This window comes from Butyricimonas sp. (assembly GCF_019423355.1).
GTDB lineage: Bacteria > Bacteroidota > Bacteroidia > Bacteroidales > Marinifilaceae > Butyricimonas > Butyricimonas faecihominis.
This window is the reverse complement of the sequence record NZ_JAHZBP010000001.1, coordinates 173,015-230,685: the sequence shown is the minus strand read 5'-3', so window position 1 is coordinate 230,685 and position 57,671 is coordinate 173,015. Positions and strand designations below refer to the sequence as shown.

Genomic DNA, 57,671 nt, shown 5'->3' with positions numbered 1-57,671 from the left:
GTTGCTTTCGCCTTTTCACTCAGAGCATCGTAACGTTCGGCTAATTTCACTTCGTCCAAACTCTGCGGCAACTTCGAAGCGATCACAAATGCAGACACGGGAGAGTCGTTATGCTTCTTTATTAAGGTCAACTCGTCAGCCTCGACTTTCGCCACTATTTTTTTAAACTCCTGTTGCAATCTCTGTAATTGCGGGGGATTTGCCCGGGCTTGCATATCCAACTGTTGTTGACTTTGTTTCAAATACTTATCCAAATCATAAAATTCTTTCCATACTTTCTGCGCCTCCCCATCGCTCTCCACGATCAATTCGTTTGCGCCCATCGTGATCGTGTAGTTGGCGTTTTCCAGCATGAAAGAAGCCAGCACGGCATTCTTTTTCACCGGCATCAGATAGACCAACGTCAATTCCGGCATCCGGCCCGTGAACTCGAACACGCCATTCGTGACCGTGGCCTCGCCAATGTCAAGCATCCCCTTATCCGTGTTGGCCACCAACAGCAATTTACCATTGACCGTGTTGGCCAATTTCCCTTCAATCTTATAGCTATCCTCTTGTGCCATCGTGAACAAGACACAACCTAATAACATACATACTGTAAATAAAATCCTTTTCATCTTTTCCGCTTTTTGTTGTAGAGAAGTGGCTGAAAGCCCGCCCGCCGTAACGAACGGGACTTTCAGCACTTCCGATATTCATGTTCTAATCCCTCTGTCTTGGGAGTTTCAACGCCGGTTCCTTCTCCGTCTTCGGGTTAGCCTTCTCGATCACCATGCCGTCCACGATCATCCCCGCGGGATAAATCATCGAGGCCGGGTAAGCGTTCGGCAAGTAATTCATCACCTCTTCCTTCGAGGAGATGGCAACCAGCTTCAACAATTTTGTCAACTCCGGCATACGGAAACCCGTGGTCCGGACACGGGTCTCTTTCCCGTCCTTCAAGTCCACCCGGTACACGACAAGTGCCGACCCGGAAATACCTCTCACGATGTAAGCACAAGATTGCCCGGCCGCTTTCGCCGCCTTGATCAATAACTTCTTCATCTTCTCGTGAGCAACGCCCTTTTCCGCCTGCACGTGGATCGTTCCCGTTCCCGTCACTAACGTCGGGCTTTGCGGAGACATGATGAAACGGGAACTACCCGTAGTCTCCGGAGCCTTCAACGCAGGGATCCGCCCGTTCAGCATTTTCTTGAACACGCCCTTTTCCACCAACACCATTTCCACTTCCGGCGTGACACCGTCCCCGTCCACCTCGTAATAACCGTATAGCGGGGTCCCGTTATATTCCTTCTTGTTCGTGTAGTTCTTCACCGTCAGGCGCTCGTCCATGATCTTCTGACCGAACTGATCCGCCAATCCCCGTCCCATAGGCATGAGAGAACGGGCCGCGATCAACCCGCCGCGATAAAGCAAGTTATTGGCTAGGATGGTTGCCACGGCACCACCCTCGAACAGGATCGGGCCATTGTAATATTCCGCCACGGGAGGAGCCGCTTTCAACTGCATCAATCCCTCGGCAAACGCTTTCACCCGCTCTTTCAACTCCTCCACCGAAGGAATCTCTGCCGGATTCAACAGGGAAAGAGAGAACGAATCCCCCAAGTTCGAACCGTCGTCACCGCGGACTTCGGCTGAAACCGTGACACTCACGTAACCACCCGGCTCTTTCAGTTGTACCCCTTCCGTCGTCAGGCGGTACATATCCACCTCCATCCCGTTGATCGCCACGCTGGAATTATAAATCTCCTTGTACTCGTTGAACACGGCAGACACCTCGGTCACAAGCCGTTCCAAAACACCCTGATCAATCTTGTAGGCCGCCGGACGCTCTTGTACACGGGTAACCGCCGGGAGCGGTTGCATATCTGCCAGCGCCGCCTCTTCCGAGGGAAGTGGGTTCTGTTGCAGGTAATTCATTTTCTGCGCCATCATACCCAAGGCGTACTTGTACATCATATCGGACGATTCCCACAACCCGCGGCGAATCACGTCATAGTCCACCTCCGAAGGTAATTGCGCGGGAGCGATCTGTTCCTGATACTGCACGTCACTGTTTCTCTGGTAATCACCAAGCAACACCTGCGTGCCGCCACTCATTTGCCACGGGGACACGTTCGAAAGCATTAATCCTCCCAACGAGGCCGCCATTTGAAAATGACGATAGCGGGCTATCGTGTACGAAATATAATAAGGTTTCGGCCCGTTAGGAAGAACTAAAGCTGCCTTGTTACGTTCCTGTTCGGAGCGCATCGCGGCAAAAATAACATCATCCGGATTATTCTCTTTCACCACCTCCGGTTTCGGGGAAGGCAGGATCGGGGCAATATCACGAGCCTGCGCCCGACGTTGCGTTTCGATCTTACTCACGAATATCGTGGGTGAGGATGCCGTCACGGGCACCCATCCCGACTCCGCACCGCAAACGCCCGTGAAAACGCTGGGTTTGTCTCCGGCAGCCGCGATATTGGAGAACATGGACAACGGGGTTCCGATCAGGTCCACCCCCCGCACCAACTGATCCGGGCGACCGTCCACGAACACCCGGTACACTTCCAAGGGAGTCACGTTGAAGGAGTTCAGACTTCCGCCCTCACCCGTGTACGTGAAACCGCTTGTCACGGTCCGGAAATAGTAACCATACTCTTTCCCTTGTTTTTGAGCCTCCGCCACCAACATAGCCCGAAGTTCATCCTCCGTGTAAGGGTGAGTGGTCTCTATGATCAAGTTGGATTGCCGGGAAACGGGGTCTCCCCCGCCGGAAGTACGACCGTGGCCGTTACTTGACGGGAAGCCATCCAGCGGAACCCGACTCATCAAGAACTCTTTCAACACGCCATTCACCACGTTATCCACCCGGCGAGCTTTCACTCCCTCGTCATCATACACGTAATGACCGTATAAATCGGTATCGGCATAGCTTTTCAACAAAGGCGCACAATACACTTGAAATTCAACAGGCAGCACTTGCTCTCCCACCATCTTCTTGAAGGTTTGACCGCCCGATTTCAAGCGATGGCCTTCCAGACGGTGACCAAAGATCTCGTGAAAGAACACCCCACTGGCAGGGCCGGACAGGATAGCGGGACCCGTGTAAGGATCGGCCACCGGGGCATCGCGCAACGCCAGCAAGCGTTTGATCATGTCCCGTGCATCCGCGATCATCCGGTCATTATCCGGTAAGTCATCGGGCGTGTAAGCAAAATAGTCCCTGTTCAAGGGCAGTTCCATCCCGTCAGCCGCTTTCAAGGAGGCCATCAACATCACCCGGGTAGCAATCCGGTTCTGTACCACCACGCTCCCCTCGCTGTTCACGAAATAGGTGCGCAATACCTGAAAACTAAAACTGGCTGATCCCTCGCTTAACTCGGGGCAGGTTTTGAACACGGCGGAAACCTCGTTCAGGCGCTGTTCCCAAGCCCGCTTAATATCCATTTTCTGTCTCCCGGCAGCCAAGGGAGCCTCGTAATAACGTTCCATGGGAGCATCAGAGAAACACGGGGCTTTATCCTCATCAGCCACGCTCACCGTGGCCCGGGTCTTCGCCTGATCGTACATATTACGGGCGAACTCGTAACGTTTCAACGTTTCCCGCCAAATCGCTTCCCGGATCGCATCCGTGGCATCATCATCCAAGGGTAAAACGACCCCTCGCGCTCCTTGCGCGTTAGGTCCGGCAAACCCTCCCTGCATATTATACTTGAAATTATCCAGATCCGGACTGCCCAACCGGACTTGTGGCACCAATGTCCTCATACGATTCTCGTTAGAGGTAGTCACGGCCCCGAATGAACTCACGACCGTTATCGTGCGGTCGTCCATCGCCCGTAAGTTCATGTAATAGGGAACACTTTCCTGTTTTTTCAGTTGCTCCATGCTATACGCCAGCTCCCGTTTCATCAGTTGCAGGAGACGATCCTCCTGCTCTTGAGCGAAAGCCCCGGAAAAACACAACAAGAGTATCCCGCTAAAAAAGAGTTTGGTAAAATGATTGATTTTTAGCATATCGATCTATTTGTAGGGGCCATCCGAAAAGCTCTATCTGTCGCGAAACAAACTCCTCCGGCCTTCGGCCACCTCCTCTATGAACAGAGGAGGAGCTGCTAACTCTTACCAAAGACGGTAAGTAGCTCAACTCTCCCTCTGTTTATAGAGGGAGTACCCCGAAGGGGGGAGGGAGTTAAAAAAACAACTTTCCAGACTCCCCCTTTTTAATGATTCATCAAAATTGCTCAAGCGAGCATATCGAGATACCGTCCTCTACTTCAACTTAAAGAGAAGAATATCCCCCAAAGCAATCGCACAGTTTCCACCCGGGTCTGAACCGTCCTGTAAGGTAAACTTGATGTAGCGTACCTGCCGGGAACCTTCCGGGAATTTCAACAAAGTAACTTCTCCCGATCCGCGTCCCAATTCATTGGTTTCAAAATAAGTGACATTCTGCCAATGACCTCCGTCCGTGGACACTTGAATGGAAATCTGAGAAGGCATGATGTATTGCATCCGCCTATCCATCATCGGGTGATACAGGGGTTGTGCAATCTTTATCCCGCTAATCTCTGTTTCCTCCAACAATTCCATAGCCATCTCGTACTTACGAGGCATCGTATTAGACGTGGTTGTCCATGTTGTTTGATAATTATCATCCAACAAAGCATCCAAAACAGCATAAAGATCCGAAGGAGAACAATTAACCTTACTCCCGTTGTCATACGTTTTCAAGGCCTCCGGTGCAATCAATTCCATCTCGGGAAGCGGGGAGTATCCCATGTATTCCATATATGGAGGTTCTTCCGTCTCGAAATAGGGTATATTCCAGCCACCATACCATTCGATTTTCAATCCCAAGACATCCGGTTCACTTGCCTTATCCAAAACTTGAAGACTCCTCTCTATATCACTTCGCAACACGGGATGATCATAATCCGTCGAATATTTATACTTCGAGTCCAGATAACGGTTTTTCGCAAATATCAATTTTTTCAGATTCGGGCAATACAACACGTCCTCGAAAGTTTCCATATCGTAATCAAATTCCAACTCGGTCACCCCTTCTACAAATTTCTCAAATTCCGCTTCCTGCTCTTTCGTTTTAGTCGAATAACCATAACGACGCTCGATAGCATTGACAAATCCTGAACTGAAAATCTTCGTACGGTTCAGAGCCAACGGATCAAATTCAATCAGATCCGGACAACCTTCCACCCTTCCTTTCCGAAGTACATAGACCGTATCCGTCGGGTTCATGCTCACGTCATCAATCGTGATAAAAGCGTTGTAACTCGTTTCCTTATCAAACGTGTAATATTGAATATCACCCTGTGTATTCTTGTATTGCAACTTGATCTCATCAATATTCTCGTTCCACTGGTCGGAGAAGAAAATCAACTTATTTTTCAAGAAATAGGGTTTCACGACCCCTCTCGTGAATGCCAACATAATCTCGTGTTCCCTCGTGTAAGGACGCCCATAGGTCGTTTCCATCAAAGACTCGTTCCCCTCACCGTCCACAGCACAAATATCGAACCGGTACGTCCCGTTTTTCAAATTTTTCAACTCGTAGGACTCGGCCGTACTCGGAAGAAATATCGTATCTCCCAAGTTCTCACATGACCATATCACCTTGATTTTATCAACGGTAGCATCCGTCCCGTTTATCCATTCCAAAAGTAACCGTTCCCAACCGGGAGTGGCATGAACCTCTGTACATTTTGCCACGTAACGGATCTTTCCGTCCCCGGCATAATCGCTATACGTATCTTCCAAGCTTTCACCGCACCCCACTAACAACGCAGCAGCCGCAAATAGATTTATGATATATTTTCTCATTCTCATAGCTTAATCCTTTTTCACATAAACTTCCAGTTCCTGTAACGTAAAATACTCTTGCAAATTACGATTTATCCCGTCTTCCTTCGACACGTCAAACGTGTCGTGTACCAGCACTTTCAAGTAACGATACTTGTTGTTCACAGGAGGGAATTGAATATCCACGTAAATCGGGTCTCTCGTTTCCAGATCTTCCACGTCCTTAGGAGCCAACGTAAGATCCGTTGTAAGACGTGACCAACGTTTTTGTACAGCCTCACGCTTGGGATCCTGATTTAACTGTCCTAAGAAAACCCATCCTTCGTCATCCGGATCCGAAGATGTGTTATTACCATATACCGATATTCGACACGGCACCTTGTCTTCGTAAGAACCAATCCACACGTTCCCCCAAGTGGCAGGACTAACTGCATGATTACCAAGCATAGGATAAAGACAATAAATACGGATCCACGCCGGAATTTTCTCTTCCCTCAAGTCAAGAACCATCGGTTTTTCGTAAGCGTAAGGACCGGCAAGATAAGCTCCATAAACTTCCGTCCCCGTACGTGCATCCTTGTCTTCATAAGCAGAAGCGATCAAACGCTCCACACCTTTCAATTCCCCGTCAAACAGATATTCCACTCCCGTCTTGGCCTTAGCACTTTCCCTTGACATACCGAAATCATTGAAATCGTTCGCAGACATCTGCCATTGTTCTGTCCGGAAAGCATCAATGTCCGGATAAATTTCCTGTCTTACACGGAAACCGTGAAAATCCTCCGTGCGGACAATGACGGTATTCTTCGTTCTTTCTTGTTTCTGTATAAAATTAAGCGTGTCTCCTTTTTGCGTAATCGGGAAACTACTCATCAGAATCGTGTCTTCCTTCTGTGTCAGTGGATTTGTTCCCAAGTAAAAAACATGAACCATCCCGGTAACTATTGAAGGACTCTTGTAAATCACCTGAAAACCGTTCCACGAAGCTCTTACGTTCAGATCTTCGAAAAAAGACCAAGGCGCACTGTCCAGCGTTGAAAATTGATATTCCACCGCTGCCGATTCTTCGCTATTCTTGTTAACGAAAGAGATCCAAGCATTGATTCCCTCCTGACTTCTGGTGAAACCGTCTAACAACACCGAGTCACCACTATATCCACAGGCTTTTAATACATCCAATCCTTGCCAGTCCTTGTAACGGATATTCATGGCAAAGATGTCACTGTCATTCGGCAGACTGTAATGCATCATCGCCCCACCTGCAACCGGAGTAAACTTAATTTCCAGTCCTTCCGTCGATGGTTCGAAAACCGAATCATCGTCCTCGCAGGCAAACAAAGCGAACACAAATAATAATAAGAAAATGGTATTTTTCATCATTCTATCTTTTTTAAGGATTAAAATTTACAATCTACAATCGTAAATCCATCAATTATCTACCACCCCATCCCGGGTTCTGCACCATTCCAGAAATCAGAATCTCTTCTGCATCAAACGGATCAAGATAATCTCGCGGGGCAATAAACTTATTGCTGCTCCACACCACAACCGGACCCGTCTCATAGTTGTAGAACGCCTGATCTGTGGTTCCAATAACATTCCAACCATATTGTTTTTCGTTCATCGTCTGATGAGCTGTCAGCCAACGGCGAAGATCCCAGTAACGATGCCCCTCAAAAGCGAACTCAATACCATACTCTTGATGAATAATATCCCGCATTCCGACTTTTGTGGTTACTTTTGTCGGATTGTTGGAATAATTTCCCCAAGCCTCCCTTACAGGCAAAATTCCGGCACGTTCGCGAACCTTATCCAGTGGATCATACACCCGGCTATCCGGCTGATCCAAGTATTCATTCCAAGCCTCTGCCTGCATCAAGTAGACTTCGGCCAAACGAATAATGGCAGCAGTCTCATTTCCTTGCAGATTATTGGAATATCCCAAAGTATTGTACCACGAGAACAAATGTTTTTTCAACCAGTAACCGTTAATGTTTTGCCATGAATTACTGACAATAAAGTCATATTGCGTTCCCCATGGTTCTTCTCCCTTGTGAGCCCGCACAAGCAAGTTATAATCTTTGTCAGCCGTGTTCGTCCCACGCTGCCAGTACATCCGGTCTCCGGCGATAGAGGCATAGAATCGGGGCTCTCGACGAAGATGAAGATTCACCACGTCGGTATTCATCGGGATGACACCCTCGTACACGGGACTACTCTCTGACCCCAATTTATAGCGATTATTATAACTCCATGTAATATCAGCGTCAATAGGTAACCCGTTCGACGTGTAGTACATTTCCACCATCTTCATGGATGGAGAGAGGCAACCTAACGCCTGAGAATCAAAATTATCATCATCACCAACCAACCGCGGCAGGAAAAATTGGTGAAATGTAGACGGGTATTTCCATTCTAACAAATATTCTGAATTGGTGAAACGAGAAAATGTCATAGTCTCTATATCAGACATTTTATTCAACAAATCAGTCTTTTTCACGGTTGTTCCCGAGATCAAAGCCCGTCCACCTTCTTCACACATTTCAGCCGCTTTATCGGCAGCTTCTGCGGCTAATAACCATTTATTCCGATCATAAGTGGAATTAAAAAGCAATTCCCCATCCTTGTTCTTGAAGTCGGAATAAAATGCATTCCCGTTGAAAAGAGGAGAGGCAGCATAAAGCAGCACTTTTGCTTTCAGCGCATACACCGCTTCAAGGCTGAACGTATGGCCGTAATTGGATATTCTTTGACTATGTTTGGGCACGTATTCCATGGACTCATCCAACAAATTAATGATCTCCTTGAAACAAGTGTCCACATGTTGACGAGGTAATTGGTAATCTTTCACCGGCAAATCTACCGGCATATTCTGTGGAATCAAACAAATAGGCCCATAACGACGCACTAATTCGAAATAGACATACGCTTTCACTGCTTTCACGTCTGCCTTCCACCAGTTGCGATCTTCCTCGCTCATATTGTAGGTATGGTCTACATTTTCAAGGAAAATATTACAGTTGCGAATAACAACATACATCCTGTACCAGATTGACCCGTAAGGATTCTGAGACATCTGAAGACCATCAGCGATCTTTAGCCCATCGAGATTATACAGAGTTGAATTATACAACGCCTGACAAGTTACAAATTCATCCGCTCCAAGATAAGCCGTATTAACCCTAAAATCGGCAAATATACGGTTCAACTCGGAGTAAAGCCCTTTCCACCAATTCTCAACTTTCGTGCGCTGCTCAAAAAGTGATTCAATCGTTTCAATGTCTTTCTCCGGCACCATGTCAAGGTAATTACACCCGGGAAGCAGAAGAATGCCACAAAGTATTGATAATAAATATTTTTTCATTGCTACATATATTTAAATTAGAAACTCAGGTTCAATCCAACCGACCAAGTACGCTGGATCGGATAATTAAAACCATCGTCCCCCAATTCCACGTCCCATATTTTGAAGTTCGTGATTAAGAAGGGGTTGTTGACACGAGCGTAAAATTTCACGCTTTGCATTTTCAACCTGCGCAAAAACTCTTGTGGAAGATTATAAGCCAGTTCAATAGAGGTACAACGTAGGAAACTACATTCTCGCATGAAATAGGTTGACCTTCTTTGTTCTGATCCTGTCCATGCTTCCTGCGGGTTATGCACGGTGATCGATTGCGTGGAAAGACGTGGCCAGAAAGGACGTTCCTTCATGTTATCGGCACTCCAGTGATCATCATAAATAGCCTTCAACATGGCCCGGTTATCCACGAACGGGCTAATTTTCGTGGGACTCATAAAGAAAGCCCGTTTCCCAGATCCTTGGAAAGCAAAGCTAAATTCGATGTTCTTGAAGTTGAAGAATCCACTAAACCCGTAGATTACCCGAGGAGTAGTCGGGAACCCAATGTACGTGGCATCATTCACATCGATCACGCCATCCTCGTTTATATCACGGTAGCGGATATCCCCCGGCATGATGTCACCTCCTTGGGTAGGCGAATTATTGATCTCCGCTTGATCGCGGAAAAGACCTTCGGCAATGTAACCAATCTGTTGTGACAGTTCATGTCCCTCTCTCCGCTGCCATGCCGGTTTACTCGTCGCTTCCTCGATCTTCCTGTAAGTAGCCTTGCTATACGTGAACGTACCGTTCAAAATCATCCAAAGATCCGGCGTAAAGGCATGTTGTACTTTACCTGAAAGATCAATACCCCGAGAGCGAGCCTTACCCACGTTACCTAATTGTGGTTTTTCCAATCCGGTAGTAGACGGCATCGTGTAGCGATAGTCCAAGATATTATGACGAACTTCTTGATAAATGTCGGCATTAAGCTCCACGATTCCTCCAAAGAACTTGGTTTCGATACCAATATTGCTTTGTTCAGCGATTTCCCACGTAAGTTTTTCATTGGGATAAGAAGCAACATAAGGTCTCGTCAAGGAGTTTCCACTAGGAGAAGGATCTAGACCACTATCATTATCCAACAACGGTAGGTGAGTAAAGCGAGGGGATTTAATTACACCATCATTTCCAACCTTACCCCACGAGAAACGGAATTTCAAGAAAGAAAGCCAATGAGCTGTGTGATCGGCAAGAAATCTCTCCTTGGAAGCAATCCAAGCACCACCTAATGCGGGGAAAAAACCAAATTGGTGATCTTTAGCAAAACGTTCAGACCCGTTATACCCGAAACTGGCCTCCGCAAAATATTTGTCCCTAAACCCGTAGGTCCCGCGCATGGACAAACCCAAATTCCGATTCGGGATACCATCTAACACGGATGCGGTTTGAGATGTGGTAGTCTCTTGGGCATTCAACACAACTGTCAAGCTGGTCTGATGTTCACCCCAAGCTGCCACGTGCAAACCCCGTACCTCGTAACTCATCTGCGTGGATTGAGCGCTATTGGTATGTTGAGGATCAGTATCTTTTGCCAATGTCCTTGAGGCTTCAGTACTATTCAAAGCATTCAACTGATGTACTCCAGTTTCAAAATCATAGTTTTTCAGAGAATACATATAAGGTTGTGTTTTATAAGCATTCGCATAGTACCCGGTTTGATTTATCGAAACGGAAGCTCGTAATTCCAAACCCTTGAGAAGAGTCGAAAGATTATGTATATACTCCGCACGAGCCACAGCCGAGTAGCGACGACGATCCTTGTATCCCTGATGCAATATCAAATAAGGATTTACAGTCTGTTGATCCACGGCACCAAAACGAAGATGCGGCCAGTTAGATGATTCATCGGCAGGGTAAGTCGGGGCAAAATCTACCGGAGAGGCATTAAATGCCAAGTAATAAGCCTCCGAAACATCAGCATAAGGGCCACGGTATTTATCCAAATTTGCTGAAGTGTTTATATTCAAACGAATCCCGGCACTCAAGTCGATATTCAGGTTCGTACGGAAAGAAAAAGTATTGTTTTCAATATTACATTTGAACTGGTTCAGACGGTCGGTTTTCAACATACCCTCATCCCGCACATAGTTAACAGAAGCATAATACTGCACCAATCGAGAACCTCCCCGCATATTTAACCCGGCACGGTGATTGATGGAATAATCGTGGAACATGATGTTGTACCAGTCGTTCGCCGGATACACCCAAGAAGGATAGGATGGAGAACCGGTACGTTCAATGCGTTCCACACTATATTGCGGGGTGGCATCCGGGTTACGAGCCAATAACGCTTGATTGTACATTTTCATGTAATTGATAGGGTCTACCACCTCGATCTCCCTTGTCGGCATACTCAATACTGCCTCGTAACGAACAGAAGTGTAAACACTACCTTCCTGTCCTTTTTTCGTGGTAATCAAGATTACCCCGTTTGCCCCGCGGGCTCCGTACATGGCGGTTGCCGATGCATCTTTCATCACACTGAAAGTCTCGATGTCTTCCGGTGTCATACGGGAAAGATCCAGCTTAGACGACTCTACCCCGTCAATCAAGATCAAAGGGTCAATATTGGCATCCGTTTGGAAAGAAGTAATACCACGAATGTAGAATTTGGTATTCATTTCTTCTTCCGTTAACGCCCCGGGAATACCTCCCGTTTGCCATCCCACGATACCGGCAATTTTTCCGGCAAACTGGGAAGTCAAGTCACTACTTGAAGATTTCAAGGTTCTCGCATCCACGGTGGTAATAGCCGAAACCACACTCTCTTTCTTTTGCTCCCCGAAAGCCACAACGGTTACCTCCTCGATATTTTCGGCCGTGGGATTCAAACGAACGTTTAATTTCGTTTTCCCTTTAAGCGGCACTACCTCTGTCTTGTAACCAATGAAGGAAATCCGCAAGGCATCCTCCGGTCGGGTGTTGATCGTGTAACGTCCCTCGGCATCCGTGGCCACCCCTTGGGTTGTTCCTTGGATAAGCACCGTGGCCCCGGGAATAGGATTTCCTTTTTCATCCACGACCCGTCCGGTCACGGCTACCAACTGTACCGGTTTTGCCTCCTTAACCACGATCACGACCCGATTCTTTTCGAGAACATAATCGTATGGACTGTCTTTCAACAACGTCTTCAAGGCCTCGTCCACGGTAACATCTTTTACTTCCAACGTGAAGTGTCGGTTTTTATCTACCGCCCCGTTACTTTGAAAACCGTAATCAATACCCGTCTGGCGGTTAATTTCGGCAAGAATGGTTTCCAGCGTGGCATTTTTCATCGAAATGGTTACTTTCTTCTGGATGACCTGAAACACACAAGATGTCGCCCCGTACGTGTCCCTAGGTATAGCTCCTAGTGTTGTAAATACCAAGAATATATACAACACAATTTTTTTAGCGATAGAGATACCGCCCATGTGATTTTTTTGCATAAATTTGTCGTACTTATTTAATTAAATAGTAAATTCGCTTTACTGTTTGATGGTCGCTATGGATAAAGGCTCAATTTTATACGATAGCGATTTTACCCTAAATTATCCTGCCTAGCGGGATAATTTTTTTACTTGTTGTTTTTTACTTCACGATGTAATGCCCCCTTTCTTTTATAAATTTACAATCCGTCATTTCTTCAAGGAATTGAATCACCTCGTCAATCGGAGTCTCTTTACTCAAATTCATGGTTATTTCAATCCGGGCCAGTTCCGTCCGGGCTTCAAACTCGACCCCGTACCAAGTTGAAATATCTTCCAGCACGAGATCCAAAGGCTTGTCCCGATAGCGGAACACGTTATTCAGCCACGCCGTGGCATATTGCACGTCCACACGTTCCACTTTAATATCACCGGACCCCACGTTATAAGCGACCTGTTCTCCGGGGATGACTTGAATCTCGTCACGACCGGGAGATTTAAAACCAATCTTCCCCTCGATCAACACGGTCTCGACCGTCTTTTGAGAACGTCCCTTCACGTTAAACCGAGTCCCGTAAACCCGGATTTTAGAACCGTCAATATTGACCTCGAACGGTTGCCCCGACTTCGTCACGTTAAAATAAGCCTCTCCCGACAATTCCACCTCCCGCAAATCCCCGACAAACTCTTCCGGGTATTTCAAACGACTCCCGGCATTCAGCGTTACTTCCGTCCCGTCGGCAAGCGTCACGTTATACGTGAACCCGGCAGGGATGATCAGAGTGTTGTACGCAATTTCGCGAGCAGTCCTTGCCGTATCATACATGATATGGTTATTCGCAATCTGAATGTTCGATTTCTGAACAACGGAATCCATCTTTTTCCCTTTCAGATTCAAACTATTCCCGTCCGCCAGAATCAATGTCGGCACGGCAAAATCGTTATCCATCTTGATCACGCTGACCACTTTTGTCACCTCAGGCACCTCTTCCTTTTCACGTACCCACAACGAGGCAAACACGAGCCCACAACACAGCACCGCCGCCACGGAACTCCCGCTCCAAATGATCCGACGGCGCATTCTCACACGACGCAGCCGCCGATCGAATCGCACCCCCGCAGCCTCAACCTCTTCATCCGAAGGGATTTTCACGTTATCCAGCATTTCTTCTATATCTTTTTCTGTCTTCATATCTACATCTTTTTACACATATATAAACTGAAACAGGAAAAACTACCGTAGAAAAGTGTTTTTTTTCAAAAAAGATTTACATTTGCACAAATAAACCTATATTGGATGTATGTCAAAACAGGACGATATAATCCTTTTGGAATCTTTTAATCGGCGAAACCCGAAAGCCTTTAGTATCGTTTATCGAATGATATATAGAGAATTATACCTATACGCAACCCACATTTTCAACCCGTTGAATCTTCCGGCAGAAGACGTTATCCAAGATATTTTCACCGATATATGGCTCCGGGAATCCGTCCAATTCTCGTCGATCCCTTACATCAAAACATTTTGCTTTATCGCGTTGAAGAATGCCTACAAGAATAAAATTAAGCATCTGGGATACCAGCAACGTTTCGAACTGGAGAGCAAAGTCGAAAACGAATTTTCGGAAGACATCGAGCAAGTGGAACTATTCCATTCCTTGTACGAATCACTAAAATTCCTACCCGACGACTACGCCACGGTTATCCGCATGTACCTCGAAGGCTGGAAACCCGAAGAAATCGCCACACAACTGGGCCTCGCCCTCCAAACCGTCTACAACAAACGCCGGGAGGCGATTCTTATTTTACGGAAACATATGGTGAAGTAATAAACAAGGAATAGTCATAATCTAATGATTGGCTTAATTTAGTTTTGAGATAACTTTTAAAATAACGCATTCTCTTATTTTATTTTTTAGCTAAGAACTAAAATAAGAGATTCTTTATTCTATATTTGTATGAAAAATTAAAATAAAGATGTGATGAAAAATTTTCAATCTGGTACTCATATCAATCAAGGTTATTATAAAAGTTTTCAACCCAATTTTATCAATAAAGTATGGATATTAGATGACATGGAAATTATCACCCTTTTAAGTAAGGCTGATAGGATGCTTGGACGATTAGATATGTACTCAGAACACGTTCCTAATATTGATTTATTTATTAGCATGCACGTGATGAAAGAAGCAACACAATCGTCTAAGATAGAAGGGACACAAACAAATATAGAAGAGGCTCTTTTAGCAAAAGAAGATGTCCCCTTGGATAAAAGAGATGACTGGATGGAAGTTCATAATTATATCAATGCCATGAACGAGGCTATTAAAATGTTAGAAAAACTTCCTTTTTCTTCCCGATTAATACGGAATGTCCACAAAGTGTTACTTGCCGGAGTACGTGGAGAACACAAACAACCCGGAGAATTTAGAAAAAGTCAAAACTGGATAGGAGGTTCATCAATCAATGATGCCATATTTATTCCACCCGTACACACCTCGATCCCCGATTTAATGAACGATATTGACGAGTTTGTACATAGCGACAAATTGTTCCCTGAATTATTAAAAATTGCACTGATCCATTATCAATTTGAAACAATTCACCCATTTTTAGATGGAAATGGGAGAACAGGACGATTGATGATTACTCTTTATCTAGTAAGTAAAGGTATTCTTAAACGTCCGATTTTGTATTTATCTGATTATCTAGAAAAACATAGAAATTCTTACTATACAAATTTAACACGAGCAAGGGTAGAAAATGATATTATTGGTTGGTTCCGATTCTTTTTGATAGGGATTATTGAAACTGCAGAAAATGGAGTGAAGACTTTCGAGAACATTTTATGCTTACAAAAAGAGAACGAGGAAAAAATCAAATCATTAGGTAGTCGTTCTGCAAATGCATTAAAAGTATTAACAGAATTGTATAAAAGGCCCGTTGCTAGTGCTAATTGGATTGCAAAAATTGCGGAAATTAGTATTGCATCTGCTTATAAACTGATTCGCAGTTTAGAAGAAATTGGCATTTTATCTGAAGTAACAGGAGGAAAACGAGGACGAATTTATATATTAAAAAAATATGTTGATATATTCAATACATAATCCTTGTAAAATACAAGACTTAGAATTTGACCTCACATCGTTCCCTGAGACATATTAAAGATCGTCCAAAACACCAAATCATGACAGAAGAAGAAAACAAACAACGGATGCACGATCTATTGGTAGAGATCGAAACCTTGGAAAAAGATGGTTTCCCCATCAAGCAACAATGTACCGAGGCTATCGCCTGTCTCGAAAGAGCCCATGAAATGTTTGTCCAAAGAGCTACAAACGAAGGATATAGCTTACAGGATTATCGCTTAGGTGAAATAGAAATAAAGCAATACTCAGCCATGAAGCAGATGGCTATAAAAGGAGGACTCCCCCACGAACAATATGACCACCGTATCCGGGAAGTACGAGTCCGGCTATTCGGAGAACAAATGGTAAAAGACAATTTTGATTGACTTCATCAGCTCCCCGGAGAACCCCAACAAGGAGCTGATGATTTTTGCAACGCCTATTCTTCAACAATCTCTACTTTCAGACGATCCGGTTTTTCTTCGGTGATTTGCAGTTTCGTACCTTTAATTGCTACGCGAATCGCATCCCGGATACTCATTTTACCTTTCACGGCATTTACTCTCACGCTACCCGTCTTTGCCAAATCCGTCTCGATAAAACATCCCGTGGCATGAGCCAAAGCCTGTGCCGTTTCATCGAATCGCTGTGCCGGAATATCATACGGGATTTCGGTAATCGTATCCAGACATCCCCGACAGGGATGACGTAATGAATCTATACCCGTCGCTCTCAACGTATCGGTATTAGCCGACCTCAACCCGGCCGTGACCGTAGATTTTGTTTCCGCATTCCCAGAAGCCTCGTTTTTTGTCTTATCCTTACAACCAAAGAATAATAATGTTCCAGCAACTAAAAGAATGAATAAATTTACTCGTTTCATTGTATTTACATTAAAAAATCAATCACTAAATCATCTAATCTTCCTGTTAATTCCGATTTATACTACAAATGTAATACGGAATTAGAGGAAAATGGTCGCATCAATTTCAAAAAATCATATATAAATTTTTCTCATTCCGCCAAAAATAAGGTTGCAGGCAGGGTCTGTTCATTCCCATCCATATCCCGAACCGTAACCGTCTTGGCCTTAACCATCCCGATAAACACGTCAATATTGGGTATCCCGGGGGGTACTTTATTGGTCGGTTTACCGTCAAGAGCCGTCACCGTGTAGCCGGGGGCAATCTTTTCAAGGGCTTCCTTACCCCACACCGCCGTAATCTTGAGTTCCCCGTTAATCACGGCCGTGGTCACGGGACGTTGATCCCCTTCCCAAACGGCAGCACCCTCGTAGGCTGTAAAACTAAAACGTTTGTTCGGATAATCCAGTGTCAATTTACCGAGATCCGTGATTTTAAAACAAAGTAACAGGTAGTCAATGCCACCTGTATATACCGGGATTCCAGAAAAAACTCCGTTCCCGATATGACATTCTTTCAATTCACCCCGATACAATTTATCCATACCTACCCGTCCCCCAAGCATAAGCGTGGTAGTTCCCTGCCCCTCTTCCACGCTATCAATAAGCCCGGCAACTGTCCACTCCTCGAAACCTTTCACCGAAGGCAAACCAAAAGCCCCCATACTACTTCCACTATCAAATACCCCCGGAACATCGTATAACTCTTCCTTTCCACGCAATTTGAGTGCCAGCAAGGGAAGGCCATCCCATAGTTTCATCGGCATCCAATCTCCTTCCTCTCTGATAACCGATTTCTCGATCATGATGGTTTTCGTCTTCGCATCAAATGTTACGACAAAATCCGAAAAAGCATTAGCTCCCAAGATACCATCAACACCTATTGCACGAAGCCCCGGATTATTCCCGGGTAACACGATCGCTTCCAAGCTATCCGCTTTTACATCGCCGAAGACAAGCGAAGAAATTGTGGCATAAGACACATTCCCATCCATCCCCACGATATAGTTACTCGTCGAACGAAGAAACAATCCCGCCTCGCTAACCACCTTGTCCGAAATACAGGTCATTCCCGCCCCCGTGTCAAACAGGAAAGAGTATCCCCTACCATTTATGGACACGTTGACAACAGGTACACCATGAGAATCATTATAATTCAAGACCGAAGAAGTTACGATACTATCTTGCGTAGCAAGCGCCGCGTCAAGTAACAAAGGGTATAAACCCACGACTAAAAATAACAATACAGATTTGCTACATTTTTTACTTCTCCAAACCAAGTTCTTTGTTAACATCTTATTTCCCATATTTTTCTTTCATTTTTTGTCACTTCATATCTTTTACTTTTTTCTTTCTCATGATTACTTCTTCTATTTCACAGGAGCCAAATAATCTGCAGGACGAATGAGAAATCCCCACATAGAACCCAATTTATCTTGTTCTTCAAAACGATAATAACGAGTTTCATATATCCTATTCATCATCCGGTGATAGATTTTTATAACTTCCTTTTTCGTTAGTATATTAAACACGTTTTCAGACATCATAAGAGTACCACCAACAGCTTTTCCATCTCTATCAAAATAGACCTCAAAAACCAAAAGGCCAAATTCTTCTTTATCTTGGAGAATTTTTTGTACTTCTTTTACGCTCCCCTTACTCCAACTAAAAATGAGAGAATTCAATTCTCTTTCCCTCTCTTTAAGGAGAGTATCATCCTTCACAGAAGGTGCTAATTTTTCAAAGCCATATTGCAAGAATTTTCCCCCGACATAATACATAAATGTACTATCTCCCCAATGTTTAGTCAAGACCTTCTCTATTTTCACCTCTCGATCTACTTCCTGTGCATTCAAACAAATAGAGAAACATAATAAAGCGAACAAACTTATAATTAACTTCATAATTTTCAATATTATATATTAATAGTAATACATCTCAATTATCCAAGGAATAAAACTCGCATTAGATTGCCCACCCTCACCCTTCCATTTCGAAGAAAACATAAAAATCCTCTAGGAAGATAATTGAAAGAAAACTAATAACAAACACACTCTCAGCACCTGTTCATCAATTATAGCCTAAACCTTCCCTCTTTCCACTCCTTCTCTTTCCACTCCTTCCACTTCTTCTCACGTTCTTCCCGTATCTCTCTCAACTCCTGCCACTCGAAATTTTTCAATTCTTCTAAAAATTCTATCTCGCTGCCCATATCTACCATACACCGGATGCGAGTCGAATCCGGTGACAGATCATCCCATTTATAAAATTCCTTGTTTGAAGCCAAGATTTCCTCCACTACTGGCAAGGGCATTTTGTGTTTCATTATAGCATTATACATCTTTTTCAAATGCTTTTCCGTTATCTTATCACGTATTTCTTTACTGACATAAAAAAATACGGTTATAATATTTCCATGCCCATCAAGAACAAACTCTAACATCAAACCTCGATAAGTATTAAAAAGCCGACGAGGCCCAAACATGGGACGCGCTAGACCGGGCTCACACTTTTTAATAAACGGACGAATTTCTCGAGGAAGCACCGACCAACTCAACCAGTCCAACCACGCACTTTCCAAAGATTGCGAACGTATCACAATATAATGTCTGAATTTCTCTTTCGAGATCAATTGGTCATACCCTTCCACTCGATAGACACAACTATCTTTGCTTTCAATCCACGCTGTATCTTTCATCAAAACAAATTTCTGGGCTGAAAGGTGCTGCATTGCAAACAAAACAATCACCAAAAAAAATATTTTCCTCATATCTCTTTTTATCTAATTAATACCATACAAACGGCCACAAGCTAAAAATTAAAGACGGGGTACCATTAGGAGAATATTCAGTCCCCGTGTAAGCCTTAAATTTCTCTGCAAAACGATTAAATTCTGATACAAACTCTTCCTTACTAATCGCCCGTTCATAGACCCTACATAAAAAATTGATATAATCCATAACGAGAACCGTATCATCCACTCCATACAGGAACACACTCTCAACACCTGTTCATCAATTATAGCCTAAACCTTCCCTCTTTCCACTCCTTCTCTTCCCACTCCTTCCACTTCTTCTCACGTTCTTCCCGTATCTCTCTCAACTCCTGCCACTCGAAATTTTTCAATTCTTCTAAAAATTCTATCTCGCTGCCCATATCTACCATACACCGGATGCGAGTCGAATCCGGTGACAGATCATCCCATTTATAAAATTCCTTGTTTGAAGCCAAGATTTCCTCCACTACTGGCAAGGGCATTTTGTGTTTCATTATAGCATTATACATCTTTTTCAAATGCTTTTCCGTTATCTTATCACGTATTTCTTTACTGACATAAAAAAATACGGTTATAATATTTCCATGCCCATCAAGAACAAACTCTAACATCAAACCTCGATAAGTATTAAAAAGCCGACGAGGCCCAAACATGGGACGCGCTAGACCGGGCTCACACTTTTTAATAAACGGACGAATTTCTCGAGGAAGCACCGACCAACTCAACCAGTCCAACCACGCACTTTCCAAAGATTGCGAACGTATCACAATATAATGTCTGAATTTCTCTTTCGAGATCAATTGGTCATACCCTTCCACTCGATAGACACAACTATCTTTGCTTTCAATCCACGCTGTATCTTTCATCAAAACAAATTTCTGGGCTGAAAGGTGCTGCATTGCAAACAAAACAATCACCAAAAAAAATATTTTCCTCATATCTCTTTTTATCTAATTAATACCATACAAACGGCCACAAGCTAAAAATTAAAGACGGGGTACCATTAGGAGAATATTCAGTCCCCGTGTAAGCCTTAAATTTCTCTGCAAAACGATTAAATTCTGATACAAACTCTTCCTTACTAATCGCCCGTTCATAGACCCTACATAAAAAATTGATATAATCCATAACGAGAACCGTATCCTTCACTCCATACAGGAAATGTAATTTACTCGCATCAGGGATCGCCCCCTGTTTTAGCCAAGCTTCAGCCATACTTATATCCATTATAAGGTATGCTTCAAATTCAATATTACGTTTAAAATCCGGTCGCATATAAGCCGAACCGCCACATAAACCGAATTGCAACTGATGTATCATTTCATGAATAATTATAGAAGGATCACCTAAAACTCGCTTTTCTTTTATCCTGATCACCCCGTCATTCCAATCTGCATATCCTTCTTTTATTTCCCCTGTTTTAGCTAAAATTATCCTCATCCTTGTGTTTTTCAAATTCACAAGTGCGCGAATAACATCTCTTAACCGGGGAAATTCGATATTAACTACATTACAAATACTCTCACACATACGCACGAGATCCTCCTTCGGTATGCCCGGATCACTATTTATTATATCAAATAATGACAAGACCATACTCAACGAGACTTCCTCCGATTCGTAATAGAAAGGACTCTCATTTTCAATCGTTTCTTCTTCTGTTATATAATTTCCGTCATCGTAACATCCCACCAAGAAGACGGCTGACAATAGAATCCATATAAATCCTTTTCAAACACTCTTTCGTAACCATAAATTTTTTACACTCGTTGCATCAATTCTATTGTATCGATCGCATAATCGTGTTCCCCGTCAAATTTATAGTAATTCGGATTCATCATAATCTCCATTGCCCGCCGATAAAGCTCTTGTAGCATTTTGTTAGGTAAATTCACGTACACGGATGATGACATCGTGAATGTTACCGTCTGGATTTTACCGTCCGAATCGCAATAAAAAGCTATCCAAAAACTACCTCCCCCCTTATCTGCCGCCTCCTTTAAAATTTCTTTCAACTCCGGGGTTAACAATTTTGCCGCACACGAATCCCTCCATTCCGATCGTTGTGCCACATCTCCATCTGTCGGTTCTGCAACCCGCTCTACGGTAAACCACTTACCGAACAACTTGTTAAACTGCCTGATTTTTATCTCGTACACGTCTCCTTGTTCATCAAGAGGGGTTGCCTCAAACTTTTGCGCATACACGCCAGAAATACAAAAATAGATACCTAACAGTATTATAATTCTTTTCATAACTAGAAATTTACATTTTCAATTATTTAGATTTCAGTAGTTCCTCTATCTTTTTTGCCAATTCTTTCCCGCGAAGATTCTTAGCTACAATCCGATTGTTCTCGTCCAATAGTAACGTAAAAGGTATACTCCGTACACCATATATCCGGGCAATCTCCGAAGCCTGTCCTTTCAGGTCGGAACCGTTCAACCAAGGCAACCCATCCTCCATAATCGCCTGTACCCATTTAGATTTGTTATCATCCAAAGATACCCCCAATACTTCCAAGCCTTTATCATGATACTTCTTGTACAACCGGATCACGTTAGGATTTTCTGCCCGACAGGGACCACACCAAGATGCCCAGAAATCCACTAACTTCGCCTTGGCTTTAATTCCGTGCAACGAAATCGGCTTCCCTTCAGGACTATTCACCGTAAAATCCGGAGCCACTTTATCAACTGCCACTCGTCCGAGTTCCGACAATTGGGCGGCAATAATTCTCCCATAGACAGAACTCTTGGCTTGTTCACCCAATAAGTTATACAATTCCTGCAACTGTTCAACAGGGGCCTGCAACCCACAAGTCAACACGATATACGCGGCGGTGCTGGTATTCGCGTTTTCTTTCACGATCTCTGTTTGCCGTTTTTGCATATCCTGCATGAACTTCTGTGCTTGCCCGGAAAGAGCCTGAACCCGCATCTGGTTCGCATCCTCGTAGGCTGTCTTCATGTCAGATTGCAACTTTTGCTGTTGCTTTTTGGCCTCTCTTTGCAGCGCATTGAATTGATTAAAAACAGCTTGTTCCGTTCCACCTTCCACCTCAATAGATTCCGCACCAATCTGTATTGAATAATCTGTATTCTCCAGCATTAACGGGATCATCCCCTGACGATCGGATGTCATGATCGTTGCCATCACGGGTTCCGGAACCTGTCCTTTAAATTCAAGATTCCCTTCCTTTAGTATCGATACTCCCAACACATTTACTGTCCCGTTCAGATTGGGAACGACCAAATAAAAAGTATCTTGTTGCAATTGCCCCAAATTACCCGTAATGTGGTAACCTTTTTGAGCATTGCATAGCCCCAAAAGGGCCATGCAAGCTATAAATAACATAATTCTTTTCATAATTATCCTATTATCATTATTCACTAAAGGCGACAAAATCAGCCAAGATTATGCCAAAATTCGCATAATAAGCCTGATCGCTCACGGTTATTTTGACATACCTGATTTCTTTAGGCTGTTTCATACGAAGTAACGTGATCTCCCCCGCCGTATTCCCAATCTCGTTATCTTCATCAAAAGTAGCCCCTTCCCAAGATGCTTGATCTTTTGACACTAACACTTTCAGAAGGTTCGGACGGAAATTATGTTTCGTGTCCCATGGACTACTGATCGGGCTCGTCGCATCCTGCGCCACTTTAAATCCGGAAACGGTCTCCACCTTCCCCAAATCGATAAGCAATTCATGCTGCCGGAAAGAATTTATCTGCTGAGGATTCCATATCGTCGCCTGATTATTATCCAATAAAAATTCAGGATGAGCATTATACCCAGTCTGATCGGAAGGTAAAACCGTTATTCCCGCAGCCGTAAAATAGTGCAAGGTGGCAGGCACTTCCGAATGTCCTTGTTCTTTCAACACAGACAATGGATTCGGGAAATAATGCTTGTTATATCTCTCCACTTCCACTCCTTGCAATTCATGAAGCGCTTCCAAGGCAAACCGACTGGCTGCCGTATCCGCCAACACGCTCTGCTTAACAGCATCCTTATAGGCCTCGTATAAATACCGGTTCTTACCCAACACCACTTTTTTCAAGTTCGGGAAATAAAACAAGTCTTCCAATGTGGACAAGTCATAATCAAACTCCAACACCTCTACCGTGTTAATAAAGTTTTCATCCAATTCGTCAATGAAATAATGAGTTTGAATCTCCCGAACAAAATCACTATTAAACACCCGCTGATGTACATCTAACGGCAGGGAATTAAAAACAATATCCACTCCGGGAAGTTCTTGCAACTGCCCTTTCCGCTCCACCGCTACCTCCTTGTTTACATCAATGTTATCCACCACGTAATACCTTTGTTTCAGAATACTGTCCGTATCCGTCAATTCCAAGGTAACAAGCTCGTTCGGATTTGATTTCTTATAATACCGAAGGCTTGCTGCCGCTAAGGTATTTTGCCAGCGGTCAAAATAGAGAACCAGTTTATCCTCTCCCAACGGAAAGCATTTCGTCACAACCGGGGTAAACCCGTTCAACGCTTCATGCGCCATGGAAAACGGTCGCCCATAAGCCTCGGCCCCCAAAGAACGCCTTCCTTCTTTATCCACGGCATACACACGAAACGTGTATGTCACGTTACCCAAATTTTTAATTGTACAACTTTCCATATCTTTCGTCAAAAGCGAGTCTCCGGTCTGCTCTCCACCAACCCACTCTATCAAAATATTTTCCCGATTCGGGTCCAACGTATTTTTCCAAGAAACAACAACACTCTCCCATCCCAATTTCAACGAAACATCCGTACATTTTCCCGTGTAACGAATCCGACCATTACCCGCATACTCCTCCCACGTATCTTCTTGGTCTTCACACCCGGCAAAGATTCCGGCAAAGATTGCCGTCAAAACAATGATTATATATATTCTCTTCATAATTCATCTATTTATTATTTCCCGTATACTTCAACCTCATGCAAAGTCACCCGTTCCGTGGTATTCTCATAATATTGATTCGGTATTTTCTTGAAAACACTGTTAAATTCAACTTTGAAATACCTGTAGGGAGGATTATCAACAGAAAAATTAACCGTAAGGTAACATGGTTCAACGGCTTCCAGTTCACTGGTTGTCTTTATTTTCGTGGAATTGTCAACATCACCAGCACGTTGTATCCATGGAACCGCCGCTGTCAGCGACTGATAGAAATTACCCACTTTGACCCAAGAATTGTTATCATCTTTATCATTAGAGGCATATATCGTGACATCATTAGGCAACATCGTTCCATAACAGGTTACGAAAACAGACGGTTTTGTCATAGTATTCAGATTTAACATCCCGTACATTCTAATACTGGACACTTGCTTGGGTTCCTTAATATCCAAAATAAAATATTTCGGGGCATCCGGCTTATTCACCGCATAGGGGAGGGTTACAAAAGAATACATATTCGCCGGAGACAGCGTGTTACCCCAAGATTCTTGAAAAGCCAATTTCCGGGACCCTTTTACATCGCCATCAAAAAGATACTTCCAACCAACCATAAATCCTTGGTTATCGTTCTCCACGGACAAAGAGAACGGGTCTAACCATTCGAAATTCGATGGATCCAATTTTTCCACGTTATACGAGGCAATTCCCTCGTATATTTTCTGCATGGCCACATTTCCCCTGAAATCTTCCGTCTTCACGACAACCGTATTCATGTCTCTTTTTTGAGCCAAAGAATAATATTTCACATTCTCCCCGGCCTCAATGGCAAAAGTCTCCAGTAAAAGGGTATCTAATTCCTTTGTCATCGGATTTGTCCCGATAAAAAACACGTTACAAAGTCCGGTAGCCGCACCGGGAACTTTATATTTCACCTGGAATCCATCCCAATAAGGCAGCACTTCTATATTGTTAAAGAAAGCCACCGGACCGGAATCCTGCGTGTTGAAAGTAAACTCCATCGCTTTCGATGCCTCGTTACTCTGATTCAACAATGACACCCGTACCGGCACGTTATTTCGAGCCTCGTTAAACCCGTCAAGTACGAGAGAATCATAAGCATACGAGGCGATCTTGATCATTTTCTTTCCCTTATAATCTTCATACTCTGCTCTAACGGCAAAAATATCTGTATTTTCAGGTAAGGTGTAACGCATGATAGCCCCTCCCGGAATGGCCTCGAACGAAACATTTTCCTGGGGAATCGAAGCGTCAAAATAGGAATCGTTGTCCTCACAGGCAAACAATCCGAATATCAGTAATAATATCAAAATTGTATTTTTCATCATTCTATTTTTAAAAGATTAAAATCTACAATCAAAATCGTAAATCTAAAATTCATTTACCATCCGGGATTCTGCACGTATCCGGCAATCATAGCTTCTTCCGCCTTTATCGGGAAAAGATAATCCCGCGGAGCCACGAACTTCGCCTTATCCCATACAACCACCGGACCTTCGAAGTTATTATAGAACGTACGGGCATTCTCCCCCAAAACATTCCATCCCAAAAGTTTGTCATTCAATTCCAGATGAGCCAATTTCCAACGCCGCAAATCCCAGAACCGATGGCCCTCAAAAGCAAATTCTACAAAATTTTCCTGTTGAATAATCTCTCTCATTCCTTCTTTTGTCTCGATCTTATGTGGTTGAGAGGAATGTTCCTTCCAAGCAATTTCCACGTCGGGAATACCGGCACGCCTACGCACTTTGTTTAAAGGTTCATACACCTTATCATCCGGTTTGCTCAAATACTCATTCCACGCCTCAGCCTGAATCAGATAAAGTTCTGCCAAACGGATCATCGGCCACCGACAATCGCCCAAACTACCGGTATTACTCGTATATTGATAAGTCTGTACCTCCGAACGAGAGAATTTCTTCACGTAATAACCGCACAAATTTTGCGGTTGAGAATACAACAAAAAAGACTCGTGAATTCCGAATGCCTCTCCCCGATAAGCTTGTACAAGCATATTCTTGTTCGCGGCAGGTCCGCGTTGCCAATAGCACCGATCGGCAGCCACGTTGGCATAGAAACGAGGCTCCCGTTTCAGATGTAGATTCAAAACATCCTCATTTAATGCCACAACATTCTGGTAATCATTGTTCACTTCCCGTCCCAATTTGTAACGATTGGCATAATCCCATTCCTTATCCATGTTCAAGGGAAGACCATTTTTGGTATAAAACATCTCAACCATCTTCATACTCGGAGCCACACATCCGGTCAATAACGCATCCCGATCCGAATGACCTTCGGGGAAAAGAGGTAATGTGAACATGATATACGAATTCATTACCGAAGCATTTCCGGTTAGGAAAACAGCTTCCTCGCCCTCGTAATTCGGTTCCCAGATAGACATTTCAATATCTCGCATCTGATTCAACAACTTGGTTGCCTTATTTCCTTCTCCCGTCTTTAACTTATATCCCTGTTGCTCACACATCTCCACCGCAGCGTCTGCAGCCTCGGCCGCCCGTTTCCATTTTTCAGGATCATATTCAGCACTAAACAACGGTTCTCCCTTTTTCCCCTTAAAATTCACGTAATACTCATTCCCATTAAAAAGAGGTGATGCTTGATAAAGTAATACACGAGCTTTCAATGCCATCGCACCTTCCTTACTCAAGAAAAGTTTATGAGAAATCAATCTTTCTTTACCATATAACAAATCCGGAATCGCCTCATCCAATAAACGAACGATTTCATTAAAACAAGTATCCACGTGCGAGCGAGGGATTTGCATTTCTGCCAAATCAGCATTCACGTCAATATTCTTCGGCACTAATACAATGGGGCCATAACGTCTCACCAATTCAAAATAATAAAAAGCTTTTACGGCTATCGCCTCTGCTTTCCAATTTCTCTTCTCGGCAGCTGTCAAATCGTACACATTATCAATATTGGAAATAAACGTATTCAACATCCGGATCGAATAATAAGTTGTTGTCCAAATGTTTCCTAACGGATCCTGACTCATTTGCAGGCCATCTGCAATATTAAATAATTTAGCGATATTGTTATCTCGAAAATAATTCCCTGTAACGAATTCATCCGCCCCGACAACTCCTGCATTACTACCAAACCCGGTGAAAAAAGATCCAGCCATAAACTCTGTAGCCTGAGTCAACCATATATCAGCACTCGCCCTACGTTCGAAAATGGATTCAAACGTCTCCACGTCCTTTTCCGGCACCTGATCCAGATAATCGTCACAAGCCGTAAAAGCCAATGCAACAATCGCAATAACAGATATAAAATATTTTCTCATAATCATGATACATTAAAAGTTTACATTCAAACCAACCGAATAGGTTTTTTGTATCGGATAATTAAATCCATTTCCTCCTAACTCCACATCCCAAAGATCAAAGTTCGAGATTAAGAACGGGTTATTGGCACGCACATACACCTTTAAGTTCTTCAATGCCAATTTACGTGACCACTTTTTTGGAAGATTATATCCTAATTCCAACGACGTACAACGCAAGAAACGGCACTCTTTCAAAAAATAGGTACTCATTCGGGTTTCTTTATCTGTTGTATAATCTTCCTGTGGATTGTGAGCCGTGATACTCTTTGTCGATAACCGGGGCCATAACGGTCTTTCCGCCTGATTATCCACAGACCAGTGATCCTTATAAATCGCCGTCAGCAAAGCATGATTCCCATAAAAAGGAGAGATCGCTGCCGGATTAATAAAGAATCCTCGCTGTCCGGACCCTTGGAAAGCAAAACTGAATTCCAGTCCTTTGTAATTGATAAAACCATTAAATCCGTAAATGATACGGGGCGTTGTCGGAAAACCGATATGCACAGCATCTTTCACATCTATCACGCCATCGTCATTAATATCCCGGTAACGAATATCTCCCGGCATTAAATCTCCACCTTGAACCGGAGAGTTGTCGATCTCCATCTGGTCACGGAACAACCCCTCGGCAATATAACCGACCTGTTGCGAAATGTCGTGTCCCTTTTTCCATTGCCACTCCGGCTTATCGGCAGCTTCTTCGATTTCCCGATAGGTTGCTTTACTATAGGTAAACGTACCATTTAGAATTACCCAAAGATCCGAATTGAAAGCATGCTGAATCTTACCCGCAAAATCAAGCCCGCGAGATCGAACTTTACCAATATTATCCAATGGTTGGAGTCCCAGTCCCATCGCTTCCGGAATAACCGTACGGTTAGCCAACACGTTATGACGAACTTGTTGATAGATATCAACCGTAGCCTCAAACAAGCCATTAAAAAACTTGGTTTCAAGTCCCAGATTCGCCTGTTCTGCAATTTCCCAAGTCACATCATTATTTTGATAACCGGTGATTCTATATCTCGAAATCTGTCCTAATCCCGGGCGGAACGAACCAGACGGTTGATCTTGCCCTATGCTCGGAAGATGCACGAAACGCGGGGTATTAATGATACCATCATTCCCGACTTTTCCATAAGATAATCTCAGTTTCAAAAATGACAACCATTTAGACGAACTCAATAAAAACGGCTCCTTGGAAACAACCCATGCACCTCCAACCGAAGGGAAGAATCCCATCCGATGATCCTTCGCAAAACGTTCTGAACCATTATAACCGAAACTACCTTCAAGATAATACCGTTCCTTGTATCCGTATGAAAGACGCATGGATAACCCTAGATTACGTCGACGGATACCGTCCAATACGCTATTGGGAGTAGACTGAAGGGACTCTTGTCCGGATAACACGGCCAAATAAGAAGTCGTGTGGTCTTTCCATGCCGCCGTGTGCAGAATCTTAATATTATAAGCCAGCTGATTCGATCCGGTTGTTGTTCCATTCCCCTTGGATAAAGTTCTTTTTCCCTCATCCGGATTTAATGCTTCTAAAGTATGTTTACCAGTAACATGATCATAATCTAACAAACTATAGTAGAAAGGCGTTGTCATGTATGGATTGGAATAATAACCGGCTTGACTGAAAGAAACATCTCCCCGGAATTCAAGTCCTTTCAACAGAAAAGAGAGATTCTGGATGTATTCCAAACGGTTTATCGTGGAAAAACGGCTCCGATCCACGTATCCCCGCTGGATCAAGGCGTACGGATTCTCGCTATCCCGCGACTTTCCAAAACGTAAATGCGGCCAATTGTACGTGTCATCAGCCGGGTAAGTCGGGGAAAAATCCACCGGATTAGCATAAAAAGCCAAAGAATAGGCTGTTTTTACATCTTCCAAAGGCCCATGGTAAGAATCGAGCGTGGTGAAAGAATTTACAACCAATTTAATGCCTTTACTCAAATCGATATTCAAATTCAACCGAAAAGAAGTATTATTATTCTTAATATTCACCTTAAATTGATTCAATCGGTCGGTCTTCAACATCCCTTCATCCCGGTTATGATTAACGGAAGCATAGTACTGAATCACTTTTGATCCCCCACGAATGTTAATTCCCATGTGATGGTTTATCGAGAAATTTTTGAACAAGACATCGTACCAGTCATTGGTCGGATAAACGAAATCAGGATATTTCTTACTTCCTGTTCTGGAAATTCGCTCTGCCGAATATTTAGGAGTGGCATTAGGATCTCGGCTCAACAGAGCTTGATTATACATTTCCATCCACGTGATCGGGTCCACGACATCAATCTCATCTGTCGGCATCGTTGCTATCGCCTCATAACGAACAGAAGTATAGACCGAACCTTCCTGCCCTTTCTTGGTCGTCACTATAATTACCCCGTTTGCCCCCCTAGCACCATACATCGCCGTGGCAGAAGCATCCTTCATCACACTAAACGTTTCAATATCCTCCGGATCAATACGGGCCAAATCCAACTTAGAGGCCTCCACCCCATCCAACAGAATCAGCGGATCAATATTTGCTCCCGATTGAAAAGAAGTAATACCGCGAATGTAAAACTTCGTATTCATTTCCTCCTCGGTCAAGGCTCCGGGAATACCTCCCTGTTGCCAACCAATCATACCGGCAATTTTCCCAGCAAACTGGGAGGTCAGATCACTATTGGAAGACTTCAACATGGAAGCATCCACTGTCGTAATGGCCGAAACCACACTCTCCTTTTTCTGCGTACCGAAAGCAACAACAGCAACCTCTTCGATATTTTCAACCGTTGGATTCAGTCGGACGTCGATTTTAGTCTTACCCTTGATTGGGATTACTTCATCCTTATAGCCGACGAAGGTAATCTTCAACACGTCATCTGGTTTGGCCTCGATTGAATACCGTCCTTCCATGTCCGAAGCGATACCCCGAGATGTTCCGTGAACAAGAATTGTAGCCCCGGGAATCGGGTTCCCATTCTCGTCAACGACCGTTCCCTTCACCATGATCAAGTCCTTCTGTTCTTCGGCAGTTTTATCTTTTTTTGTACTGATCAGGATTAAATCGCCCACGATCTGGTGGGAATACTTTGATCCTTTCAACAATACGGTCAAGGCAGAATCGACACTGACTTCCTTCACCTGAATCGAAAAACGTTCATTCGAAGTGGCATCCCGGTTATCGCGGAAGCCATAAGCCAAACCCGTTTGTCTTTTAATTTCCGATAGGATATTTACTAAAGTCCTGTCCTTCAAGTTTAAAGTAACCTTCTTTTGATCTTGTTGTTGTACTTCTATAAATTCAGAAGCAAAAAGCTGTTTCGGGCAACACAACGTCGAAATAAACAACAAAAATATACCGACGGCAATTTTATTTGCCCCTGTTTTGATGATTTCCACTTTCTTTTTCATAAATTTGTGAGAAATTAGATGTAACGTTTTTACTTACGTCGTAATGAATGAACAACGACCAAAGGTTTCTGACCTGAGAAATCGAACCTTTTGGTGATGTTTTAAAAGGGAATCTTCTCTAAGAAGATTCTCTTTTTTGGTAAATATGAATTTACTCTATATAATATGCACCTCCTTCTGTTTTGATAGGTTTGTCAATAATCAGTCCTAAAGCACGCACCACCCACTCGACGGTAGATGACTTGTCAAACTCCAACGAGAAGGTTTGTTTTTCTAACCCCGGGGCAAGTTGAATCTCTACCCCGTACCACTGGGCAATGTCAAAAACAATTTTATCTAACCTTGCCCCATTATATTTAAAACTATTTCCCAACCAACCGACGTAATCCGCCGGATCTACATTTTCAGCACGCACCAATGAATCCTTCATGGAATAAAATACCCGTTGATTGGGAGTAATCTTAGTTTCTTTACCATTCGCCGTCATACCAATGCTCCCTTCCACCAAAACCGCCTCGGATAATGCCAGCTTTTCACAATAAAACAGGTTAAATCGCGTTCCGTAGACTCTCACTCGTGTATTCCCGGCTTTCACGACAAAAGGCTTACCAGATTTCTTTACCTCAAAATATGCCTCCCCGGAAAACTCCACTTCCCGTAAAGAATCCCGAAATTCATTCGGAAATCTTAATTCACTACCGGCATTCAAGGTCACAACAGAACTATCGGCAAGTTTAACTTTATAGGTGAAACCCGCGGGAATAACAACCCGATTATAACGTATCGGTTTCTCGGCATCAATTATTTCTTCCGATAGCCCCGATTCCTTAACGATATACCCCACTTTCGCATCTTTCAAATCCAATGTCTCTAAAGATAAAATATCATGATCATTCTCCATGGTAATTAAAGTCGGCACTTTTATTTCGGTTAAAGCAATCGTGGGTATTTTCTTCTCCTCCGGTTTCTCTCCCCACGGCAACCATTGCGTCAAGGTAAAGAACACAAGTATTGCCGCAGCCACAGAGCCTCCTGCAGACCACCATACACGCACCATTCGTTTCTTACGCCCCCGTCTCTTTATCTCGGTCAACATTCTTTTAACCGATTCTTTCTTATCGATCTTCGACACTTCATGAACAGATTCCACCATCTCTTCAACCTTACCCGAAGACATTTTTTCCCCAATCTCTCCAACCTCCCGAAAAGCAAGCCCCTCTTTTATATTCTCGGATTGCTTTATCGCCTCTTCGGCCATCTCCAAATCCTTTTTCTCAATATCGTTTTCACGTTTCCTCATATTTTCTACAATAAACTTTATTAGCTTTTGTATATATATCAGTTTTCTCTCCCCATTTTTACCTGAGAAAATGAAAAAAATTACATTTAACAATGTTAAATATGAAATTCGAAACAAAAGAGGGTGCTTGATAAATATTATCCAATTACACAAAATCATATTTACATTTCAAAGTCTACCCGGAAATATCACTAACTTTGGCATAAAAATTAAGGCTATGGCAACTACAATTATATTCAATGCTTGCATCATCACCATGAATGACGACATGGAGGTGATCAAAAACGGTTCCATCCGGGTGGAAGACAACCAGATAAAAGAGATCAGGGAAGGAAAGATCGAATTTTCCAACGCGGAGTATTTCGATGCGGAAGGCATGATCGTGATGCCCGGATTTATCAATACACATACTCACGTCCCCATGACCATGTTACGCGGGTATGCCGATGATCTCCCTCTCCACACTTGGCTGAACGAGCATATTTTCCCGGCAGAGGCACGTATGGTGAACCCGGAAAACGTGGCAGTTGCCGCCCGCTTTGCTTTTATCGAGATGATCAAGTCGGGAACCACGTGTTTCAACGACATGTACTTCTTTGAAGACATCATCGCCTCGGAAGCCAAGAAAGCGGGTATCCGGGCCGTCGTGGGGGAGTCCCTGATCGACTTCCCGACGCCGAGTTTTCACACGGTCGACGAAGGGATAGCTCGCTGTGAATCCCTCGTTCAACAATGGTACGGGGACAGCTTGATTCATCCTACCGTTTGCGCCCATTCTCCCTATACCTGTTCAAAAGAGACGCTACAAAAAGCCAAAGTCCTCTCCGAGAAATACAATATTCCTCTCCACATCCATGTGGCAGAAACCCGTAAAGAAGTGGAAGACCTCACGGCACAAACCGGGATGGCTCCGGCCGAATACCTTTACTCGATCGGATTGCTGGACAGGAACGTGATCGCGGCCCATTCCGTCTGGCTGAACCCGAAAGAAATTGAATTATACGCCCGGACCCGCACGTCTGTTGCCCACTGTCCGAAAAGTAATCTAAAACTGGCCAGTGGTATCGCCGACACGGATACATACATGAAAGCGGGAATCAACGTCAGCATCGGAACCGACGGCACGGCAAGCAACAACACGCTGGATATGGTGGAAGAAATGCGCTTCGCGGCCCTCCTTCCCAAAGGCTCCCTCTACAACCCGGAAGCCGTCAACGCCCGAACGGCATTACGAATGGCCACGATCAACGGGGCAAAAGCTCTCGGTATTCATCATCTCACGGGTTCTCTTGAGATCGGAAAACGAGCCGACTTGATCGTGATTCATGCCGATGCCAGCAATATGCTCCCGATCTACGACGTGTATTCAGCCATCGTTTATGCATCCAACAGCAAAAACATCCGTTCCAGCATGGTAAACGGGAAATGGATTATGCGCAACCGGGAGCTTATGAATATCAATAAAACGGAAACCATAGAGTCCATGAAACACATCGTTAACAGCCAGATTGACAACCGGAAATGATGACATGGAAATGAGTTTTTCATTTTCGAATTTCCATTTTCAATTCTCAATTATATTCGTTAGTTTTGCAAACCTTTTTACAAAGAAAGGAGTTTATAAATATTATAAACCCAATTAGATATGGAAAATAAAAATTATGGAGGACTCGACAGCGAGTTTACGGCATACGAAACTGCCGAGATTGTAGTATTACCTGTACCTTATGACGGGACAAGCACGTGGTTGAAAGGGGCAGATAAAGGTCCCGATGCAATTCTTGAAGCATCGGCTAACATGGAACTCTACGATATTGAAACGGATTCCGAAGTATATACTCATGGTATCGCAACCTTGGAACCGGTGACAGAGGCCTCATCTCCGGAAGCCATGTCTCAGGAAGTTGAAAAACAAGTTGACAAGATATTAACCGACAAAAAGTTCCCGGTGATCTTGGGAGGAGAGCATTCCGTTAGTATCGGTGCATTCCGGGCTTTCGCCAAACACTATGAAAAGTTCTCTGTCCTGCAGTTGGATGCACATTCCGATATGCGCAGCGAATACGAGGGATCAACCCACAACCACGCTTGTGTCATGGCACGTGCCAAAGAAGTGGCAACCGTGGCCCAGGTAGGAATCAGAAGTTCCGCTATCGAGGAAAAAGAGAACATCATGCCGGATCGTATTTTCTACGCTCACGATTTACATGATGCCAAAGAAGGCAACAACTGGATGTACATGGTGTCCCAGAAATTACATGACAACGTGTATATCACGATTGACCTTGACGTTTTCGACCCGGCTATCCTTCCGGCTACAGGAACCCCGGAACCGGACGGACTCTATTACAGAGAAGTGCTGAACTTCCTGAAATTGATCAACGAACGTCACAACATTGTCGGTTTGGACGTGGTAGAACTTTGCCCCAACGAAGTCAACAAATCATCTGACTTTTTAGCTAGCAAACTAATCTACCAGATATTGAGCATAAAATATCAAAACCAATGAAATAATTTTAAATGACGAAATTGAGTCAATAAGGTCCTCATAATTGTACCTTATATTTTTAAGATAAATAGAATGGAAAAGAAAGATTTATTAAAAGACACTATCAAACACATCGACATCAAGTCGTATGACTCAACCCAATTGATCGACGCGATGCGCGATATGTCATTCACCTCTCGCGATACGGCCAGAGCAACCGATATTCTGATGATGATGGTCGGAGAGAAAGAGTGTACTAATATTCTTACCATTGCCGGAAGTACCAGTGCTGCCGGATGTATGCAGGTTTACGTGGATATGGTTCGTAACAAAATGGTTGACGTGGTTGTTTCTACCGGTGCGTCTATCATCGATATGGACTTATTCGAGGCCCTTGGTTACAAACACTACAAGGGACATCAGGATGTGCCTGACATGCAATTAAGAGAACTTTACATTGACCGTATTTACGATACGTTCATCGATGAAGAAGAATTACAGGCTTGCGACCACACAACTTACGAGATCGCTAACAATTTGGAGCCGCGTCCCTATTCATCACGCGAATTTATCTGGGAAATCGGTAAATGGTTACACGAAGGACACGCCGTGAAGAAAGACAGCTTGATCCAGACTTGCTACGAATGTGGAGTACCCATCTTCTGCCCCGCATTCTCTGATTGTAGTGCAGGATTCGGAATTGGTAAACACCAATGGGAACACCCCGACAAACACGTGTCGATCGACTCTGTAAAAGACTTTATCGAATTGACCCAGATCAAGATCAAGGCAGGAACAACCGGCTTGTTCATGGTAGGTGGTGGAACCCCGAAGAACTTCGCTCAAGACACCGTTGTTTGTGCTGAAATCCTCGGATTCGACGTACCGATGCACAAATACGCCATCCAGATCACCGTGGCCGATGTTCGCGACGGGGCTTGCTCTTCTTCTACCTTGAAAGAGGCTTGCTCTTGGGGTAAAGTTGACGTTACCTACGAACAAATGGTTTACGCTGAAGGAACCACCGTTATTCCCGCTATCGCAAGCTACGTTTACCACAACGGACCTTGGAAAGAGAGAGAATACAAAAACTGGAACAAATTATTCCAAAAATAATTACGACACGAGGGAAACGAAAGTTTCCCTCTTTCTTTTTTCCCCTCCTTACCGACAAACAGGTATATTACCAGTAACTTGCCTCGGGAATGCACTATACTCTCGTTAATATCTGAATCGTGAATTCATGATTCATCCACCACAAATGAACCAATCCCATCCGTCGACTTCTCGTTAAGTTCCCGTTGACTTCCCGTTAACTTACTAACGAGACTCCCTAGAGACTCCGGCACAAGTAACCGTCATCACCTCACTGTATTTCTACTCTTTCCTCCTTCGCAGGAAACGAGTCATTGAAATCGCTTGCTTATGGAAAATGAATAGCGGCAATGATACCCCGATAGCCAGCACGGCCAAAACAAAAGCGGTTGTCAATCCGTTGCGGAAAATCTCTACAATCAAGTTGGGGAGAATTTCCTCATCCTCCGTTCTCATGAAACGAATCAATGCCAAAATTGTCTTGTAAGCATACATTCCGGGAATCATGGGTAGCAATGAAGGGAAAGAAAAAACCTCTGCCGGGCAATGAATCAACCGGGCAAAATAAATACTGAACAAACCGATCGTGAACGAGGCACATAACGTGGAGGGGATTAACCCCAAGGCCGTGTGATTCAACAGGTAAAATCGAAGAGCGTGGCCCACGGCAGCCAACAATGCCGAAATAAGAATCGCTTTCCTCGGGGGATTGGAAATCACGGCAAAACCGATAGCCGCTATCGCCGCAAAAATTCCATCAAGCAATACAGATAATACTAAATCCCAGTTCATAGCGTATCCAATCCTAAAATTAATAATGTTACCGACAACCCCAATGCGATACAAATTATAAGTATCGCCGCATTCACCGCACGAGACATACCTATCAGCACATGACCTCCCAAAATATCAATAATCGAATTAATCAAAGGTACCCCGGGGATCAGATAAAGGACACTGGAAGCCAAAGCTATATCCGGGGTCTTACCCCAACCGAAATAGGTCCCGGCCGAGGCGATAAACGAGGCAATAAAAGCCGATACAACGAAAACGACCATATGATTTACGTGGCGATTCATCATCTCCTGCCGTACCCAAAAACCCACGCAAGTCGCGGCACAAACCAGCATCATGGCAATCCCGTCTCCCCCGAACAAGCGACAGAATGCCGCATTGGCCAAGGAAACCAAAACCAGCACCACCCAACGGGAAATGCGGGGTTCGTTCATCACCTCATGGTAATGAGCCGTTAACTCGCCCAACGACAGATGATGATCGTAAGCCTCCCAGCTCAAGGCACTTAACTCAGAAATCACTTGAAAGTTAATCGCCAAGGCAGGAATCTTTCGCACGTAAGTTCGCCGGATAGAATAATCTTCCGGGTGCTTGATCGTCATGGTAATATTTTTCTGAAAAATCGTCACGTCAATCCCATACCCAAACGACTCGGCAATACGGGAAACACTCCTCACGGCCCTCGCCGTGTGTACCCCGACTCCCATCATACTCGTGGTGTAATCCATCAAGAAATTCGAGAGTTCCTGAATATCAACCTTTCTTTCCATATTATTTAACTATCTACCCTAATTTTCCCCTCGTATTCGGGGCCGCAAATATACATCAAAATTCAAGAGAAAGTTGTATATTTACTCATCGAAACGGGAGATGGAAAACAGAAAAATTATTCATATCGACATGGACGCGTTCTACGCCTCTATCGAACAACGGGATCACCCGGAATACAGGGGAAAACCGCTTGTCGTGGGGCGTCCGGAGAAACGCGGGGTCGTGGCTGCCGCCAGCTACGAGGCTCGCCGTTATGGCATACGTTCTGCCATGTCGTCCATGAAAGCCAAACAGCTTTGTCCCGACCTCATTTTCGTTGGTTCTCACATGGAATACTATAAATCGGTATCCATGCAGATTCACGAAATATTCCACGAATACACGGACATGATCGAACCCCTTGCACTCGATGAGGCATTTCTAGACGTGACCAAGAACAAAAAAAACATCCCGTTAGCCGTCGATGTCGCCAGAGAAATCAAGAAAGAGATTAAAGAAAAACTAGGACTCGTGGCCTCCGCCGGGATCTCTTACAATAAATTCCTCGCCAAGATCGCGTCCGATTACAAGAAACCCGACGGGCTTTACACCATACATCCTGACCGGGCCCCCGCTTTTATCTCCAAACTCCCGATCGAGGCATTCTGGGGTATTGGCAAAGTCACAGCTCGTAAAATGCACTCACTAGGCATACACACGGGGGCTGACCTCAAGAAATGTACACTGACATTCCTTACCCGCAATTTCGGGAAAGCCGGTACCTTGTATCACGATTTTGCCAATGGCATCGATCCCAGAATGGTTACCCCCGAACGAATCCGTAAATCCGTAGGCTGTGAAAGTACCTTCGAGAATGACTTGACGAACTATATCGCTGTCATCATAGAACTGTACCACGTGACAACGGAATTAATTCTCCGACTAGAAAAGTCTGATTTCAAAGGACATACCCTAACCTTGAAAATCAAATTCCACGATTTTACCCAAAAGACACGTAGTGTCACTATGGCACACGAGTTACGAACAAAACAGGATATTCTTCCCTTAGCCAAAAAATTACTCAAAGATTTAGAATTTACGCAATTTAGAATACGCCTTCTAGGTCTCTCTGTATCAAATCCTTTCGAAGAATTAACCACCGATGATCCTTTGCAATTAAGAATTAATTTTGATTAATTATGAAACCTTTACGTTCATGTGCCGTATATAGGCATATATTTTGAATGTAATCATAGTGTAACCGAAACTTAATACATAAGTGACAAGGTTACGATGACAAAACGATACCTTTGTATCGGATTTCAAAAGAGACTTCGATTTTTTTTCATAAATTTGTTATTGGTATTTTGGGTCCCCGCTGAGACAGCGCGGACCATTTTTATTTTAGTATAAATCCTAACTTTTGTCTCCCTGTATTCGTATATAAAAGTGTGTATCGAAAATTAATCGATATAACAGAAATTTAACTACTAATTTTTTTGTATATAAAGAAAAGCCGATACCTTTGTATCGGATTTCAAGAAAAGACTTCAATTTTTTTTCATAAATTTGTTATTGGTTGCCTCCTGCTGTGACAGCACGAGGCTTTTTTTCTTTCACCGATGCTAAACTAGCAAATCTTTTTTTACCCGCAAACATTTGCGTAAAATTTAATAGTGTTAAAAATCAGATTTTTATTAACACGCTGATTATCTGACCAAGTAAAAACCACGTTAACATTTACACGACAGGAAATTTACAAAAAAAAAGATCGTGCCTGATTCATTTTAACAAATTCGGCACGACCTCTTTATTTTGTTATTATCTATCGAATTATTCCAAATAGGTATACCCGTACAGTCCGGAACGATAATTCGACAAGAATTCCCGTCCTTCTTCTGCCGAGATAATTCCCTTTTTCACGGAAGAAGTTACCCATACCTCTACCGTACGAGCCATTCTTTTCGGCATAAATTGAACGTACTCCAACACGTCAGCCACCGTCTCCCCTTCAATCACCTTGTCGATCACGTAATCGTCACCTTTCACTTTGATGTGGACGGCATTCGTGTCTCCGAACAGGTTATGCAGGTCACCAAGAATCTCTTGGTAGGCACCCACGAGGAATACCCCTAAATAATACGGTTCTTTATTATTCAACTCGTGTACCGGAAGATGGTACGAGAAATTACGCGTCGAGATAAAATTATCAATCTTCCCGTCAGAATCACAGGTAATATCTTGAATTGTTGCCGATTTAGTCGGTTGCTCGTTCAAACGAGAAATCGGTATAATCGGGAATATCTGGTCGATCGCCCATGAATCAGGCAAAGACTGGAATAACGAGAAATTACAGAAATATTTATCCGGCAACATCTTGGAGATTTTCTTCAACTCGTCCGGGGCATGTTTCGTGGCCACTGCCATGTCGTACACGTCTCTAGCCACGGACCAGAACAACCGTTCCACTTGCGCACGGGTGAACAAATCAATCAAGCCAAGATTAAACAAACCGAGAGCATCTTCCCGGATCTGCATGGCATCATGCCATGTCTCGATCAACCGGGGCTGATTCAAGTTCTCCCATAAATCATACAACTCTTTCACCAGCTCGTGAGCATTCTCGTCGATTTCCTCGTTTTCATCGAAAGCGGGCAAACTTGTACTGGCAAGTGCCTCGAAAATCAACACGGAGTGATGTGCCGTCAGAGAACGTCCCGACTCGGTGATAATATTCGGTTGCTCCAGATTATTCTTTTCGCAAGCATCTACCAACGCGGACACGGCATCATTCACGTACTCCTGAATCGAGTAGTTCATGCTGTTTCCGCTCGTGGCCGAGCGTGTTCCATCGTAGTCTACACCTAAGCCCCCGCCAATATCCACGAAATGTATATTGTATCCTAAATTCTTCAATTGCACGTAGAACTGAGAGGCTTCCTTCAACGCCGTCTTGATACGCCGTATATTAGTCACCTGACTACCGATATGGAAATGGATTAACTTCAAGCAATCCGTCATCTTGTTCTTTTCCAGAATATCCATGGCTTCCAGTAACTCGCTCGAATTTACCCCGAACTTACTGACATCTCCCCCGGACTCTTCCCACTTGCCACTCCCGGAACTAGCCAGTTTTATACGGATCCCGATATTCGGGCGAATTTTCAAGCGTTTGGAGATTGTCGCGATATTTCTCAATTCGTTCAGTTTCTCGACAACCAAGTATATATTTCGTCCCATCTTCTGGGCCAAAAGAGCCAACTCGATATAATTCTCGTCCTTGTAACCGTTACAGATGATCATCGCATCGTCGTCAATATCAATCGACAACACTGCGTGCAATTCCGGTTTCGAGCCTGCCTCAAGACCAATGTTATACTTGGTCCCGTGACTGACAATCTCTTCCACCACCGGGCGCATCTGGTTCACTTTAATAGGATAAATGATAAAATTTTTCCCCGTGTAACCATATTCCGTTGCCGCAGCTTGAAAACAACTAGAGATTTTCTCGATCCGGTTATCAAGGATGTCCGGGAACCTTAACAACACGGGAGCCGATACATCCCGCACCTGAAGTTCCTCCATCAATTCCTTGATGTCAATTTTCGGTCCTCCGACTTTCGGCGTTACTGTAACGTGTCCCTTCTCGTTAATCGAAAAATAGTTCAGCCCCCAACCGTTAATATTGTACAGTTCTGCTGAATCGTCAATACTCCATTTTCTCATTTTTATTCTATAAGCTCATTAAGATTGATTGTCCCGCAAAGCTACAATATATTTTCAATATTATACGCTTAATCACCTAGGATTTCACGATTTTAGCCATTAGATTTCATGCTCCCCGGCATCATGACAGGCAGAACAACAATCCCATCAAACGACCTTACATTTTCTGGATCTCCTGAATACCATCCCGATCTATCACCAAACGGTAGCGCTTGTACTCGACCTGCTCCCCATGTAGCAATTGTATCAAGAAATTAAGGTAATATATCTTATCTCCCATGATCGGGCCATAATCCGCCTCTCCCCTCGGCACGTATAGCTCGTAGTCCCGCTCATCCATTTTCTGAACGAAACTCCCCACGTTAAAACGCAATATCTCGTTCACCCCGGCAATATCGTACTGGCTATATTCGCCTAGCGCCTCCGGATCGAGCTGTACCCATTTCCGGTAAAGAATAATTTTCTCCCCGCCATTCCGATTATCCGCTTCCAACAAATCCGGACGGGCTCTTCGCTCGATAATCTCCTCCGGGACTTTCCTTTCCGAGATAAAATCCACCCCGTCCTTGATCCACCCGACCACTCTCTCGTTCATACTGATCGTTGTCTTCCGGTCAAAATAATTCTTCCCCAGCCGATGGGCAAAATAAAAACGCATCAACTCCTTAATCCGGTCCTTCAACATATAGCTCACCACCAAAGCCACGAACAACGGCATCGTGAAATTCCCGTATTTTTTCTGAAATGAAAAAGCTACCACCGTGGCAAATATCATGGAAAGTCCTGCCGCAATACTATAATATATCTGCTCCACCAGTACCCCATCTTTTTTCTTCGATGCCTTCAAGAACAAATCACTCTCCGCGTATTTCTTCAGCATCCCCCGCCGATAGATCACCGTCCGATTCCGATCCTTACTCTCCGGATCTGCCACGAGATAACCGTTCTGTTTCTTGTAATCAATCTCCGAATGTACCAAAGACAACAATAACTTCACCATCCGATCATAACATCCCGGATCCGTCGTCTTCAAGCCGTCCAGTAACTTGAACGTATGAAACTCCACCAAATTGGAAAGATACTCATCCCCGAAAGAGAAATAATTCAACGCCTCCCGGGGAATTCCCGGCACGTTAATAATGGACTTCAAATCCCGATACCGTTTCACGATCAATTGCACGTATTCAACATACCGATTGACCATCCCTTCCCGTTCACCACTTTCCACCTCATGATGAATCGTCTCTCCCGCCATCCCCCGAAGGGCACTTTTAAAAATGGATGTAAACATCTTGATCTGGTACTCGTAAGAGGCTAACGCATCCCTCGTCCCATCCGCCACCAAATGCAGGAACGCATCCTCCAAGAAAACGAAAGGCGTCCATTCGCCACTCGCAATCTCCTCCAACGTGTAGATCGGGGTGATCAAACGCACGTTGGACTTCACGTCCCGGTAAAAAGCCTCCTTGGGATAAGTCGAGGCATTAATATCCAAACTATGAGGTACGAAAAACCACGTGTTCATCCTGAACTCGTTCTCCTCCGTGTCCCTATCGACATGGTAACCAACCTTACATTCCACGGAGTACCGATCATGCAACTTAACCTGAATATCTATCATATCATAAAATCACAACGCAAGATACGAAAAAAAGTATAATGAAAACAAAGTACCTCAAGCTAAAAGAACTCCTTCTTACAGCAGAATATTCTATAATTTTGAACCGTTTCGCACGATCATTCGTTAATTCATCTATTTAGGTATAATTCATACTGAATTATTTGCTTCCTGTTTTTTTAATACATAACTTTGCTATACTATAAATTTAAAATAAAAGAGCATGAACAAGCAACAAATAATTAAAGCCGTGGCAGAAAAAACCGATATGCCACGAAAAGACATTGCAAAAGTATTTTCTTCTATTTTCGAGACTATTTTAGAATGCTTGGAAAAAGAAGAATCAGTACGGTTAATGAACTTTGGTAGCCTTACCGTAAAGACTTACAAACCACGAAAAGGCTATAATCCATCTTCGAAAATAGTTGTTCAACTCCCAGAAAGAAAAGCCATCCGTTTTAAATTGGCCAAACGTGCAGCTTTAAAAAAGCTAAAATAATAATTGACAATATACGACCACTGAATTCTTTTTCTTTATAAAACAAAGGATTCAGTGTTTACCCTTCCCCCTCTCAAAGAGCGTTTATTCGTTCCTTGTTGTTAACACACGCCCCATCATTCCAAAATATTTCAATAACATTTGCCTCGCATGAATATTATTCGTAGCTTTACGAATAGATAGTTTCCATTATAAAATCCTTTCAAAAATATAATCATGAAAGAATACAAAACATACGTACCGGTTGCACTTATCATCTTGATGTTCTTTTCTCTCATGATCTTTCACAAAGACATTGCCACCTACATCTCACAAAGTAAAATCGAACAATTATCCGACAACTCCAAGAAAAGCATCAGCGACACGATTGCACAAAAATACAACTATTACCATAACGGAAAGAGTTACGATTACACGTTCATTGAATTTGGTTCCACGGGCTGTCACTCTTGCCGCCAAATGGAAGAAGTCATGACAAAAATAAAAGCCGAATACAAGGGGAAAGTAAATGTAGTTTTTATAAACCTAATGGAACCAGAGAGCAAAAGATTCTTTGAATACTACGGTGTCGCCACAATTCCCACCCAAGTATTACTTGACAAGAAAGGGAAAGAGTTCTTCCGCCACACGGGTTTTTATTCAGCTGACGAACTATCGGCACACTTCACAGTGAAAAAGTAAACAAAGAAGATATAAACTCATTCATAAAAAAAACAGACGCCCTGATGATCAGAGCGTCTACATTTTTGGTCGAGATGACTGGACTTGAACCAGCGGCCTCCACGTCCCGAACGTGGCGCGCTACCAACTGCGCTACATCTCGTTTCCGTTTTGCGAGGGCAAAGATAATAAAAGTATCAATTATAATCACTATATTTGTAAAAAATTTTATTGTATAAAATATTTTTCTTCAGAATGGACTCAATTAGACAAAATAAGGTTGGCCGCTTAATCCAACGAGACCTAAGCGAAATGTTTCAGAAAGAGTGTAAAGAATTCACCGCAGGTGCCATGTTATCCGTTACAGCAGTGCGAGTTAGTCCGGATATGTCATACGCCAGAGTTTACCTTAGTATCTTCCCGTCGAACCTGACGGAAAAGGTACTGGAGAGCTTGGCAGAAAAAAACAAAAGCATCCGTTTTATCCTCGGAAAAAAGATCGGCAAGCAGACACGCATCATTCCGGAGCTTAAATTTTTCGTGGATGACAGCCTCGATTACATCGACAAAATCGATTCCCTGTTGAAACAATAGCCCGTATCCACGATGAATCTGTCGATATTCATTGCACGGAGATACCTGTTTTCAAAAAAGAAACAGAATGCCATAAACATCATTTCCATCATCAGCATGGTCGGTGTAGCGATTGGCACTACGGCTCTTATTGTCGTACTCTCCGTGTTCAACGGAATCGACACGCTCCTCACGGAAGCAACGGACAGTTTCACTCCGGATCTCACGATTTCCCCGACAAAAGGGAAATTCATCACGAAAGACTCCATTTTGATCGACCAACTGACCCAAATGCCGGAAGTCGCCTCCTGTGACCCCGTCGTGGAAGAAAATTCACTCGTAAAATTCGGCGACAAATTGGTTCCGGTGGTAGTGAAAGGGGTAGACTCGACTTATGCCGAACACGTGAATATACTCCCTTCCATTGTTAGTGGCATCTACTCGCTCGAAAAGGACGGTAAACCAGCCGTCGTCATGGGCTATGGCATCGCGGCTGCTTTAAAAATCAGATTAGGAACACTTTCTCCCGTTACATTCTACTATCCGGATCGAAAAGCGTCTTCCGCATCAAGCCCGGCACTAAACAGCCAGCAAATATACCCGCTCGGGATATTCTCCGCACAACAAGACATTGACGGTAAATACGTGATCACCGGAATAGAAACAGCAAGGGAGTTGTTCGGGGTTCCGGGACAAATCTCAAAAATAGAGATAAAATTAAAAGACCCCAATCAGATAGAATCATCAAAAGAAAAACTATCCGTCCAAATACAACCGACATACAAAGTCGAGAACAAATATGACTTGAACCGTTCCTTTTATGCCATGATGAAATCGGAAAAACTGGCCGTCTTCCTGATCTTGTTATTTATCCTGTTAATTGCCTCCTTCAATATCATCGGTTCCGTATCGATGCTAATTATTGACAAAAAAGAAGACATCGGGATTTATCAAGCTCTAGGGATGACCAAAGAAAAAATAATCTCGATTTTCAAGCTGGAAGGCAACCTGATTACCGGATTCGGAGCATTGATCGGTCTGGCATTAGGGACCATATTATGCCTGCTACAAGAATATTACGGGTTCATCACTCTCGGCAACGGGAGCTACATCGTCAGCGCTTACCCGGTGAAAGTCATCGCATCGGATATTCTGATTATCATGATCACGGTGATTGCTATCGGTTACCTAGCCTCGCATTTCCCGGTAAAATACCTCGTGAACAAAATCGTCAAATCATAAATAAGGATCACGCTATGTATAAACTTTTAACGCTCTCACTTTTATCCCTAACGCTCACCCTACTCCCCTTGACCTCGAAAAGTCAGGAGAAAGAGCCTGTTGTTTTAATCGAAACAAATATGGGAAACTTAAAAGCAAAACTATACAACGACACCCCCTTACACCGGGATAACTTTATCCGGCTGGCAAAATCCGGCCACTATAACGGGACATTGTTCTACCGTGTCGTTAAAAACTTCGTGGTACAGGGAGGCTCTTCCGACAGTCGAAATGCCATAGCCGGACAAGCTATCGGCTACGGTAAAGGGGTCACGATTGACGCGGAAATCAAACCACACCATTATCACAAAAAAGGAGCCTTAGCCGCACCCCGCCAACCGGACCGGGTAAATGTCTTCAAAGAATCGGATATCGCCCAATTCTATTTCGTGGTCGGTAAGAAATACACGCCGGAAGAACTGGACAAAATCGAGAAATCAATAAACGTCCCCATTAAAAGAGCCATCCAGAAAAAATATTATACCCCGGAGAAAAAAGCCATTCTTGACACCTTGAGGGCTCAAAAGAAAGTACCTGAATTCCGGGCTATCGCGGAAAAGATCAAATCAGACATCAATTTCGAATGGGAAAACAACACGGACAAGCTCTACATGGATGATGAAAAAAGAAAGGCATACACCACGATAGGCGGGATCCACCATTTGGATAAAGAGTACACGGTTTTCGGAGAACTGATCGAAGGTTTCGATGTACTGGATAAAATTGCCGCTCTTCCCACGGACAGGCAAGACCGCCCGTTCAAAGACGTCAGAATAATCAGTGTAAAAATAATAGAATAACATGATACCACGCAAATACTCCTTATTATGGAGGAATATCATCTGGGCAGGAGTAATCTTTTTCTTATGCGCTATTCCATCCGACTCGATTCCTGATCCGAAATTAAACATCCCCCACCTTGACAAGGTGGTACATTTCGGAATGTTCTTTATCATGTCGATATTCCTGTGCAGCGAACTCCGCTATCAGACTCGATTGTCTCTACGAAAAATCTATCTGATCGCCATCGGGTTCAGTTTCATCTACGGGGGACTTATCGAAGTCCTGCAATTCAAATATTTCAACCGGGGCGGAGACTGGTGGGATCTGTTTGCCGACGTTCTCGGGGGAGTGGCTGGTTGCCTGCTATACCCCACGGCGAAAAAACAGAAAGACAAGCTTGTTGATTATCTATACAAGAAACTAAAAAGCCGGAAAGAAGTATAACCACTCCGGGGAAAATCTCGTTCACTAAAATGGAATATAAAGATTCATAAATATGAAAACAATTACATTTAGAAACGGGGACCCAATGCCCCTCTTCGGGTTAGGAACCTATCAATCCAAGGCAAACGAACTACATGACGCCATCATTAGCGCGCTGAAAGACGGGTACAGGTTGATTGACTGTGCCGCCTATTATAAAAATGAAGAAATCATCGGGGCTGCCCTGCAAGAAACATTCACGTCCGGACTCGTGAAACGGGAAGAACTTTTCATCACATCCAAATTATGGAATAATAACCACGCCCCGGAACACGTGGAAGAGGCTCTTCGAAAGACTTTGCACGATCTCCGGCTGGACTACTTGGACCTGTACCTGATTCACTGGCCGATAGCACTGAAACACGACATTGAATACCCGCGACAAGCATCCGATTTACTTTCCCTCGAAGAATGTCCCCTCACGGAGACTTGGAAAGCGATGGAACAAATGCAGGCAAAAGGACTGTGCAGACATATCGGAGTCTCGAATTTCAGCATCCCGAAATTAAAAGAACTGATCGCCGTGGCGAAAAACAAGCCCGAAATGAATCAAGTAGAAATGCATCCTTACTTGCAACAAAATGAATTATTTCGATTCTGTCAGTCTGAAGGGATTTACTTGACGGCTTATTCCCCTCTCGGACGTAATTTGCCCATCAAAAACAAACCCGGCCTAACCAATGAACCGATCATTATCGATTTGGCAAAAAAATATAATTGCACACCGGCACAAATTATCATTGCTTGGGGAGTACAACGAGGGATCGTGATTATCCCAAAATCAGTTCACCCGGAACGAATCAAAGAAAACATTAAATCACTGGACATCAACATTTCGCCAGAGGACATGACCAAAATTGCCACCCTCGACTCACACACCCGGATGACCGACGGCTCGGCTTGGATTTTCCCCGACGGACCGTACACGATGAAAAATATTTGGGATGAAAAATGAAGTTCTCAAAAGAATTGAAATGTATGAGACTTTTTTATTAACTTTGTCCACCAAAGATTTCAAATTTTGAGAAGATGTTAGACAAGATTAAACAACTCAGTGCTGAAATAGCCGGTTTTCAGGCGAAGAGCCTAGAAGAAGTAGAACAGTTCAGAATCAAGCATTTAAGCAAGAAAGGAACAATCGCTGCTCTCTTTGATGATTTTAAAACCGTTCCCGCGGATCAGAAAAAAGCCATGGGACAGGAATTAAATGAATTGAAGAACACGGCTCTGGCAAAAATCAACGAGTTGAAAGAGTTACTTTCTAACGCGGAAGAAGATTTAAGCGGTATTGACTTGACGATGCCGGGAGATCCTTTAAAACTAGGAACCCGTCACCCGTTAGCTATCGTGAAAAACGAGATTCTGGCCATCTTCAATAAACTTGGATTCACCATTTCCGAGGGACCGGAAATCGAGGACGACTGGCATAACTTCTCCGCGTTGAACTTCCCGGAAGAACACCCGGCACGTGATATGCAGGATACATTCTTTATCAGTAAGAACCCGGACATCGTGCTACACACGCATACCTCATCCGTGCAAGTGCGAGACATGGAGGCTCATCGTCCCCCGATTCGGCTAGTTACTCCCGGAAGAGTATTCCGTAACGAGGCTATTTCGGCCCGGGCACATTGCATCTTCCACCAAATCGAAGCTCTTTACATCGACGAGAACGTTTCCTTCGCCGACTTAAAGCAAACCTTGACCTATTTCGCGAAAGAACTATTCGGACCGGACACGCAAATTCGTCTTCGTCCGTCATACTTCCCCTTCACGGAACCATCGGCAGAAATGGACGTATCGTGTACACTATGTCACGGAAAAGGTTGCAATGTTTGTAAAGGAACCGGATGGTTGGAAATCCTCGGGTGTGGAATGGTTGACCCCAATGTTTTGGAATTAAATGGTATAGACAAGGAAAAATATACCGGGTTCGCACTCGGTATGGGTATCGAGCGTATCACCATGCTAAAATACGGCATCAAGGATATACGTCTCTTTTTCGAAAACGACATCCGTTTCCTTGAACAGTTTTCGGCCGCAGGCAAATAATATATAAACACAACACAAGAGAGATGAGGATGTCGGTCACACGACTCCTCATTTTTTATTCTCAAACACCGGTTGCTATGAAGAATTTAGTCATTCTATTCCTGATCACCTTTTCATTCGGGGCTTTCGCTTGCTCTCCCGCCGATTCCGTGTACCGGAAAGATCAAACTTTGCTAAAACATTTCTTTGAATACGCCAATAAAAAGGAAATAGCTAAACTCCCGATCAACGAAAAAGTTGTCGCCATCGGACGCTATTTTCTCGAAACGCCTTACGTGGGAGGGACGTTGGACATCAATCCCCAAGAGAAGCTGGTTGTCAACCTGCGAGAATTTGACTGCGTGACTTTCGTCGATAATGTCATTGCCTTGGCACGCCTAGATAAATACGAAGAACAAAGTATTCCCCAATTCCAAAAGAATTTACAAGAGATTCGGTACCGGAACGGGAAGATCGTTGACTACACGTCACGCCTGCATTACTCTTCCGACTGGTTATACGAGATGACCTGCCTGAACCTTCTGGAAGACATCACGAAAGAAAAAGGAGGTATCCCCTTCCCCAACAAAGTATCCTTCATCTCCCAAAACTGGAAAAAGTACCCGGCACTAATACAGGATTCCACCCTCGTTACAAAAATAATTGATATTGAAAAGACTATTAACGGCAGGGCATATTACTATATTCCGAAAGAAAAAGTACTCCCTTTCGCAGGACAAATCAAAACCGGGGATATTATACTGATCACCACGAAGAAAAAAGGACTCGACACAGCCCACGTGGGCATTGCCATTGAAAATGAGGGGCAAATATACCTGCTCCACGCCTCGGTTTCCGACAAAAAAGTGTCCGTCACGACAGAAACACTCCCCGATTATTTGCAACGAATCACGTCACATTCCGGCATAATGATCGGGCGTCTCATCAATTTTAAATCTAATTAACATCCATAAAACTGCGCAATACGTATATTTGGTAGAATTATTGTTATAAACTTTTACAAGAACACAAAATGTGATCGTGGAAATTGAATAGAAACCTAAAACAACGGAATATGAGAAGAATATTTATCGGAACACTTGTTGTGTTGACCATTGCTTTAATTAACGGATGTGCTAACCGGAAAATCACCCGGGTAGACCCGAATGAAACCATCGACCTTAGCGGACGTTGGAATGATAGTGACTCACGGCTTGTTTCCGAAGAAATGATCGGCGACCTGCTTACCTCAGCTTGGATTCCAAGATACTTGAAAGCAAACGACAAACGCCCCGTGGTGGTAGTCGGCCTCGTGGAGAACAAAAGTCACGAGCATATTAACTCGGAAACCTTCATTAAGGACGTGGAAAAAGCAATTATCCGAGATGGTAACATCCGTTTGGTTGTTGCCGGAGAGAAGCGGAATGAACTTCGAAAAGAAAGAGCCGAGCAACAAGATTACGCATCACCGGAAACCACCAAAAAGTGGGGAAAAGAACTGGGTGCCAATTTCATCTTGCAAGGGACAATCAACAGCATCGTTGACTCGTACAAGAAACAAAAAGTCGTGACTTACCAGATCGACCTTCAACTCACGAACATCGAGACCAACGAGGTTGTCTGGATGGGTGACAAGAAGATCAAGAAACAAATCAGCGACCGGGTATTGTAATATAGAGACATTCAAGCGGATGAAAATATCGTTACCTTCTCCAACACTCCTTAATAAAAGGAAAAAATGCTCATGCATCACATCTCCCCTTCCCAAAGAAGGAGGCTTGGAGAAGGTAAATCATTCATTTTCAATTTTCAATTTTCAATTTTTAATTGTTCTTCTCGTTTTTCTTTTCTCCGGATGCGCCACTTGGTACCAGCGAACGGCAGATTTCCAAGCAGCCGTCAACACGGGAAACTTCGAGAAAGCAAACAAACTCCTAGATAAAGATAAAAAACAAGCCACGGGTAAAAACCGCATCCTCTATTATCTCAACAAAGGATACGTGGAATTCATGCTCGGCAATCCCACCAACAGCAATCAATACTTCGAGACCGCCGAGAACCTGATTGACGAGTATCACAGTAATGTCGGGGCTGAAGCCGCGGCATTGGTGACCAACCCGGAAGCACGCCCCTACCGACCGGAAGATTTCGAGGTCATCATGATTAACTTCTACAAGGCCTTGAACTACATTGATCTGAATGACATGGAAGGCGCCTTGGTCGAGGTTCGTAAAATCAACATCAAACTCAACCAGCTAAACGACAAGTATCCCGATAACAAGAACCGGTATCAACGAGATGCTTTCGCTCATCTACTAATGGGCCTGATCTACGATGCCACGGGAGATTACAACAATGCGTTTATCGCCTATCGAAATGCCTACGAGGTCTACCAGTCCGACTATATTAAAAACTTCGGTGTGAAAACCCCGGAACAACTAAAACAGGACTTGATGCGTACCGCCTATAATTGTGGTTTTACAGCTGAATTAAAACAATACGAGAAAGAATTCAACACGACATACACCCATTCCCCGACACCCACGGACGGGCAACTCGTGTTTTTCTGGCTAAACGGTATGGGGCCGGTAAAGGCAGAATGGAGCATAAATTTTGTCAAACAAAAAAGAGGAGACGGAGCGATTGTATTCCACAACGAATCCCTCGGACTTACCTTCCCTTTCTTCTTCGGCTCGGGATACAGTGATGATGAAAAACAAAGCATAGCCGATCTGCAAACCCTGCGTGTCGCGTTCCCCAAATACATGGAACGTCCCCCACTTTATGCCACTGGAACTCTCGTGACGGACAATCACTCGTACACGTTAGAACTTGCCGAAAACATCAATGAAATTGCATTCAAAACCTTACGGGACCGAATGGTACGGGAATTTTCAAATTCCCTCCTCCGGGTGGCTGCCAAAAAAGGACTGGAATACTCTGCCCGTAAGCAAAACGAATGGCTAGGCTTTGCCGTCGGTATCGCTAACAGCCTCACCGAAAAAGCCGATACCCGCAACTGGCAAACACTACCTTACTCGATTTCCTACACCCGACTGCCCCTATCTGCCGGTACCAATAACCTCACACTACGTCTGAATGCCCGAAACGGCTCCCAGCACACCGAACAATTCTCCATCGAAGGCGGAGGACGTAAAACCCGTTTTCACGTATTCCAAACAATGGATTCCAGACAATAATAAAACACCCCTCACCTTACGACCGTAAAATGAGGGGAGTCTAAATTATGGACTACAAAATTTATTTCTTCATAATCTCTCCGAAATACTTGTAGAATAATGGAATTGTCGTGATTCCGTTAAAGAATTGCTCCAACGGATAGTTCTCGTTCGGAGAATGGATAGCATCGGAACCCAACCCAAAGCCCATCAGTACGGACTTGATTCCCAGCACTTCCTCGAAAGTGGCAATAATTGGAATACTACCACCAGAACGAACCGGAACGGGTTGTTTTCCATACACTTCCTCGTATGCTTTCTCGGCAGCCTTATAAGCCGGGAGATCTATCGGGCACACGTAAGAAGGTCCGCCATGCAGGTAATCCACTTTCACCTTCACGTAATCCGGAGCGATAGACTCGAAATATTCCTTGAACAATTTCGCGATCTTCTCATGTTTCTGGTTCGGAACCAAACGGCAGCTAATCTTGGCATATGCTTTAGAAGGCAATACGGTCTTGGCACCTTCTCCCGTGTAACCACCCCAGATTCCACAAACATCGAATGTCGGACGAATGCCCGTACGTTCATTGGTCGTGAACCCTTCTTCGCCTTTCACCTCTTTAATATCTAGAGACTTCTTGTAATTTTCTAAATTGAAAGGAGCCTTGGCCATCTTCGCACGTTCCTCGGCAGTTACTTCCAACACGTCATCATAAAAACCGGGGATCGTGATATGTCCCTTTTCGTCTTGCATATCGGCAATCAACTTACACAACACGTTAATCGGGTTCGCCACCGCTCCCCCGAAAATACCGGAATGCAAATCAGCGTTCGGACCAGTAACCTCAACCTGCCAGTAAGCCAAACCTCTCAATCCCGTGGTAATTGAAGGAATATCACGGCCAATCATACTGGTATCGGAAACCAGAATCACATCAGCTTTCAACATATCCTTATGATCCCGGCAGAACTTGGGAAGACTCGGGGAACCGATTTCCTCTTCTCCCTCGATCATGAACTTCACGTTACAGTTCAATTTTCCGGATTTCATTAAATATTCAAACGCTTTCGCGTGCATGAAAGCCTGTCCTTTATCATCGTCAGCCCCGCGAGCCCAGATTTTACCATCTTTAATAACCGGCTCGAAAGGTTTCGTGTTCCACAACTCGATCGGGTCAACCGGCATCACGTCCATATGCCCGTACACCAACACCGTAGGAAGAGCCGGATCAATGATCTTCTCCCCGTAAGCAACCGGATTACCCTCTGTTTCATATACTTCTGCCCGGTCCGCTCCGGCAGCTAACATGATTTTCGTCCATTGTTCGGCACAACGATACATATCTGGCTTATGCTCAGACAATGAAGAGATTGAAGGAATGCGAATCAACTCGAATAACTCGTTCAGGAAACGTTCCTTGTTCTCTTCCACGTACTTTTTGATTTCTTCCATCTATTTGAAAATATATTAATTAATAAAATAAACATACCACACATAGTTACAAGTTGCAAGTTTACAGGTTACAAGTTAAGAAAACCAGTCTTATCATTGAACAGCAAGCTAGTCAACTTGTAACCTACGAACCTGTAACTTGAAACTGTTTCAACAACATCTTTGTTGGAACAAATATAACATTTTCGAGCGAAGAGATCAAACGGTTCGTGTAAAAAACACAACGATTACAACTTGTAACCTGCAAACCTGCAACTTGTAACTGTTCCACCAAATTCCTTTGGTGGAACAAAATAATTTCATACTTTTGCCAAGTGTTTCAACTAATGAATTAGATATGTCAAATCTTCCCGAAATTAAAGTTTTCGCCGGAGAGAATAGCCAATATATTGCAGAAAGTATTGCTAGTTCTCTAGGGCTGGAACTCGGTAAAAAAACGTTTACGAGATTTAGTGACGGAGAATTCGTCACCTCATTCGACGAAACGGTGAGAGGCGAACACGTGTTTATCGTGCAATCAACCTTCCCGCCCAGTGATAACCTCATGGAATTACTCTTGATGATCGATGCCGCCAAAAGAGCATCTGCCTACAAGGTAATCGCCGTAATCCCCTATTTCGGGTTCGCGCGTCAAGACCGGAAAGATAAACCGCGTGTCGCCATCGGGGCAAAACTAGTGGCTAATATGCTACAAGCAGCCGGAGTCGACCGAATTATCACCATGGATTTACACGCCGACCAAATTCAAGGATTCTTCGATGTTCCCGTGGATCACCTATACGGTTCTACCGTGTTGATTCCTTACATCAAATCTTTAGGATTACGTGATTTTGCCATTGCCTCCCCTGATATCGGTGGGGCCAAGAGAGCAAATTCCTGGGCAAAATACTTTGATTCAGGGTTGATCATCTGCCACAAAACCCGTATCCGGGCAAATGAAGTTGCCGACATGAAAGTGATCGGGGATGTAGAGGGCAAAAATATCATCGTTGTTGACGACATGATCGATACGGCCGGAACAATTTGCAAAGCAGCCGATATGCTTATGGACAATGGTGCTGCCAGCGTACGTGCCGTGGCCACCCATGCAGTCCTCTCCGGTAAGGCATACGAAAATATCGAGAAATCAAAACTGACGGAAGTAATCTTCACCGATTCCATTCCCCAGAAACAACCTTGCTCAAAAATTAAAGTATTACCGATCGCTCCCATGTTTGCCGACACGATCCGCAACATCTACGAGCATAAATCGATCAGTGATCACTTCCTCATGTAATTCATTCTCCATGATATAAAAAATGGCACCCTACGTAGAGTGCCATTTTTTACTAAGACTAAAATCTCAAAAATCATTCATTACTAAAACTTACATTATATTCTTTCCCCCATTTTGCCCGTTGCTTACGGATATACTCTCTTATTTCCTGAAAAAACTTTTTATGCGCTTCTTCCGATTTACGTTTTGCTTCTTCAGCAACTTCTTTCATCAAAGTAGTAAGCATTTCATCAGTTGGTTCTTCCAAACTGGTTAAACGATAAGAATTCATCTCTTTTTCAGACATAACCAAAATATTTATTACAAATATAGTCAATTCAAAAGACATAAGCAATTCTTATTTAAAAGATCAGAAACATCAAGCCAACATTTTACAACTTACATGCCGGACCCCTTCTCCAATCTTCTCTCCCCGTCCGGCATGTAAAATCACCATCTCATCAATCTAAAGTTTTCCCATTTCAACCATTAATCGTTAACCGTTTACTATTCGACGCTTTCCTCTTATCCTTCGACAACATGAAAGCATACACCTCCAGATTCTCCTTCACCCATCCGTCGTCCAAGCCAATCGTCGTCACGCCATTCTCCTGACGGTTCCGGCAAGGTTCCACGATCATTTGGTTTCCCGTTTTCTCGTAAACCACCACGTACAACACGTCCGTCGGGTTCGCCACCACCGACCAGCGACTTTGCGCCTCCTGGGTAATCGTTATCATATCCTGATCCTCGTTCAACGACACGGTCAGTGTTCCATCCTGCAGGCTCCCCTCGGCACACACGATCTTCTCGTAGTCAATCGTCGGACGATACTCCTCGTCAACCGTAACGGCCTTCATATTCGCTTTCACGAAGGCATTATAAAACGTACTTCCCGCTTTTCTTCCCGGGAAACCGAGTTCTGCCGCCGGGGCAAAATACAGCGAAGCCACCTGCAATGCTTTCATCTTCGCTCGTTGCGTCAACTGCCCGGGAGTTCTGGGATTACGCATCGTGCTTCTCTTCCCTCGGGCAATACTATACCCGTTTGCCCCCGCGTACATCGTGATGTTTGCCACTGATTTTCTCACTTCTCCCAATACAAATGATTTAAATAAAGCCATAATCTTAAAATTTAAAATGAAACATATAAATTACAATACTAAATGCACGTTTTCTGAAAAATCACACCTGTTTACCGAACCAAAGAAACAATACAAGTGAATCCTCTTTCCTCGCTCTTCCGTGAGTTCAATCTCCGCACTCTCATCCCGACGAACACTCCCGATCGCCTCGGGAGTCACAATCCGAAACCTCATGTCTTCCATCATCACCACGCACCACAACTCGTCCCCTAAACGCTCTTCCCGTACCACGTATTCATTCTTCCACGTCAGGCGAACCTTATCGCCCTCCCGGCATCCCTGCAACTCACTCGGTAAAAACAAGTTCCCGGCACTGAAATGCACGAGATCATACAGCAACCCCTCCCCGTTAAACGCCCGCATGTTAGCCTGCAGGAAAAGATTATATCCCGAACGACGCTCCACCACTCCCAACATCTGCCAGATCCGGGCCAACCATGTCTGCCGGATCACCCCGTAAAAAGTCGCCGTCTTCCTCATCCTCTCCCGGTAATACAATTGCAACTCCGAACGACAATCCTTCACCTCTCCCGGGGCAGCTCTCGCGTAAAGATGATCCCCCACCTGATAGTAAATAACACGTCCCACCCGCCCCGATAAACGATTAAACAAATTTGAATAACAACAAGCCATACTTACCTCCTTTTTTCATTACTAAAACTTCAACCTTTTTCTTAACTCATCAAAAGGAAACGCCGGACCCGGATCCGTCTTTCGAGGGGTGATGTCCGAGTGTCTCACCAAGTACTTGATCCCGTAACACTCTTTCAACAAGCTACAGATCTCCTCCGTAATCCCGAACTGCCCCTCGGTAAAAGAATGCCAGTATCTCGCCCTCCCCTCTTCTTCCGTCGTGTACACCTGATCGGGAGAATATTCCCGCCCGAAACTCGAATAATAACGGTCCCCCACGCGTTGCAACTCCCCGGCATTATCCAGCTCGATCCCGATCGAACAATCATTCAGATTCACCCGCCCAGCATGGAAACTCTTCCCGGCGTGCCAAGCCTTCACGTCAAAAGGCAACAACTGGAAAACCTCCGCGTCCCTTCCGACCACCACGTGAGCGGAAACACTCGTGTCCGGCCGGCCCAAATAAAGTGCCGATGAAATCGCTCCGGCTCCAACCGTACTATGTAAAACAATCGTATCCACACGAGATAGTTTCACCCGATACTTTGAACACTGCAAGTACTTCACGTTATCCCCGAACAACAAATTCTCAATAATTTCCATGGCACCCCGTTTTACTTCCATTTCCTTGACAACAAACAATCCGTCACCTTCTCCCCGCTTCTCCCGATCACGTATCCCCCGAGCCCGATCTCCAGCAAATCCCACAAACGGGAACTATCGGACAACAACGTCGATTCCATGAACATCCCCGACAAAATCACCAACGCGA

Annotated in this window: 49 protein-coding genes and 1 tRNA gene (2 of these 50 running past the window's edge); 19 read left to right on the top strand and 31 right to left on the bottom strand. The window is 44.0% G+C overall.

Annotated elements, in window-relative coordinates; all coding sequences use genetic code 11:
- The 7 genes from QVC79_RS00985 to QVC79_RS00955 all read right to left on the bottom strand — a co-directional run.
- Positions 1-617, bottom strand: partial view of a redoxin family protein gene (locus QVC79_RS00985; RefSeq protein WP_270595170.1) — the 5' portion only. It extends 475 nt beyond the left edge of the window; the window shows 617 of its 1,092 coding nt (coding positions 1-617); its start codon is at positions 615-617; its stop codon lies off the left edge, out of view.
- Between the two features lie 85 nt (positions 618-702).
- Positions 703-4,005: a metallopeptidase TldD-related protein gene (locus tag QVC79_RS00980; protein WP_270595169.1), complete on the bottom strand. Its 3,303-nt coding sequence runs from the start codon at positions 4,003-4,005 to the stop codon at positions 703-705.
- A gap of 255 nt (positions 4,006-4,260) precedes the next feature.
- Complete coding sequence (locus tag QVC79_RS00975; RefSeq protein ID WP_270595168.1) at positions 4,261-5,835, bottom strand: DUF4998 domain-containing protein; 1,575 nt, start codon at positions 5,833-5,835, stop codon at positions 4,261-4,263.
- 3 nt (positions 5,836-5,838) lie between these two features.
- Entirely contained in the window at positions 5,839-7,185 is a 1,347-nt protein-coding gene (locus tag QVC79_RS00970; RefSeq protein ID WP_270595167.1) for a DUF4959 domain-containing protein, read from the bottom strand.
- A 55-nt stretch (positions 7,186-7,240) separates the two neighbouring features.
- Positions 7,241-9,172 (bottom strand): RagB/SusD family nutrient uptake outer membrane protein, encoded by a 1,932-nt coding sequence (locus QVC79_RS00965; protein WP_087419078.1) that lies wholly within the window; start codon positions 9,170-9,172, stop codon positions 7,241-7,243.
- Positions 9,173-9,189: 17 nt separating this feature from the next.
- On the bottom strand, positions 9,190-12,639 hold the full coding sequence (locus QVC79_RS00960; protein WP_270595166.1) for a SusC/RagA family TonB-linked outer membrane protein: 3,450 nt from the start codon (positions 12,637-12,639) through the stop codon (positions 9,190-9,192).
- A gap of 142 nt (positions 12,640-12,781) precedes the next feature.
- Positions 12,782-13,810 (bottom strand): FecR family protein, encoded by a 1,029-nt coding sequence (locus QVC79_RS00955; protein ID WP_270595165.1) that lies wholly within the window; start codon positions 13,808-13,810, stop codon positions 12,782-12,784.
- A 109-nt stretch (positions 13,811-13,919) separates the two neighbouring features.
- Here QVC79_RS00955 and QVC79_RS00950 point away from each other — a divergent pair, with 109 nt between their 5' ends.
- The 3 genes from QVC79_RS00950 to QVC79_RS00940 all read left to right on the top strand — a co-directional run bounded on the left by QVC79_RS00950 (position 13,920) and on the right by QVC79_RS00940 (position 16,132).
- Positions 13,920-14,447, top strand: coding sequence for an RNA polymerase sigma factor (locus tag QVC79_RS00950; protein WP_270595164.1), 528 nt, complete (start codon positions 13,920-13,922; stop codon positions 14,445-14,447).
- A 153-nt stretch (positions 14,448-14,600) separates the two neighbouring features.
- Positions 14,601-15,725, top strand: a complete 1,125-nt coding sequence (locus tag QVC79_RS00945) for a Fic family protein (RefSeq protein WP_270595163.1) — start codon at positions 14,601-14,603, stop codon at positions 15,723-15,725.
- Between the two features lie 80 nt (positions 15,726-15,805).
- On the top strand, positions 15,806-16,132 hold the full coding sequence (locus tag QVC79_RS00940; RefSeq protein WP_270595162.1) for a hypothetical protein: 327 nt from the start codon (positions 15,806-15,808) through the stop codon (positions 16,130-16,132).
- A 53-nt stretch (positions 16,133-16,185) separates the two neighbouring features.
- Here QVC79_RS00940 and QVC79_RS00935 read toward each other — a convergent pair whose 3' ends face one another.
- The 13 genes from QVC79_RS00935 to QVC79_RS00875 form a co-directional block, all read right to left on the bottom strand.
- Positions 16,186-16,629, bottom strand: a complete 444-nt coding sequence (locus tag QVC79_RS00935; RefSeq protein WP_270595161.1) for a hypothetical protein — start codon at positions 16,627-16,629, stop codon at positions 16,186-16,188.
- 131 nt (positions 16,630-16,760) lie between these two features.
- On the bottom strand, positions 16,761-17,963 hold the full coding sequence (locus QVC79_RS00930; protein WP_287642423.1) for a retropepsin-like aspartic protease: 1,203 nt from the start codon (positions 17,961-17,963) through the stop codon (positions 16,761-16,763).
- 75 nt (positions 17,964-18,038) lie between these two features.
- Positions 18,039-18,497: a hypothetical protein gene (locus QVC79_RS00925; protein WP_287642422.1), complete on the bottom strand. Its 459-nt coding sequence runs from the start codon at positions 18,495-18,497 to the stop codon at positions 18,039-18,041.
- Positions 18,498-18,742: 245 nt separating this feature from the next.
- A complete protein-coding gene (locus QVC79_RS00920; RefSeq protein ID WP_287642421.1) occupies positions 18,743-19,438 on the bottom strand; it encodes a hypothetical protein in 696 nt (231 codons plus the stop codon).
- A gap of 248 nt (positions 19,439-19,686) precedes the next feature.
- On the bottom strand, positions 19,687-20,382 hold the full coding sequence (locus QVC79_RS00915) for a hypothetical protein (protein ID WP_287642420.1): 696 nt from the start codon (positions 20,380-20,382) through the stop codon (positions 19,687-19,689).
- A 16-nt stretch (positions 20,383-20,398) separates the two neighbouring features.
- The gene (locus QVC79_RS00910; RefSeq protein WP_287642419.1) at positions 20,399-21,154 is read right to left on the bottom strand and encodes a hypothetical protein; all 756 of its coding nucleotides are present in this window, start codon (positions 21,152-21,154) and stop codon (positions 20,399-20,401) included.
- 50 nt (positions 21,155-21,204) lie between these two features.
- The gene (locus QVC79_RS00905) at positions 21,205-21,699 is read right to left on the bottom strand and encodes a hypothetical protein (RefSeq protein ID WP_124317162.1); all 495 of its coding nucleotides are present in this window, start codon (positions 21,697-21,699) and stop codon (positions 21,205-21,207) included.
- Positions 21,700-21,721: 22 nt separating this feature from the next.
- Positions 21,722-22,813 (bottom strand): redoxin family protein, encoded by a 1,092-nt coding sequence (locus QVC79_RS00900; RefSeq protein ID WP_270595601.1) that lies wholly within the window; start codon positions 22,811-22,813, stop codon positions 21,722-21,724.
- Positions 22,814-22,829: 16 nt separating this feature from the next.
- The gene (locus tag QVC79_RS00895; RefSeq protein ID WP_270595603.1) at positions 22,830-24,353 is read right to left on the bottom strand and encodes a DUF4998 domain-containing protein; all 1,524 of its coding nucleotides are present in this window, start codon (positions 24,351-24,353) and stop codon (positions 22,830-22,832) included.
- Positions 24,354-24,367: 14 nt separating this feature from the next.
- On the bottom strand, positions 24,368-25,696 hold the full coding sequence (locus QVC79_RS00890; protein ID WP_270595604.1) for a DUF4959 domain-containing protein: 1,329 nt from the start codon (positions 25,694-25,696) through the stop codon (positions 24,368-24,370).
- A gap of 56 nt (positions 25,697-25,752) precedes the next feature.
- Entirely contained in the window at positions 25,753-27,684 is a 1,932-nt protein-coding gene (locus tag QVC79_RS00885; protein ID WP_270595605.1) for a RagB/SusD family nutrient uptake outer membrane protein, read from the bottom strand.
- Positions 27,685-27,696: 12 nt separating this feature from the next.
- Positions 27,697-31,149 (bottom strand): TonB-dependent receptor, encoded by a 3,453-nt coding sequence (locus QVC79_RS00880; protein WP_124317719.1) that lies wholly within the window; start codon positions 31,147-31,149, stop codon positions 27,697-27,699.
- Positions 31,150-31,300: 151 nt separating this feature from the next.
- On the bottom strand, positions 31,301-32,449 hold the full coding sequence (locus QVC79_RS00875; RefSeq protein WP_270595607.1) for a FecR family protein: 1,149 nt from the start codon (positions 32,447-32,449) through the stop codon (positions 31,301-31,303).
- Positions 32,450-32,666: 217 nt separating this feature from the next.
- Here QVC79_RS00875 and QVC79_RS00870 point away from each other — a divergent pair, with 217 nt between their 5' ends.
- From QVC79_RS00870 to QVC79_RS00860, 3 genes are all read left to right on the top strand, one after another.
- On the top strand, positions 32,667-33,974 hold the full coding sequence (locus QVC79_RS00870; RefSeq protein ID WP_270595608.1) for an amidohydrolase family protein: 1,308 nt from the start codon (positions 32,667-32,669) through the stop codon (positions 33,972-33,974).
- 120 nt (positions 33,975-34,094) lie between these two features.
- Positions 34,095-34,958, top strand: coding sequence for an agmatinase (gene speB, locus QVC79_RS00865; RefSeq protein WP_087419084.1), 864 nt, complete (start codon positions 34,095-34,097; stop codon positions 34,956-34,958).
- A gap of 72 nt (positions 34,959-35,030) precedes the next feature.
- Positions 35,031-36,053, top strand: a complete 1,023-nt coding sequence (locus QVC79_RS00860) for a 1,9-bis(guanidino)-5-aza-nonane synthase (protein ID WP_087419085.1) — start codon at positions 35,031-35,033, stop codon at positions 36,051-36,053.
- 261 nt (positions 36,054-36,314) lie between these two features.
- Here the strand turns inward: QVC79_RS00860 and QVC79_RS00855 are convergent, their stop codons facing one another.
- Together QVC79_RS00855 and QVC79_RS00850 are read right to left on the bottom strand one after the other, a co-directional pair.
- Positions 36,315-36,824 (bottom strand): threonine/serine exporter family protein, encoded by a 510-nt coding sequence (locus QVC79_RS00855; RefSeq protein WP_087419086.1) that lies wholly within the window; start codon positions 36,822-36,824, stop codon positions 36,315-36,317.
- Complete coding sequence (locus QVC79_RS00850; protein WP_087419087.1) at positions 36,821-37,597, bottom strand: threonine/serine exporter family protein; 777 nt, start codon at positions 37,595-37,597, stop codon at positions 36,821-36,823. Before QVC79_RS00850 ends, QVC79_RS00855 begins: the two co-directional genes overlap by 4 nt.
- Before the next feature lie 100 nt (positions 37,598-37,697).
- Between QVC79_RS00850 and dinB the strand changes: the two genes are divergently transcribed.
- Positions 37,698-38,774, top strand: coding sequence for a DNA polymerase IV (gene dinB, locus QVC79_RS00845; RefSeq protein ID WP_270595610.1), 1,077 nt, complete (start codon positions 37,698-37,700; stop codon positions 38,772-38,774).
- A gap of 636 nt (positions 38,775-39,410) precedes the next feature.
- Here dinB and speA read toward each other — a convergent pair.
- Together speA and QVC79_RS00835 are read right to left on the bottom strand one after the other, a co-directional pair.
- Positions 39,411-41,303, bottom strand: a complete 1,893-nt coding sequence (gene speA / locus QVC79_RS00840; RefSeq protein ID WP_087419088.1) for a biosynthetic arginine decarboxylase — start codon at positions 41,301-41,303, stop codon at positions 39,411-39,413.
- Between the two features lie 157 nt (positions 41,304-41,460).
- Positions 41,461-42,924, bottom strand: a complete 1,464-nt coding sequence (locus tag QVC79_RS00835; protein WP_124316302.1) for a hypothetical protein — start codon at positions 42,922-42,924, stop codon at positions 41,461-41,463.
- Between the two features lie 220 nt (positions 42,925-43,144).
- Here QVC79_RS00835 and QVC79_RS00830 point away from each other — a divergent pair, with 220 nt between their 5' ends.
- Both QVC79_RS00830 and QVC79_RS00825 read left to right on the top strand, forming a co-directional pair.
- Complete coding sequence (locus QVC79_RS00830) at positions 43,145-43,420, top strand: HU family DNA-binding protein (protein ID WP_124316303.1); 276 nt, start codon at positions 43,145-43,147, stop codon at positions 43,418-43,420.
- A gap of 216 nt (positions 43,421-43,636) precedes the next feature.
- Entirely contained in the window at positions 43,637-44,101 is a 465-nt protein-coding gene (locus QVC79_RS00825) for a thioredoxin family protein (protein ID WP_270595611.1), read from the top strand.
- Positions 44,102-44,167: 66 nt separating this feature from the next.
- Here QVC79_RS00825 and QVC79_RS00820 read toward each other — a convergent pair.
- A tRNA-Pro gene (locus QVC79_RS00820) sits at positions 44,168-44,243 on the bottom strand.
- Between the two features lie 92 nt (positions 44,244-44,335).
- Between QVC79_RS00820 and rbfA the strand changes: the two genes are divergently transcribed.
- The 9 genes from rbfA to QVC79_RS00775 all read left to right on the top strand — a co-directional run bounded on the left by rbfA (position 44,336) and on the right by QVC79_RS00775 (position 52,431).
- Entirely contained in the window at positions 44,336-44,674 is a 339-nt protein-coding gene (gene rbfA / locus QVC79_RS00815) for a 30S ribosome-binding factor RbfA (RefSeq protein WP_087419095.1), read from the top strand.
- Positions 44,675-44,686: 12 nt separating this feature from the next.
- Positions 44,687-45,895 (top strand): ABC transporter permease, encoded by a 1,209-nt coding sequence (locus QVC79_RS00810; protein WP_270595612.1) that lies wholly within the window; start codon positions 44,687-44,689, stop codon positions 45,893-45,895.
- A gap of 14 nt (positions 45,896-45,909) precedes the next feature.
- On the top strand, positions 45,910-46,734 hold the full coding sequence (locus QVC79_RS00805) for a peptidylprolyl isomerase (protein ID WP_270595613.1): 825 nt from the start codon (positions 45,910-45,912) through the stop codon (positions 46,732-46,734).
- A 1-nt stretch (position 46,735) separates the two neighbouring features.
- Complete coding sequence (locus QVC79_RS00800) at positions 46,736-47,161, top strand: VanZ family protein (RefSeq protein WP_124316307.1); 426 nt, start codon at positions 46,736-46,738, stop codon at positions 47,159-47,161.
- Between the two features lie 52 nt (positions 47,162-47,213).
- On the top strand, positions 47,214-48,155 hold the full coding sequence (locus QVC79_RS00795) for an aldo/keto reductase (RefSeq protein WP_151411960.1): 942 nt from the start codon (positions 47,214-47,216) through the stop codon (positions 48,153-48,155).
- Positions 48,156-48,229: 74 nt separating this feature from the next.
- Positions 48,230-49,252, top strand: a complete 1,023-nt coding sequence (gene pheS / locus QVC79_RS00790; RefSeq protein WP_027201321.1) for a phenylalanine--tRNA ligase subunit alpha — start codon at positions 48,230-48,232, stop codon at positions 49,250-49,252.
- A gap of 77 nt (positions 49,253-49,329) precedes the next feature.
- Positions 49,330-50,196: an N-acetylmuramoyl-L-alanine amidase-like domain-containing protein gene (locus QVC79_RS00785; protein ID WP_270595614.1), complete on the top strand. Its 867-nt coding sequence runs from the start codon at positions 49,330-49,332 to the stop codon at positions 50,194-50,196.
- A gap of 110 nt (positions 50,197-50,306) precedes the next feature.
- Positions 50,307-50,903: a penicillin-binding protein activator LpoB gene (locus QVC79_RS00780; protein ID WP_270595615.1), complete on the top strand. Its 597-nt coding sequence runs from the start codon at positions 50,307-50,309 to the stop codon at positions 50,901-50,903.
- A gap of 106 nt (positions 50,904-51,009) precedes the next feature.
- A complete protein-coding gene (locus QVC79_RS00775; protein WP_270595616.1) occupies positions 51,010-52,431 on the top strand; it encodes a COG3014 family protein in 1,422 nt (473 codons plus the stop codon).
- Between the two features lie 61 nt (positions 52,432-52,492).
- Here QVC79_RS00775 and QVC79_RS00770 read toward each other — a convergent pair whose 3' ends face one another.
- The gene (locus QVC79_RS00770; protein ID WP_118304581.1) at positions 52,493-53,866 is read right to left on the bottom strand and encodes a dipeptidase; all 1,374 of its coding nucleotides are present in this window, start codon (positions 53,864-53,866) and stop codon (positions 52,493-52,495) included.
- Positions 53,867-54,203: 337 nt separating this feature from the next.
- Between QVC79_RS00770 and QVC79_RS00765 the strand changes: the two genes are divergently transcribed.
- A complete protein-coding gene (locus QVC79_RS00765; protein ID WP_124317893.1) occupies positions 54,204-55,142 on the top strand; it encodes a ribose-phosphate pyrophosphokinase in 939 nt (312 codons plus the stop codon).
- Positions 55,143-55,215: 73 nt separating this feature from the next.
- On the opposite strand, the gene QVC79_RS00760 is transcribed toward QVC79_RS00765, so the two are convergent.
- The 5 genes from QVC79_RS00760 to QVC79_RS00740 all read right to left on the bottom strand — a co-directional run.
- The gene (locus QVC79_RS00760; protein WP_229128143.1) at positions 55,216-55,470 is read right to left on the bottom strand and encodes a hypothetical protein; all 255 of its coding nucleotides are present in this window, start codon (positions 55,468-55,470) and stop codon (positions 55,216-55,218) included.
- Positions 55,471-55,603: 133 nt separating this feature from the next.
- On the bottom strand, positions 55,604-56,245 hold the full coding sequence (locus QVC79_RS00755) for a DUF6266 family protein (protein ID WP_270595617.1): 642 nt from the start codon (positions 56,243-56,245) through the stop codon (positions 55,604-55,606).
- A gap of 30 nt (positions 56,246-56,275) precedes the next feature.
- Positions 56,276-56,899 (bottom strand): hypothetical protein, encoded by a 624-nt coding sequence (locus QVC79_RS00750; protein ID WP_124317889.1) that lies wholly within the window; start codon positions 56,897-56,899, stop codon positions 56,276-56,278.
- A gap of 21 nt (positions 56,900-56,920) precedes the next feature.
- A complete protein-coding gene (locus QVC79_RS00745) occupies positions 56,921-57,502 on the bottom strand; it encodes an N-acetylmuramoyl-L-alanine amidase (protein WP_270595618.1) in 582 nt (193 codons plus the stop codon).
- A gap of 11 nt (positions 57,503-57,513) precedes the next feature.
- Positions 57,514-57,671, bottom strand: the final stretch of a protein-coding gene (locus tag QVC79_RS00740) for a 3TM-type holin (RefSeq protein ID WP_087419109.1). The gene runs 214 nt beyond the window's last position; only the last 158 of its 372 coding nucleotides appear in the window; the start codon falls outside the window, past its right edge; its stop codon occupies positions 57,514-57,516.

Excerpts from the sequence above, each read along its gene's own strand:
- QVC79_RS00980 (WP_270595169.1), bottom strand. The coding sequence starts at position 4,005 with ATGCTAAAAATCAATCATTTTACCAAACTCTTTTTTAGCGGGATACTC.
- QVC79_RS00975 (WP_270595168.1), bottom strand. The coding sequence starts at position 5,835 with ATGAGAATGAGAAAATATATCATAAATCTATTTGCGGCTGCTGCGTTG.
- QVC79_RS00970 (WP_270595167.1), bottom strand. The coding sequence starts at position 7,185 with ATGAAAAATACCATTTTCTTATTATTATTTGTGTTCGCTTTGTTTGCC.
- QVC79_RS00965 (WP_087419078.1), bottom strand. The coding sequence starts at position 9,172 with ATGAAAAAATATTTATTATCAATACTTTGTGGCATTCTTCTGCTTCCC.
- QVC79_RS00960 (WP_270595166.1), bottom strand. The coding sequence starts at position 12,639 with ATGCAAAAAAATCACATGGGCGGTATCTCTATCGCTAAAAAAATTGTG.
- QVC79_RS00955 (WP_270595165.1), bottom strand. The coding sequence starts at position 13,810 with ATGAAGACAGAAAAAGATATAGAAGAAATGCTGGATAACGTGAAAATC.
- QVC79_RS00950 (WP_270595164.1), top strand. The coding sequence starts at position 13,920 with ATGTCAAAACAGGACGATATAATCCTTTTGGAATCTTTTAATCGGCGA.
- QVC79_RS00945 (WP_270595163.1), top strand. The coding sequence starts at position 14,601 with ATGAAAAATTTTCAATCTGGTACTCATATCAATCAAGGTTATTATAAA.
- QVC79_RS00940 (WP_270595162.1), top strand. The coding sequence starts at position 15,806 with ATGACAGAAGAAGAAAACAAACAACGGATGCACGATCTATTGGTAGAG.
- QVC79_RS00935 (WP_270595161.1), bottom strand. The coding sequence starts at position 16,629 with ATGAAACGAGTAAATTTATTCATTCTTTTAGTTGCTGGAACATTATTA.
- QVC79_RS00930 (WP_287642423.1), bottom strand. The coding sequence starts at position 17,963 with ATGTTAACAAAGAACTTGGTTTGGAGAAGTAAAAAATGTAGCAAATCT.
- QVC79_RS00920 (WP_287642421.1), bottom strand. The coding sequence starts at position 19,438 with ATGAGGAAAATATTTTTTTTGGTGATTGTTTTGTTTGCAATGCAGCAC.
- QVC79_RS00915 (WP_287642420.1), bottom strand. The coding sequence starts at position 20,382 with ATGAGGAAAATATTTTTTTTGGTGATTGTTTTGTTTGCAATGCAGCAC.
- QVC79_RS00905 (WP_124317162.1), bottom strand. The coding sequence starts at position 21,699 with ATGAAAAGAATTATAATACTGTTAGGTATCTATTTTTGTATTTCTGGC.
- QVC79_RS00900 (WP_270595601.1), bottom strand. The coding sequence starts at position 22,813 with ATGAAAAGAATTATGTTATTTATAGCTTGCATGGCCCTTTTGGGGCTA.
- QVC79_RS00895 (WP_270595603.1), bottom strand. The coding sequence starts at position 24,353 with ATGAAGAGAATATATATAATCATTGTTTTGACGGCAATCTTTGCCGGA.
- QVC79_RS00890 (WP_270595604.1), bottom strand. The coding sequence starts at position 25,696 with ATGAAAAATACAATTTTGATATTATTACTGATATTCGGATTGTTTGCC.
- QVC79_RS00885 (WP_270595605.1), bottom strand. The coding sequence starts at position 27,684 with ATGAGAAAATATTTTATATCTGTTATTGCGATTGTTGCATTGGCTTTT.
- QVC79_RS00880 (WP_124317719.1), bottom strand. The coding sequence starts at position 31,149 with ATGAAAAAGAAAGTGGAAATCATCAAAACAGGGGCAAATAAAATTGCC.
- QVC79_RS00875 (WP_270595607.1), bottom strand. The coding sequence starts at position 32,449 with ATGAGGAAACGTGAAAACGATATTGAGAAAAAGGATTTGGAGATGGCC.
- QVC79_RS00870 (WP_270595608.1), top strand. The coding sequence starts at position 32,667 with ATGGCAACTACAATTATATTCAATGCTTGCATCATCACCATGAATGAC.
- speB (WP_087419084.1), top strand. The coding sequence starts at position 34,095 with ATGGAAAATAAAAATTATGGAGGACTCGACAGCGAGTTTACGGCATAC.
- QVC79_RS00860 (WP_087419085.1), top strand. The coding sequence starts at position 35,031 with ATGGAAAAGAAAGATTTATTAAAAGACACTATCAAACACATCGACATC.
- QVC79_RS00855 (WP_087419086.1), bottom strand. The coding sequence starts at position 36,824 with ATGAACTGGGATTTAGTATTATCTGTATTGCTTGATGGAATTTTTGCG.
- QVC79_RS00850 (WP_087419087.1), bottom strand. The coding sequence starts at position 37,597 with ATGGAAAGAAAGGTTGATATTCAGGAACTCTCGAATTTCTTGATGGAT.
- dinB (WP_270595610.1), top strand. The coding sequence starts at position 37,698 with ATGGAAAACAGAAAAATTATTCATATCGACATGGACGCGTTCTACGCC.
- speA (WP_087419088.1), bottom strand. The coding sequence starts at position 41,303 with ATGAGAAAATGGAGTATTGACGATTCAGCAGAACTGTACAATATTAAC.
- QVC79_RS00835 (WP_124316302.1), bottom strand. The coding sequence starts at position 42,924 with ATGATAGATATTCAGGTTAAGTTGCATGATCGGTACTCCGTGGAATGT.
- QVC79_RS00830 (WP_124316303.1), top strand. The coding sequence starts at position 43,145 with ATGAACAAGCAACAAATAATTAAAGCCGTGGCAGAAAAAACCGATATG.
- QVC79_RS00825 (WP_270595611.1), top strand. The coding sequence starts at position 43,637 with ATGAAAGAATACAAAACATACGTACCGGTTGCACTTATCATCTTGATG.
- rbfA (WP_087419095.1), top strand. The coding sequence starts at position 44,336 with ATGGACTCAATTAGACAAAATAAGGTTGGCCGCTTAATCCAACGAGAC.
- QVC79_RS00810 (WP_270595612.1), top strand. The coding sequence starts at position 44,687 with ATGAATCTGTCGATATTCATTGCACGGAGATACCTGTTTTCAAAAAAG.
- QVC79_RS00805 (WP_270595613.1), top strand. The coding sequence starts at position 45,910 with ATGTATAAACTTTTAACGCTCTCACTTTTATCCCTAACGCTCACCCTA.
- QVC79_RS00800 (WP_124316307.1), top strand. The coding sequence starts at position 46,736 with ATGATACCACGCAAATACTCCTTATTATGGAGGAATATCATCTGGGCA.
- QVC79_RS00795 (WP_151411960.1), top strand. The coding sequence starts at position 47,214 with ATGAAAACAATTACATTTAGAAACGGGGACCCAATGCCCCTCTTCGGG.
- pheS (WP_027201321.1), top strand. The coding sequence starts at position 48,230 with ATGTTAGACAAGATTAAACAACTCAGTGCTGAAATAGCCGGTTTTCAG.
- QVC79_RS00785 (WP_270595614.1), top strand. The coding sequence starts at position 49,330 with ATGAAGAATTTAGTCATTCTATTCCTGATCACCTTTTCATTCGGGGCT.
- QVC79_RS00780 (WP_270595615.1), top strand. The coding sequence starts at position 50,307 with ATGAGAAGAATATTTATCGGAACACTTGTTGTGTTGACCATTGCTTTA.
- QVC79_RS00770 (WP_118304581.1), bottom strand. The coding sequence starts at position 53,866 with ATGGAAGAAATCAAAAAGTACGTGGAAGAGAACAAGGAACGTTTCCTG.
- QVC79_RS00765 (WP_124317893.1), top strand. The coding sequence starts at position 54,204 with ATGTCAAATCTTCCCGAAATTAAAGTTTTCGCCGGAGAGAATAGCCAA.
- QVC79_RS00760 (WP_229128143.1), bottom strand. The coding sequence starts at position 55,470 with ATGTCTTTTGAATTGACTATATTTGTAATAAATATTTTGGTTATGTCT.
- QVC79_RS00755 (WP_270595617.1), bottom strand. The coding sequence starts at position 56,245 with ATGGCTTTATTTAAATCATTTGTATTGGGAGAAGTGAGAAAATCAGTG.
- QVC79_RS00750 (WP_124317889.1), bottom strand. The coding sequence starts at position 56,899 with ATGGCTTGTTGTTATTCAAATTTGTTTAATCGTTTATCGGGGCGGGTG.
- QVC79_RS00745 (WP_270595618.1), bottom strand. The coding sequence starts at position 57,502 with ATGGAAATTATTGAGAATTTGTTGTTCGGGGATAACGTGAAGTACTTG.